The organism is Nocardia sp. NPDC004582, from assembly GCF_053602115.1.
On record NZ_JBSGCY010000037.1, the window covers coordinates 1 to 48479 of the forward strand.

Annotated in this window: 42 protein-coding genes and 1 pseudogene; 25 read left to right on the plus strand and 18 right to left on the minus strand. The window is 69.5% G+C overall.

The window, feature by feature from the left end:
* The 4 genes and pseudogenes from ACWELJ_RS13445 to ACWELJ_RS13460 form a co-directional block, all read right to left on the minus strand.
* Positions 1 to 1349 (minus strand): annotated as a pseudogene (locus ACWELJ_RS13445) (endonuclease); the annotation flags it as partial.
* Positions 1349 to 2767, minus strand: a complete 1419-nt coding sequence (locus tag ACWELJ_RS13450; RefSeq protein WP_452366440.1) for a TIGR02678 family protein — start codon at positions 2765 to 2767, stop codon at positions 1349 to 1351. The pseudogene ACWELJ_RS13445 and the gene ACWELJ_RS13450, both read right to left, overlap by 1 nt.
* Positions 2767 to 4452, minus strand: coding sequence for a TIGR02677 family protein (locus ACWELJ_RS13455; RefSeq protein ID WP_452366478.1), 1686 nt, complete (start codon positions 4450 to 4452; stop codon positions 2767 to 2769). Before ACWELJ_RS13455 ends, ACWELJ_RS13450 begins: the two co-directional genes overlap by 1 nt.
* Positions 4453 to 4632: 180 nt before the next feature.
* Positions 4633 to 5205 (minus strand): GlcG/HbpS family heme-binding protein, encoded by a 573-nt coding sequence (locus tag ACWELJ_RS13460; protein WP_452366441.1) that lies wholly within the window; start codon positions 5203 to 5205, stop codon positions 4633 to 4635.
* A gap of 208 nt (positions 5206 to 5413) precedes the next feature.
* On the opposite strand from ACWELJ_RS13460, the gene ACWELJ_RS13465 reads away from it, so the two are divergent.
* The 4 genes from ACWELJ_RS13465 to ACWELJ_RS13480 all read left to right on the plus strand — a co-directional run bounded on the left by ACWELJ_RS13465 (position 5414) and on the right by ACWELJ_RS13480 (position 8082).
* Positions 5414 to 6568, plus strand: a complete 1155-nt coding sequence (locus ACWELJ_RS13465) for a histidine kinase (protein ID WP_452366442.1) — start codon at positions 5414 to 5416, stop codon at positions 6566 to 6568.
* A complete protein-coding gene (locus ACWELJ_RS13470) occupies positions 6565 to 7206 on the plus strand; it encodes a response regulator (protein ID WP_452366443.1) in 642 nt (213 codons plus the stop codon). The genes ACWELJ_RS13465 and ACWELJ_RS13470 overlap by 4 nt, the downstream gene beginning before the upstream one ends.
* 187 nt (positions 7207 to 7393) lie before the next feature.
* Positions 7394 to 7759 carry a YidH family protein gene (locus tag ACWELJ_RS13475; protein WP_452366444.1) on the plus strand — a complete coding sequence of 122 codons (366 nt, stop codon included), beginning with the start codon at positions 7394 to 7396 and terminating at the stop codon, positions 7757 to 7759.
* Positions 7756 to 8082, plus strand: coding sequence for a DUF202 domain-containing protein (locus ACWELJ_RS13480; RefSeq protein ID WP_452366445.1), 327 nt, complete (start codon positions 7756 to 7758; stop codon positions 8080 to 8082). Before ACWELJ_RS13475 ends, ACWELJ_RS13480 begins: the two co-directional genes overlap by 4 nt.
* Before the next feature lie 70 nt (positions 8083 to 8152).
* Here ACWELJ_RS13480 and ACWELJ_RS13485 read toward each other — a convergent pair whose 3' ends face one another.
* Complete coding sequence (locus tag ACWELJ_RS13485) at positions 8153 to 8746, minus strand: TetR/AcrR family transcriptional regulator (RefSeq protein ID WP_452366446.1); 594 nt, start codon at positions 8744 to 8746, stop codon at positions 8153 to 8155.
* Positions 8747 to 8934: 188 nt separating this feature from the next.
* Here ACWELJ_RS13485 and ACWELJ_RS13490 point away from each other — a divergent pair, with 188 nt between their 5' ends.
* On the plus strand, positions 8935 to 11010 hold the full coding sequence (locus tag ACWELJ_RS13490) for an alkyl/aryl-sulfatase (RefSeq protein ID WP_452366447.1): 2076 nt from the start codon (positions 8935 to 8937) through the stop codon (positions 11008 to 11010).
* A 57-nt stretch (positions 11011 to 11067) separates the two neighbouring features.
* The gene (locus tag ACWELJ_RS13495; RefSeq protein WP_452366448.1) at positions 11068 to 12129 is read left to right on the plus strand and encodes an alpha/beta hydrolase; all 1062 of its coding nucleotides are present in this window, start codon (positions 11068 to 11070) and stop codon (positions 12127 to 12129) included.
* Here ACWELJ_RS13495 and ACWELJ_RS13500 read toward each other — a convergent pair whose 3' ends face one another.
* Both ACWELJ_RS13500 and ACWELJ_RS13505 read right to left on the minus strand, forming a co-directional pair.
* Positions 12130 to 12930, minus strand: a complete 801-nt coding sequence (locus tag ACWELJ_RS13500) for a DUF2127 domain-containing protein (protein WP_452366449.1) — start codon at positions 12928 to 12930, stop codon at positions 12130 to 12132. It abuts the gene before it with no gap.
* A gap of 61 nt (positions 12931 to 12991) precedes the next feature.
* Positions 12992 to 14128, minus strand: a complete 1137-nt coding sequence (locus ACWELJ_RS13505; protein WP_452366479.1) for an XRE family transcriptional regulator — start codon at positions 14126 to 14128, stop codon at positions 12992 to 12994.
* A gap of 246 nt (positions 14129 to 14374) precedes the next feature.
* Between ACWELJ_RS13505 and ACWELJ_RS13510 the strand changes: the two genes are divergently transcribed.
* Positions 14375 to 14680: a hypothetical protein gene (locus ACWELJ_RS13510; protein ID WP_452366450.1), complete on the plus strand. Its 306-nt coding sequence runs from the start codon at positions 14375 to 14377 to the stop codon at positions 14678 to 14680.
* A gap of 114 nt (positions 14681 to 14794) precedes the next feature.
* Here ACWELJ_RS13510 and ACWELJ_RS13515 read toward each other — a convergent pair whose 3' ends face one another.
* Complete coding sequence (locus ACWELJ_RS13515; protein WP_452366451.1) at positions 14795 to 15688, minus strand: PAC2 family protein; 894 nt, start codon at positions 15686 to 15688, stop codon at positions 14795 to 14797.
* A 116-nt stretch (positions 15689 to 15804) separates the two neighbouring features.
* On the opposite strand from ACWELJ_RS13515, the gene metH reads away from it, so the two are divergent.
* From metH to ACWELJ_RS13535, 4 genes are all read left to right on the plus strand, one after another.
* Positions 15805 to 19383, plus strand: coding sequence for a methionine synthase (gene metH, locus ACWELJ_RS13520; protein WP_452366452.1), 3579 nt, complete (start codon positions 15805 to 15807; stop codon positions 19381 to 19383).
* 78 nt (positions 19384 to 19461) lie between these two features.
* Positions 19462 to 21147, plus strand: coding sequence for a serine/threonine-protein kinase (locus ACWELJ_RS13525; protein WP_452366453.1), 1686 nt, complete (start codon positions 19462 to 19464; stop codon positions 21145 to 21147).
* Between the two features lie 124 nt (positions 21148 to 21271).
* Positions 21272 to 21940 carry an HAD family hydrolase gene (locus tag ACWELJ_RS13530; RefSeq protein WP_452366454.1) on the plus strand — a complete coding sequence of 223 codons (669 nt, stop codon included), beginning with the start codon at positions 21272 to 21274 and terminating at the stop codon, positions 21938 to 21940.
* Between the two features lie 52 nt (positions 21941 to 21992).
* Positions 21993 to 22364: an MmcQ/YjbR family DNA-binding protein gene (locus ACWELJ_RS13535; protein ID WP_452366455.1), complete on the plus strand. Its 372-nt coding sequence runs from the start codon at positions 21993 to 21995 to the stop codon at positions 22362 to 22364.
* A 20-nt stretch (positions 22365 to 22384) separates the two neighbouring features.
* Here the strand turns inward: ACWELJ_RS13535 and ACWELJ_RS13540 are convergent, their stop codons facing one another.
* On the minus strand, positions 22385 to 23314 hold the full coding sequence (locus ACWELJ_RS13540) for a toprim domain-containing protein (protein ID WP_452366456.1): 930 nt from the start codon (positions 23312 to 23314) through the stop codon (positions 22385 to 22387).
* A 177-nt stretch (positions 23315 to 23491) separates the two neighbouring features.
* Here ACWELJ_RS13540 and ACWELJ_RS13545 point away from each other — a divergent pair, with 177 nt between their 5' ends.
* The 6 genes from ACWELJ_RS13545 to hisG all read left to right on the plus strand — a co-directional run bounded on the left by ACWELJ_RS13545 (position 23492) and on the right by hisG (position 29889).
* Positions 23492 to 24352, plus strand: coding sequence for a HalD/BesD family halogenase (locus ACWELJ_RS13545; protein WP_452366457.1), 861 nt, complete (start codon positions 23492 to 23494; stop codon positions 24350 to 24352).
* 14 nt (positions 24353 to 24366) lie between these two features.
* Positions 24367 to 25197, plus strand: coding sequence for a class I SAM-dependent methyltransferase (locus ACWELJ_RS13550; protein ID WP_452366458.1), 831 nt, complete (start codon positions 24367 to 24369; stop codon positions 25195 to 25197).
* 63 nt (positions 25198 to 25260) lie between these two features.
* Entirely contained in the window at positions 25261 to 26628 is a 1368-nt protein-coding gene (locus ACWELJ_RS13555; RefSeq protein ID WP_452366459.1) for an NAD(P)/FAD-dependent oxidoreductase, read from the plus strand.
* 209 nt (positions 26629 to 26837) lie between these two features.
* On the plus strand, positions 26838 to 28640 hold the full coding sequence (locus ACWELJ_RS13560) for a choline/carnitine O-acyltransferase (protein ID WP_452366460.1): 1803 nt from the start codon (positions 26838 to 26840) through the stop codon (positions 28638 to 28640).
* Between the two features lie 43 nt (positions 28641 to 28683).
* Complete coding sequence (locus ACWELJ_RS13565) at positions 28684 to 28947, plus strand: phosphoribosyl-ATP diphosphatase (RefSeq protein WP_357085381.1); 264 nt, start codon at positions 28684 to 28686, stop codon at positions 28945 to 28947.
* Positions 28948 to 29037: 90 nt separating this feature from the next.
* The gene (gene hisG / locus ACWELJ_RS13570; RefSeq protein WP_452366461.1) at positions 29038 to 29889 is read left to right on the plus strand and encodes an ATP phosphoribosyltransferase; all 852 of its coding nucleotides are present in this window, start codon (positions 29038 to 29040) and stop codon (positions 29887 to 29889) included.
* A 12-nt stretch (positions 29890 to 29901) separates the two neighbouring features.
* On the opposite strand, the gene ACWELJ_RS13575 is transcribed toward hisG, so the two are convergent.
* Entirely contained in the window at positions 29902 to 30774 is an 873-nt protein-coding gene (locus ACWELJ_RS13575) for a RecB family exonuclease (protein WP_452366462.1), read from the minus strand.
* A 101-nt stretch (positions 30775 to 30875) separates the two neighbouring features.
* On the opposite strand from ACWELJ_RS13575, the gene ACWELJ_RS13580 reads away from it, so the two are divergent.
* Entirely contained in the window at positions 30876 to 31709 is an 834-nt protein-coding gene (locus ACWELJ_RS13580) for a tRNA (adenine-N1)-methyltransferase (RefSeq protein WP_452366463.1), read from the plus strand.
* 100 nt (positions 31710 to 31809) lie between these two features.
* Here ACWELJ_RS13580 and ACWELJ_RS13585 read toward each other — a convergent pair whose 3' ends face one another.
* Positions 31810 to 32163 carry a hypothetical protein gene (locus ACWELJ_RS13585; protein ID WP_452366464.1) on the minus strand — a complete coding sequence of 118 codons (354 nt, stop codon included), beginning with the start codon at positions 32161 to 32163 and terminating at the stop codon, positions 31810 to 31812.
* A gap of 332 nt (positions 32164 to 32495) precedes the next feature.
* Between ACWELJ_RS13585 and arc the strand changes: the two genes are divergently transcribed.
* Entirely contained in the window at positions 32496 to 34256 is a 1761-nt protein-coding gene (gene arc, locus ACWELJ_RS13590; protein ID WP_452366465.1) for a proteasome ATPase, read from the plus strand.
* 75 nt (positions 34257 to 34331) lie between these two features.
* Here arc and ACWELJ_RS13595 read toward each other — a convergent pair whose 3' ends face one another.
* Complete coding sequence (locus ACWELJ_RS13595) at positions 34332 to 34739, minus strand: hypothetical protein (protein ID WP_452366466.1); 408 nt, start codon at positions 34737 to 34739, stop codon at positions 34332 to 34334.
* A 116-nt stretch (positions 34740 to 34855) separates the two neighbouring features.
* Positions 34856 to 35296: a nuclear transport factor 2 family protein gene (locus ACWELJ_RS13600; protein ID WP_452366467.1), complete on the minus strand. Its 441-nt coding sequence runs from the start codon at positions 35294 to 35296 to the stop codon at positions 34856 to 34858.
* Positions 35297 to 35417: 121 nt separating this feature from the next.
* On the opposite strand from ACWELJ_RS13600, the gene ACWELJ_RS13605 reads away from it, so the two are divergent.
* From ACWELJ_RS13605 to ACWELJ_RS13620, 4 genes are all read left to right on the plus strand, one after another.
* Complete coding sequence (locus ACWELJ_RS13605) at positions 35418 to 36254, plus strand: nitrilase-related carbon-nitrogen hydrolase (protein WP_452366468.1); 837 nt, start codon at positions 35418 to 35420, stop codon at positions 36252 to 36254.
* Positions 36251 to 37672 (plus strand): dihydropyrimidinase, encoded by a 1422-nt coding sequence (hydA, locus tag ACWELJ_RS13610; protein WP_452366469.1) that lies wholly within the window; start codon positions 36251 to 36253, stop codon positions 37670 to 37672. The genes ACWELJ_RS13605 and hydA overlap by 4 nt, the downstream gene beginning before the upstream one ends.
* A gap of 28 nt (positions 37673 to 37700) precedes the next feature.
* Entirely contained in the window at positions 37701 to 38741 is a 1041-nt protein-coding gene (locus ACWELJ_RS13615; RefSeq protein WP_452366470.1) for a TIGR03842 family LLM class F420-dependent oxidoreductase, read from the plus strand.
* A 419-nt stretch (positions 38742 to 39160) separates the two neighbouring features.
* Entirely contained in the window at positions 39161 to 40597 is a 1437-nt protein-coding gene (locus tag ACWELJ_RS13620; RefSeq protein WP_452366471.1) for a lipase family protein, read from the plus strand.
* A 7-nt stretch (positions 40598 to 40604) separates the two neighbouring features.
* Here ACWELJ_RS13620 and ACWELJ_RS13625 read toward each other — a convergent pair whose 3' ends face one another.
* A complete protein-coding gene (locus ACWELJ_RS13625) occupies positions 40605 to 41123 on the minus strand; it encodes an NUDIX hydrolase (protein ID WP_452366472.1) in 519 nt (172 codons plus the stop codon).
* A 199-nt stretch (positions 41124 to 41322) separates the two neighbouring features.
* On the opposite strand from ACWELJ_RS13625, the gene ACWELJ_RS13630 reads away from it, so the two are divergent.
* Positions 41323 to 41706, plus strand: a complete 384-nt coding sequence (locus ACWELJ_RS13630; RefSeq protein WP_452366473.1) for a nitroreductase family deazaflavin-dependent oxidoreductase — start codon at positions 41323 to 41325, stop codon at positions 41704 to 41706.
* Between the two features lie 51 nt (positions 41707 to 41757).
* On the opposite strand, the gene ACWELJ_RS13635 is transcribed toward ACWELJ_RS13630, so the two are convergent.
* Positions 41758 to 42261: a nitroreductase/quinone reductase family protein gene (locus ACWELJ_RS13635; RefSeq protein WP_452366474.1), complete on the minus strand. Its 504-nt coding sequence runs from the start codon at positions 42259 to 42261 to the stop codon at positions 41758 to 41760.
* A gap of 435 nt (positions 42262 to 42696) precedes the next feature.
* Here ACWELJ_RS13635 and ACWELJ_RS13640 point away from each other — a divergent pair, with 435 nt between their 5' ends.
* Positions 42697 to 44241 (plus strand): glycosyltransferase family 39 protein, encoded by a 1545-nt coding sequence (locus ACWELJ_RS13640; protein WP_452366480.1) that lies wholly within the window; start codon positions 42697 to 42699, stop codon positions 44239 to 44241.
* On the opposite strand, the gene ACWELJ_RS13645 is transcribed toward ACWELJ_RS13640, so the two are convergent.
* From ACWELJ_RS13645 to ACWELJ_RS13655, 3 genes are all read right to left on the minus strand, one after another.
* Positions 44171 to 45655: an ABC1 kinase family protein gene (locus ACWELJ_RS13645; RefSeq protein ID WP_452366475.1), complete on the minus strand. Its 1485-nt coding sequence runs from the start codon at positions 45653 to 45655 to the stop codon at positions 44171 to 44173. The two genes, ACWELJ_RS13640 and ACWELJ_RS13645, sit on opposite strands and share 71 nt — an antisense overlap.
* A 96-nt stretch (positions 45656 to 45751) precedes the next feature.
* The gene (locus ACWELJ_RS13650; protein ID WP_452366476.1) at positions 45752 to 47809 is read right to left on the minus strand and encodes a CocE/NonD family hydrolase; all 2058 of its coding nucleotides are present in this window, start codon (positions 47807 to 47809) and stop codon (positions 45752 to 45754) included.
* 280 nt (positions 47810 to 48089) lie between these two features.
* Positions 48090 to 48479 (minus strand): PucR family transcriptional regulator (locus tag ACWELJ_RS13655; protein ID WP_452366477.1); only part of this gene is annotated, 390 nt, incomplete at its 5' end.

Genomic DNA, 48479 nt, shown 5'->3' on the forward strand with positions numbered 1-48479 from the left:
GTGCGTTCGGCGCCGGCCTGGTCGACCAGGGTGAGCGCCCGCCGGACCGCGCGCACGTCACCGTCGCGTTCCTCGGCGTGCGAGCGGACCGTGGTGGTGAGCTGGTCGCCGCGCGCGGATTCCGGCAGCGCGGCCCAGGCGATACCGGCTTCCTCTGCGACCGAACGCAATTCGTCCTCGCCGCGCGCGAGCGCGGAGGCGGCATGGGCGACCGCGGCCTGCGCGCGCTCGGCTTCCTCGAGCCGCTGGTCCACGGTCTGACGCGATTTCAGCGCCTTGTCGTGGTGCACGGCCGCGGAGGTCTCCAGCCGGCGCACCGCGTCGGCGAGGTCGTCGAGCTGCTGTTTGCCCTCGTAGGCGCTGGAGCGCTGCAGGGTCTCGCGGTCGGCCAGGGCCTGTTCGTAGGCGCGGTCGGCGTCCTCGGCGCGGGTCTCGGCGGCGGCGCGTTCGGTGTCGCGGCGGGTGCGCAGGGCGGCCGCGGCGTGCAGGGCGGTGCCGGCGTGGGTGACCGTGTCCAGGCGCGCCCGCACCTGGTCGACGTCCGTCTTCGCCTGTACGGCCAGGTATTTCCGGTAGACGGTGACGAAATCGCGGGTCGCGGTGTCGGCCTGGACCAGACCCTCGAGGGTGCGCCCGACCTCCTCCATATCGCTGAAGGAGCGGGCGGCATCGAGGATCAGCTGTTCGTCGAGCGGGCGCAGGCCGTCGGTGAGCGCCTGCGAGAGTCCGCGCGGGTCCAGGTTCTTGGCCAGCTGCGGGCGGCGCAGCGTCAGGATCAGATTGATGAGCTGGTCGTAGCGCTGCTGCCCGAGCCCGAACATGCGGGCGTCGATGGCCGCCCGGTACTCGACCGGCCGGTCCACGATGGCATCGGAGCCGATCTGCTCGGCCAGCTGCTTGCGGGTCAGCGGCCGGTCGTCGGGACCCAGCAGCGAGAAGTCCACGCCGACCCGGCCGTCGGCGACGAAGTACCAGCGGGTCACCTTGTCGTTGGAGCGGGTGGCGCGCATGCCGATACCGATGGTGACAGTCTCGGGGGAGTCCCAGGCGCCGCGCGCGAACTCCATCCACACATACGAGTACGCCGATTCCTGCTTGCGGTAGAGCAGGTTCGACTTCATGGTGCGTTCCTCGCCCGCGAACGGGTTGAGCCGGCGCGGCTCGATGCGGCCGTCCAGCACGAACGGGAACAGCACCTCGAGGGCCTTGGTCTTGCCGGAGCCGTTGGGGCCACGCAGCACCAGGCGGCCGTCGGCGAAGCAGAATTCCTGGTCGCGGTAGTCCCAGAGGTTGATGATGCCCGCCCGGGTCGGGACGAAGCGCACTCCACCGTGAATGTGGTCGGCCATCAGTTCCCGGATCCCTTCGCTGTGCTGTCGGACGGCGCGTCGTCGGCGCCGAGTTCGGTGGGGGAGAGGAACAATTCGGACTCCGCGCGGGTGCGGATGGTCACGATCGCGCCCCGGTAGCGGGCCAGCGCGGGCAGGATGAGCAGCCCGCCGTCGACCAGCTCCACCAGGCGTAGCCGTTCCAGCAGCGACACCACCTCGCCGGTGAGGCCCGCGACATCGGCCTGCCACTGCGCGGCGAAGGTATTGCCGTAGCGGTCGGTCAGCATCTTCACGGTGTCGCGGATCCACGACGATTCCAGGAACGGGAAGTCCGGGATCTCGGGCTCCGCGGCGGGCTCGTCCGAATCCTCCTGGGCGCCGAAGACATCCAGGGGATCGGCCAGCGGCGCGAAGACGGTGGTGACGGGGATCGCGCTGTCGAGCTGTTCCACCAGATCGGTGTACGGGCGCTGCGGGCGCGGCCTGCGCTCGACCGGATTGTCGATGTCGAGGACCAGGTCCGCGATCTCACCCGCCAGCAGCAGCGCCACCTGGGCCAGGGTGCCGGTGCCCGGGAACCGCACATCGGAGAGCCGGCCCGAACTGTCGATCAGCGCAACGCCTTCCGCGCGCCGCTCGGCCCGCAGCCCGGTCAGGTACTCGACCTCGGTGACGAGTTTCTCCTGCGCCAGCAGCGAGCGTTCGGGTTCGTCGAGTTCGTCGGCGTAGGCCACCGGCTTCTCGACCAGTGCCCGGCGCACCTTGCGGGCCGCGGCGGCCGCTGCGGGGGAACGGGTTTCGGCCGCGCCGCCCGCCGCCTCCGACAGCAGCCCGGTCACGCTCTGCAGGTGCTGCAGCGCGCGCGGCGGCCGGAACAGGGCGAACACGATGGACCGGTCGATGTCGTAGAGCGCCTCACCGGCCTCGGGATCACTGGCCCAGCCGCCCGCGTCGCCGTCGGCGAGGGTGACCGCGCCACGCGCCGCCAGCCAGCCCACCGCGTCGACGAAGGCGTCGCGATCGGCGGCGCGGTCGGGCGCGAGCTCGAGACCGTCCACCCGTTCGGTGTAGGCGGCCACCTGATCGGCCAACTCCGACAAGGTGATCTGATCCCCGGCGCGGCCCAGCGCGGCCAGCGCCAGCGCCAGATACGCGTAGCGGCGGCGGTCGAAGACGCGGTCCCCGGTGGTGCGGGCGGGGCGGCCCGCGTCGAGCTCGTCCAGGACCGGGAACAGGCGCGCGGTGGTCTCGGTGACCTCGAGGCGGTAGCCGAACAACTCGGCCAGATCCTCGCGCAGCTCGGTCGCCCACCGCCGGAGCAGCGGCAGCGCGATGCGATCCGGGTAGGTGCGGGTCACCAGGTGATTGGCCAGGATCACCCGCGCGGCCCGCTGATAGCTGTCCAGGGCGAGTGAATCGATGGTGCGCGCGTGCATCAGCGGGCCTCCCGGTCGGTGTCGGCGCGACCCGCGTCGATCCCGCCCGTCGGCGTCACGGCCTCGGAGGACTTCGGCGCGGCGGCGGTGGGCGCGACGGCGGGACCGGTGGCGTGCGCATCGCCCGTGGCGTGCGATCGCGGGGACGAAGCGTCCTGATCTTGCTGTGCCGCATTCGGTTTGCGTGTCCGCAGGGCGGCCGTCTCATGTACCTCCAGTCGCCGGTTGTTGAGGTGCAGCACGCCCTTGGCGGTGCGGACCAGCGTGGACCCCTGGTGCTCGGACACGGTGAGGGTGACGCCGTTGTCGGAACCGGAGGTGCCGGGCACTCGCCCGCTCACCGGCACCCACGCGGTGGAGGCGGCGTCGAGCAGCTTCAGCAGGACCTCGGTCTCGCCCTCGTCGAGTTCGCGGTCGTAGAGGTCGGCGGTGGCCAGCGAGCGGGCGGCCTCGGCGCGGGCGCGCTGGGCGTCGAGCTGAGCCTGGCGCAGCCGCCGGATGCCGGCGTCATTGCGTTGCAGCCGCGCGGGCGCGCCCGGCGTGGGCGGGCGCCCGGTCTCGGCGAGGGTGCGGGCGATCTCCAATGGCGGTGCGTCCCACCAGGATCGGATGGCCGGGATCACATCGGCGTCAGGATGCTGCATGGCCAGGTGCCGCGGCCGTCCCAGACCGAAGACCGCGTCGTAGAGGGCGTGCGCGGCGTCGGCGCTGGGGGCAGCGGTGAACCAGCCCGCCAGGTGCCGCAGCGCGGATTCGCGGCTGACACCGCCCTTGCGGGTCTCGGTCACCCGCCGCAGCAGCGACAGCACCGCGGCGATGGCGCTCATGGTGGCCTCGCGCAGCCGCTCGCATTCGGTGAGCCCGCCCTCGTCGTCGCCGATGAACCAGCCGCGCAGGCCCTGCCAGCGGGCCCGCCAATCGGCCTGGCGCTCTTCGGCGTTCAGCAGCACCCGCTCGTCGCAGCGGGCCGCGCGTTCGATGAGGTCCTCGACGCCGGTGTCCTCGACCTCGCGGATGGCGGTGGCCAGCCGGGGCGCGAAACGCGCCAGGTCCATGGAGAATTCACGCATGTGCGCCAGCAGCGCGTCCTTGTGCGCGAGGAACGCCTCGGGGGTGGCCTCGGTGGTGCGGACCAGATCGCCCAGGGTCAGATAGAAGTGCGCCGCGCGTTCGGCCAGATCGGTGAGTGCCCGGTCCAGCCGGTTCAGCACCCGGTAGACGCGCGGGGCGTCGGCGCTCTTGTTGGCCTCGGCCAGGGTGTGCAGATCCGCGAGCAGTTCCGGCAGCACCAGCCGCGAGAGCGCGGCCTCGTCGAGCCGCGCCTCGAGCACATCGGACACCGCGCGGAAGGCCTGGTAGCCGGCTTGGGAGAACTGGTAGACGAAGTGCCGGTTGCGGTACTCGGCCAGGGTGGCCGCGCGGGTGCCGTCGTAACTGCGTTCCAGCACACCCCACTGGTGCAGCTGTTCGAGCAGCGGCCCGACCTCGGTCGCGGTGAGAGCGGGCGCGCCCGGGCAACGTTCGAGCGTGTCGGCCACGTCGGAGGCGTGCAGCAGCACCACGTAGGCGGCCCGGGCGGTATCGAAGGCCCGCAGAACCCACAGGTAGTCGGCCCGCTTCTCGGCCGTGGCGAAGGAGAACAAGCGCAGCCGACCGGCGTCGCCCCGCCGTTCCGCGCTCGGAATCTCCTCGGACCCGACCCCACTCGGGTCGGGCAGCAATCCGTCAGCGGACTCGGTCACCGGGAGAAGGTTAGTACCCCCTGCCGACCGGTTCGGAATCGTGCCGAGTGTCGGCGCGCCCGATCCGGCCGGGGTGACCGGTTCCGCCGCTCATGGTCGCGGTGACGCCGGTGCGCCGGGCGGTCAGTTGCCCAGTGCCGCGACGCCCGCCTGCGCGAACTTCTCGTCCAGATCGCCGCTCGGCGCGCCCGCGACCCCGATGCCCGCGATCGGAGCGCCGCCCTTGGCGGTGACCGGCGCGCCGCCGCCCAGGAACAGGGTGCCGTCGATATCGGCCAGGTGCGGCGCGCCGTCGAGGCGCTTGGCCAGCACCGAGGTCGGGGCGTTCCACGACACCGCGGTGAACGCCTTCTGCTGGGCGGAGGTGTAGGACTGCGGGCCCGCGCCGTCGCCGCGCAGGGTGACCACGGTATTGCCGTCGCGGTCCACCACCGCGACCGTCACGTGCTGGTTCTCCTTGACCGCGGCGTCGAGGGCGGCCTGCGCGGCCTTGGTCGCGGCGGCGATGGTCAGGTGGGTGCTCTGGGCCAGGTTGCCGTTGGCCACATCGGCCGCGACCGGGGTCTTGGCGCCCGGATCGGGATCCTGGGCGTTCACCGACACCACGCCGATCACCCCGGCCGCCGCGACGGCCGCGACCGCGCCGCCGATGATCAGGCGCTTGCGGGTGGGGTTCGAGGGCTGCTCGGGGGTCATGACATCCTCCTGGGATCGCGATGAAAGCTGTTCGCTCGGTTCGTATTCCAGCGTGCTGCCGGAATCGGCCCGGCACATCGGCGCAGTGGCTGGGATTCGGCGCGCGGTCCGGCCGAACCCCTTGTCAACCGATCGGATGACCCGGACGGCGATGCGCGCACGGCAGAATGAGGGTGTTTGCCGCCGCTATCGCCGAGGAGGTGTTCGCATGCCGTCGTCCCGTGACGATGCCCGGCTGCTGGGCACCATCGTGCACAGCGCCTTCTACGTCCTGCTCGCGGCGTCACTGCTGCGATTCCTGCTGCGGCATCCCGAGAGTCCGCGCATGCCGTGGGTGATCGGGCTCTCGCTGGCGCTGGCGGTGCTCTACGTGGTGAGCGAGCTGCGCGCCTCCGAACGGCTGGTGTGGTTCGCGCTGCTGGTGTCGGGCTGGGCGGTACTGGTCGTGCTCGCACCGAGTTTCGCGTGGTGCGCGGTCCCGCTGCTCTACACCGGGCTGCGGATCCTGCCGGTGCGGGTGGCGCTGGCCCTGGTCGCCGGGCTCACCGCGTTCGTGGTGTGGGCGCAGTTGAAGCTCGCCGGCTGGATCGACCCGAACCTGCTGCTGGCCCCGCCCGCGGTCGCCGCCCTGAGCACCGCGCTGTTCCTGGGCCTGCTGCGCACCACCGAACGCCAGGCCGCGCTCATCGACGACCTGCGCGCCACCCGCCGCGAACTGGCCGCCACCGAACGCCGCGAGGGCACCCTCGCCGAACGCCAGCGCCTGGCCATGGAGATCCACGACACCCTCGCGCAAGGCCTGTCGAGTCAGCGCATGCTGCTGCAGGCCGCCGACCGGATCTGGGACAGCGATCCGGGCGCGGCCCGGGAGCACGTGCGCGGTGCGGCCGGGGTGGCCGAACACAATCTGGCCGAGGCCCGCCGCTTCGTCCACGACCTCGCGCCGACCGACCTCGCGGCGGGCGGCTCCCTGGTCGCGGCATTGGCGGCGATGGCGCGGCGGGAGGGCGGCGACACCCTCACCGTGCGCGTGCACGTGGAGGGCGCGGCGGCGGGTCTGCCCGCGGGGGTGGAGGCCGCGCTGCTGCGGATCGCCCAGGGCGCGCTGGCCAACGCGCGCGAGCACGCCGAGGCGAACACCGTCACCATCACCCTCACCGATCTGGGGGACCGCCTGGTCCTCGACATCGCCGACGACGGAACGGGTTTCGACCCGGCGACGCTGACCACCGCCGCCGACCGCGGCCACGGCCTGCCCGCCATGCGCGCCCGCCTGCGCCAGCTCGGCGGTGTCCTCACCGTCGAATCCGCCCCCGGGGACGGCACCGTCGTCTCCGCCGAAGTCCCTTTGGAGCGGCCGTGACCGACGCGAAAACCCCTGTCCGCCTGGTGCTCTGCGACGACCACGCGGTGGTCCGGGCGGGCCTGCGCGCCCTGCTGGGCAGTGCCCCCGACATCGAGGTGGTCGGCGAGGCGGGCAGCGGACCCGAGGCGGTGGCCCTCGCCGAACGCCTGCACCCCGATGTCGTCCTGATGGACCTGCAGCTCGGCGGCGACATGGATGGCATCGAGGCCACCCGCCGCATCACCACCACCGTGCGGCCCGCCCCCTACATCCTGGTTCTCACCACCTTCGACACCGACGCCGACATCACCCGCGCCATCGCCGCGGGCGCGACCGGCTACCTGCTCAAAGCCGAACGCCCCGAAGAACTCTTCGCCGCCATCCACGCCGCCGCCCAGGGCCGCACCGCGCTCTCCCCGCCGATCGCCGACCGCGTCCTCAACCGCATGCGCAATCCCCAGCCCGCGCTGACCGCCCGCGAACTCGACATCCTCGCCCAGCTCTCCCAGGGCCTGGGCAATCGCGAGATCGCGCGCGCCCTGCACGTCAGCGAGGCGACGGTGAAGACCCACCTGGGCCGCATCTACGACAAGCTCGGCGTCGACACCCGGGCCGCGGCGGTCGCCGTCGCCAACGAACAGCGGCTGCTGAAATAGCGCTCCGACGCCGCCGTGAAATCCGTTGTTCGGCAGGTAAACCGGGGGCGTACGGGATCTCGACGCGTCACGGCACCGAATCGCGGGCGAATGCCGGCGGTTGCGCCGTCGCCGGTTTCGGGCCGACTCGTGTCATGATCGGGTCGGCAGCGGGCTCGCGTGCCGCGACAGCGCTATCGGACAGGTGGTGAGGGTGGAAGACCAGGGCCGGCAGGCGAATGAGGCGGAACAGCCGCTCGACTACCGCTTCACCCTCGCCAACGAGCGCACCTACCTCGCGTGGATCCGCACCTCGCTCGGACTGCTCGCCGCCGGCGTCGCGGTGCACACCCTGGTGCAGCCGTTCCACCACGCCGGAATCCGGCGCGCGCTCTCGCTGAGCTGCATCGTGCTGGCGGTCACGCTCGCGGTCGGCGCGTACACGCACTGGCGGGACGTGCAGGCCCGCATGACCCGCGGCGACGCGCTGGGGAACACGCTGCTGGTGCCGATCCTGGCGGGCGGCATCGCCGTCGTGTCGATCTTCGCGGCCGTCGCGACGGTGTGGACATGACCGAGGCGCCCACCTTCTACTCGGAGCGCACCGCGCTGGCCTGGCGGCGCACCGCCATCGCCGCCATGGGCACGTCGGCGCTGTTCGTGAATCACGCAGCCGCCAGCGGCTGGCATCCGGCGGCCATCGGGCCCGCGCTGGCGGCGGCCGGGCTGCTGTTTCTCGCGGGGATCAGCTTCGCGCGCAACAACTCCCTGCACCACGGGCATCGAGCACACGGGCCGCGCGCCATCGCCATGGCCACGGCGGTGGTCCTGGCCGTGTGCGTGGTGGCGCTGTTCATCGCGTTCTTCGTCCCCGGCGCACCTCCCGCTACCACCTAACGGGCGGGCTCGATACCTCTCGGGCACAGGCCGGAATCCGTTCGACCGCCGCGTGATCCGGGCGGTCGGTTCAGTTCGCGGGAGTGAGCAGGGTGGTGAGGGCGCGGCGGACCGCCTCGGACGCGGCTCGCGCCGACCGCCCGCGGCGGTCGATCAGATGGTGGCGGTAGGGCCAGCCGACGGTGGCGTCGAGCAGGTCGAGCAACTGTTCGCCGGAGTCGCCGCTCAGCTCGGGGGCGAAGCCGCGGGCCAGCGCCTCGCGAATCCGCTTGTCGGTGAGCCGCATCCGCTCGTCCACCGCGGGGGAGCGCAATGATTCGACCAGGCCCAGCACGCGCGGCTCGCGCTGCAGCCGGAAGATCGCCTCGCCCTGGCGCACCACCGCGTCGATGCGCTGGTCCAGCGGTTGGGCCGGGTCGATCTCGGCGATGAGCGCCTCGACCTGTTCGGACTGCTGGTCCACCGCGGCGGTGAGCAGCGCGGTGCGCGAAGGGAAGTGCACGAAGATGCTGCGCTCCGACACCCCGGCCCGTTCGGCGATATCGCGGGTGGTGGGGTCGAGCTCGCCCTCGTGCACCGCCGACAGCAAGCCCTCGATGATGGCCTTGCGGGTCTGCGGCGGATTGCGCCGTCGCCGCGGGCTGCCGGCTTTGCCCTCGCTCATGGCAGGAATCCGATCACATCGGGCCGCAACCCTGACGCGCAGGTCCCGGCGTATGGGAGAGGTCACACGGCCATGTTATTGCAGTGTGGCTGCAATAGCGAGGTAGTGTGAGATGGGGCCGGAGAGTTGGCGAATTTTCAGCTAACGATTCTGCCGCCCACCTCAGCCAGCCGGAGACAGGAGCGCCGATGACCGACGACACGCGCACGGATCACGAGAACAACCCCACGCAGGGCCGATTCACGGTGTCCCGGCGCGGGGTATTCGGGGTGGGCGCGGCGGCCCTCGCGGCGGTCGGGGTCGGCGCGGCCGTGACCGGCTGCGGTAGCAACGCCGACAACGGGTCCGCCGCGGAGAAGGCGTCCAAGGATCCGGTCGACCCCAGCGGCCACATCACCGACCAGCAATCCGCGGTGCGGTCCACGCTGCCGTTCTCCGACACCCAGGACTTCGCCGACACCGACAAGGGTTTCATCGCCAAGCTGGAACCCGATCAGGTCAAGGACGCCAAGGGCAATGTCATCTGGGACAACGATTCCTACGGTTTCCTGCAGGGCAGCTGTCCCAACTCGGTGCACCCGTCGCTGTGGCGGCAGTCGCAGCTGGTGGTGAAACAGGGCCTCTACGAAGTGGTTCCGGGCATCTACCAGATCCGCGGCCTGGACCTGTCGAACATGACGATCATCGAGGGCGGCACCGGCGTCATCGTCATCGACCCGCTGATCTCGACCGAGACCGCCAAGGCGGGCATGGAACTGTACTTCGCCCATCGCGGGCGCAAGCCGGTGACGGGCATGATCTACACCCACTCCCACGTCGACCACTTCGGCGGCGCGGCGGGCGTCATCACCGCCGAAGACGCTGCCTCGGGCCGGATTCCGGTGCTCGCCCCGCAGGGCTTCACCGAACACGCCGTCGCCGAGAACATCTTCGCGGGCACCGCCATGGCCCGCCGTTCGGCCTACATGTACGGCGCGGCACTACCGCGCGGGGACAAAGGGCAGGTCGGCGCGGGCCTGGGCATGACCACCTCCACCGGCACCGTGAGCCTCATCCCGCCCAACCGCGACATCACCCGCACCGGGCAGGAGGAGACCGTCGACGGGGTGCGCATGGTCTTCCAGATCACGCCCGGCACCGAGGCGCCCTCGGAGATGAACTTCCACTTCCCGGACTTCCGGGCCATGTGCATGGCCGAGAACGCCACCCACACCCTGCACAATCTGCTCACCCTGCGCGGCGCGCTGGTCCGTGACGCGCACGTGTGGTCGCAGTACCTGACCGAGACCATCACCATGTTCGCGGGCGTCTCCGATGTCGCCTTCGCCTCGCACCATTGGCCCACCTGGGGTGCGGACCAACTCACCGAATGGCTGTCGCTGCAACGCGATACCTACGCCTACCTGCACGACCAGACCCTGCGCATGCTCAACCAGGGCTACACCGGCCTCGAGATCGCCGAGCAGCTCCAGATGCCGCCCGCCATCGAGCGGAAGTGGTACAACCACGGCTATTACGGGTCGGTCAGCCACGACGTGAAAGCCGTGTACCAGCGCTACATGGGCTGGTTCGACGGCAATCCCGCGCACCTGTGGGAACACCCGCCGGTCGAATCGGGCAAGCGGCACGTCGACGCCATGGGCGGCGCCGGCGGCGTGCTGAAGGTGGCCCGCAAGGCCTACTCCGACGGCGACTACCGCTGGTGCGTGCAGGTACTCAACTATCTGATCTTCGCCGATCCGGACCACGAGCAGGCGAAGATGTTGCAGGCCAGCGCCTTCGAACAACTCGGCTACGGCTCCGAGAACGGCACCTGGCGCAACTTCTTCCTCTCCGGCGCCTACGAACTGCGCAACGGCAACTTCGGCACCCCGACCAAGGCCAACTCGGCGTCCATGATCAGCGCGCTGAGCGTGGACCAGGTCTTCGACGCCGCGGCCTTCCAGATCAACGGGCCCAAGGCCTGGGACCTGCACCTGATCAACGACTGGGTGATCCCGGAGGAGAACAGGACCTACCGCACCGAGCTGCGCAACGGCGTGCTCATCCACTACGTGCTGCCGCCGGACTTCCGGGGCCCGGCCGCCGACGCCACCTTCACCCTGCCGCGCCTCGAACTCATCGCCGTGATGACGCGCGGCAAGGACTTCGTGAAGGAAGTCGCCTCCGGCGCGATCAAGGCCACCGGCGATCCGGCCAAGCTGAGGCAGCTCCAGGACGTGATGGACAAGCCCGACCCCAACTTCAACATCGTCACACCCTGATCGCGGGGGTGGATGTGGCAGAGTCGCTCTCACTGTTCGACGAGAATGGGAGCGGCTGTGCGGAATCGACTGCGGAACGCGGTGGTCGTCGGATGTCTGGTGCTCGCCGCGGCCGTGCCGGGTACGGCCGGCGCCGAACCGGACGCTGCCGGTGACGGCATCGCCGAGACGGCCGCGCGGCTGACCGTCGCGGCCACCGTCGACGCGTCGAAGGTGGTCAGCGTCGAGATCGTCGACGACCGCAACCTCTCGGTCGAGGTGTACTCGGCGGCCATGGACAAGACGGTGCACCTGGACGTGCTGCACCCCGCCGGCACCGCAGGCCCGCGGCCCACCCTGTACCTGTTCAACGGCACCGACGCCGGCTACGGCGTGCGGAACTGGAAGACCCAGGTGCCGGAGGTGTTCGACTTCCTCGGCGCCCAGGACATCAATGTCGTGGTCCCCACCGGCGGCCTCGCCAGCTACTACACCGACTGGCGCGCACCGGATCCGCAGCTGGGCCTCAACAAGTGGAAGACGTTCTTCACCGCGGAACTGCCCCCGCTGATCGACGCGGGCCTGCGCACCACCGGCCGCAATGCCATTGCGGCGGTGTCGATGTCGGCCACCCCGGCGCTGAATCTGGCTCTGGCCAAGCCGGGTCTGTTCCGGGCCGCGGCCACCTACAGCGGGTGCGTGCAGACCAGTGATCCGGTCGGACAGGCGTTCGCGCGCATCGTCATCACCAGTGCGGGCGGCAACGCCGACAATATGTACGGCCCGTCCGACGACCCGATGTGGGCGGACAACGACCCGTACCTGCACGCCGATCGGCTGCGCGGCATGGAGCTCTACCTGTCCGCGGGCAACGGCCTGCCCGGGCCGTACGACGTGATCGACGGCCAGTACGTCATCTACCCGGGCGCGCTCGGCTTGGCGGCGCACCTGATCTACGACGGCACCATCGAGGCCGCCACCGGCTACTGCACCCGCAACCTCGCCGCCAAGCTCACCGAACTGGGCATTCCGGCCACCGTGGACCTGCCGCCGAACGGCACCCACTCCTGGGGCGTGTTCCGCGACGAGCTGCTGAAGTCGTGGCCGGTACTGGCCAAGGGGCTGGGCCTGCCCGCCTGATCAGGACTCCTGCCCGGCACCGGCCCGCGCGGCGGACGGGTCGGATTCGGCTGCGACAGCGGCGCGTTCGACGGTCATCAGACTCTCGGAGTGATGCTCGGCGTAGTACTTGGCCGCGCCGCCGTTGAGCCCGAACAGGGACTTGCTCCACAGCAGCCAGATCACCGCGGCCAGGTTCACCACCAGCGCGGCCACCCGCAGGAAGGTGACCTTCTCGGTCAACTCGTACACCTCGAGCGGCAGGAACAGGCTGGTGGCCACCACCGCGAAGTACTCGCCCCAGCGCTTGACCAGCCACAGGCCCACCGCCTCGATGAGCTGGATGGTGGCGTAGGCGAACAACGCGACCGCGACCCAGGCCAGGACCGTCGGCGAGAGCGTGAACGCCGTGTCGATCCCTCGGATGATCTTGGAATGGTCGGGGTTGAAACCGATCTGGTCGGCCAGCTGGCGGATGAGCGGAAGATCCTTGTCCCAGCTGGCCTTCCAGTGCTCGCGCGAACCGCGCAGCTTCAGCACGCCCGCGCCGAGCAGGATCAGCACCAGCGCGCGGCCGACCCGCTCGGCCGCCAGCAGCCGCATGATGATGCGGTCGCGCAGCAGATGTCCGCGCGGCACCTCCGGCGCGTCGTCGGCGGGGCCGCTGCGGCGCGGCTCGCCGGGTACGAAATCACCGCAGCGCAGGCAGCGCCAGGATTCGCCCGCCGGGGTGGGGACGTGCAGACGTGCCGCGAGCTCGGGCTCGGTGGGGGCATAGGTCTCGTGCCCTCGGGCAGCGCAGGTCCACAGACTGAAGTCCATGCGCTGGAGCGTACCCAGGCCCCGCGACAGCCGCCGTGGAACGCGGCCGGGGCGGGCGCGGTCAGCCCGCGAGCGAGCGCAGCTGGTCGAGATAGGTTCTGGTGCGCGGATCTCCGGGGAAGCGTTCGGTCATCTCCCGGGCCGCCTCGCCCGCGATCCACATGAGCGAGGGCAGCGAGCGCCGCTTGCCCGCGAAGGCGCGCATGCCCTCGTCGATGGCGAGCTCCAGATCGCTGTCGCGCACCGCGACCACGGCCAGGGTCAGATGCGCCTCGGACACCCGCATGGGCTTGCGGACGCTGCCGTCGGGGCGGGTGGAGGTCGCGATCACCTGGCGGGCATAGGTTTCCGCGAGCCGGTCGTCGCCGGCGACCCGGCAGCAGTCCATGGCGTAGAAGTCGAACTTCTGCGGATCCACCACGAAATGGTTCTCCAGATTGGCCGGGTGCTCGATCGCCTCGAGGATCGAACGACCCTGGGTGAGCGCCTTTTCCACCTCGCGGCGGTCGCCCAGCCGGGCCCAGGCCTTGGCGCGCTGGGCGGCCAGCTGGACGCCGACGCCCAGGCGGCCGGTGGTGGCGTGCGCGGCCTCGGCGGCGTCGATGGCGCCCCGGTAGTTGGCCTGGGTGAGGGCGAACCACGCGGCCATTTCCGCTCCCCAGCCGATGATTTCGGCGTGGTCGGCCTCCTGGCCCAGCGACAGCGCCGCGCGGCGGGTGGCCTCGGCGGCGGTGCGCCAGCCCAGGTCGTAGTCGACGCAGCCGACCAGCAGGGCGACCCAACCGGCCAGCACCAGGACCTCGCGATGTTGGGCCAGTGTGAGTCTGCCGTCCAGCAGCGAGGTGATGCGGCGCAGCCAGGCGGTGCCCTCGGCGTGCAGTTCGTGCGGATCGGCGCACGGGTAGTCCGAGCAGAGGCGGTCGGCGGTGATGCGGATGGCGTCCAGCGTGGAAGCCGACACATCGGACATTCGTAGCCGCCCAATGAATTCCAGGGTGTCCAGTCCGGTTGCCGAGAGTATCTCGTCGTCCCGATTGGGCCGGGTCTTGGGGAAGAACGCCGCCGTCACAGTGTCGAAAGAGGCCGCGATGATCGGAGCGTAGAAATCGTCGGGCCGCGATTCCCCGGATTCCCAACGCCGCCAGTTACGTAACAGTGTGCTGTCGGTGGGGAGATTGTGGCTCGACTTGGCGCGCATGGCGCGCACCGCATCTGCTTGTGACCACCCCCGAGCATCACGTTCGGCACGCATTCGGACAGCCCAGACAGGTCGATCGTCACCGGCGGACACGAGTTGTAGTATCTCACCAGTTAACGGCGGATGGACCCGGATAGGGCATCTGGATGTCAGTGGGTTGACATCTGCAATTGCATTCGCAAAAACTCCAAACTGATTACCAGGGCACACGTCAGGACAGCGATCCCCAATCCAACGGAGGTTCGGGTGGAAGCGTTGATCTATGGGTACGTGCGTGACGATCTGGCCGACGGCCGCAGCGACGAGCTGGAGAACGCCATGTGCGGGCTCGCTCAGTCCGCGGGCCTCTGCTTCGCCGCCACCTTCCATGAATCGACCGCCGGCGATGGCACCGCGTTCGCGGAGCTGACCGCCGAACTCAAACGGGCCGACGCCCACCACGTGGTGGTGCCGTCGCTCGATCACCTTGCGGGTCAGACCATTCCGCGCGACCTGCTGATCGCGAAACTGGCCCACGAGGCTGCCGCCCAGGTCTGGGCCGTCGAGCACTAGCGCCGCACCCCGCCCGGAACGCCGCCGCACCCGCGTCCAGAACGCAGGTGCGGCAATGATTTTCGAGCTACTTCGGGACATTCACCCCGAAGTGGACATGGTGGGATGACGTGGTCAGAGGCCGAAGCCGCCCCGGCCGCGCCGGCGCAGATACTTCTCGAACTCGGCGGCGATGGCATCGCCGTCGATCTTGGCCATGGCGTCGTTGATGTCGACCTCGGCGTCGCCGCGCTCCTCGAGCGAGCGCACGTACTCGGCGATCTCCTCGTCGCCCGCGGTCATCTCGTTGACCGCGACCTCCCACTCCTCGGACTGCTCGGGCAGCGCGCCGAGGGGCACCTCCACATCGAGCACGTCCTCGACCCGGTGCAGCAGGGCGATGATGGCCTTCGGGTTGGGCGGCTGCGACACATAGTGCGGCACCGCGGCCCAGAAGGAGATGGCCGGCACACCCGCGCGCACGCAGGCGTCCTGCAGCACCCCGGTGATACCGGTCGGTCCCTCGTAGCGGGTCTGCTCGAGATTGAAGCGCTCGGCGGCTTCCTTGTTATAGGCGGTACCCGTGACCGGAACCGGGCGGGTGTGCGGGGTATCGGCCAGTAACGCGCCGAGGATCACCACCGTGGACACCCCGAGCTGTTCCACGAACTCGAGAATGTCCTTGCAGAAGCTGCGCCACCGCATATTCGGTTCCACCCCGCGCAGCAGCACCACGTCCCGGTCGCTGCCGGGGGGAGAGCAGACCGAGAGCATGGCCGAGGGCCAGACGATCTCGCGCGTCACGCCGTCGACCTGGCGCACCGTCGGGCGGTTGACCTGATAGTCGTAGTAGTCCTCGGAATCGAGCTCGGCCAGCGGCTGGGAGTCCCAGATCAGTTCCAGATGTTCGACCGCGCCACTGGCGGCGTCGGCGGCATCGTTCCAGCCTTCGAAGGCGGCCACGAGCACCGGATCCCGCAGCGTGGGCAGGTCCGATTCGGGTGGCACCGGGGATTCACTGGCGTTCACCCGGTCAGCCTACGGTGTGGCAAGACCCCATGTGCATGCGACGCGCAATGTGCGGGTCGCGCCGCGACACCACACCGACGCGGGGATTGTCGCCCGCTCCCACTACTCTTGAGTACATGTCTGTACGCAGCCGCGCCGAATTCGACACCACCTTCTTGGACACGCTCAAACGGCGTGTCGTCATCGGGGACGGTGCGATGGGCACGATGCTACAGGCCGCGGATCTCACCCTCGACGATTTCCGCGGCCTCGAGGGTTGCAACGAGATTCTCAACGAAACCCGCCCCGACGTGCTGCGACACATCCACCGCGCCTACTTCGAGGCCGGGGCCGACGCCGTGGAGACCAATACCTTCGGCTGCAATCTGCCCAACCTGGCCGACTACGACATCGCCGACCGGATCCGCGATCTGTCCGAGCGCGGCACCCGCCTGGCCCGCGAGGTCGCCGACGAGATGGGTAAGTCCGCGGACGGCACTCCGCGCTACGTGCTGGGCTCGATGGGCCCGGGCACCAAGCTGCCCACCCTGGGTCACGCGCCCTACGTCTCGCTGCGCGACGCCTACACCGAGGCCGCGCTCGGCATGCTCGACGGCGGCGCCGACGCCATCCTCATCGAGACCTGTCAGGACCTGCTGCAGGTCAAGGCGGCGGTCACCGGCAGCCACAACGCCATGCTGAAGGCGGGCCGCCGGATCCCGATCATCACGCACGTCACCATGGAGACCACCGGCACCATGCTGGTCGGCTCCGAGATCGGCGCGGCGCTGACCGCGCTGGAGAACCTCGGCATCGACATGATCGGGCTGAACTGCGCCACCGGCCCGGACGAGATGAGCGAGCACCTGCGCCATCTGTCCAAGCACGCGCAGCTGCCGGTGTCGGTGATGCCGAACGCCGGTCTGCCGGTGCTGGGCGCCCATGGCGCGGAGTACCCGCTGACCGCGGAGGAGCTGGCCGTCTCCATGAGCCAGTTCGTCTCCGAGTTCGGGCTGTCGCTGGTGGGCGGCTGCTGCGGCACCACCCCCGAGCACATCCGCCAGGTCGCCGAGGCGGTGCGCGAAACCGAACAGGGCAAGCGCAATCCGGTGCACGAGCCGAGCGTGTCCTCGATCTACTCCTCGGTCCCGTTCGAACAGGACGCCTCGATCCTGATGATCGGTGAGCGCACGAACGCCAACGGCTCCAAGGCCTTCCGTGAGGCCATGCTGGCCGGCGACTGGCAGAAGTGCCTCGACATCGCCAAGGACCAGACCCGCGACGGCGCCCACATGCTCGACCTGTGCGTCGACTACGTGGGCCGCGACGGCACCGCCGACATGTCCGAGCTGGCCTCGCGCCTGGCGACGGCGTCGACGCTGCCGATCATGCTGGACTCCACCGAAATGCCGGTGCTGAAGGCCGGTTTGGAGCATCTGGGCGGTCGCTGCGCGGTCAACTCGGTGAACTACGAGGACGGTGCGGGCCCGGATTCGCGATTCCAGCAGACCATGGCGCTGGTCGCCGAACACGGTGCGGCCGTGGTGGCGCTGACCATCGACGAGAACGGCCAGGCGCGGACCGCCGAGCACAAGGTGGCGATCGCCGAGCGGCTCATCGAGGACATCACCACCAACTGGGGTCTCGACGAGTCGGACATCATGATCGACACGCTGACCTTCACCATCGGCGCCGGGCTGGAGGAGTCGCGCCGCGACGGTGTCGAAACCATCGAGGCCATCCGCGAACTCAAGAAGCGGCACCCGAATGTGCAGACCACGCTGGGTCTTTCGAACATCTCGTTCGGCCTGAACGCCGCCGCGCGGCAGGTGGTCAACTCGGTGTTCATGAACGAGTGCGTCGAGGCCGGTCTGGATTCGGCGATCGTGCACGCCTCGAAGATCCTGCCCATGTCGCGGATCCCCGAGGAGCAGCGCCAGGTCGCCCTCGATCTGGTCTACGACCGGCGCACCGAGGACTACGACCCGCTGCAGAAGCTCATGCAGCTGTTCGAGGGCGTCTCGGCGGCCTCCTCCAAGGCTTCCCGCGCCGAGGAACTGGCCGCGCTGCCGCTGTTCGAGCGCCTGGAACGGCGCATCGTGGACGGTGAGAAGGCCGGGTTGGACGCCGATCTCGACGAGGCCATGCAGCAGGTGCCGCCGCTGCAGATCATCAACGAGACCCTGCTGTCGGGTATGAAGACCGTCGGTGAGCTGTTCGGCTCGGGCCAGATGCAGCTGCCGTTCGTGCTGCAGTCGGCCGAGACCATGAAGACGGCGGTCGCCTACCTGGAACCGCACATGGAGGCCACCGACGATTCCGGCAAGGGCCGCATCGTGCTGGCCACCGTCAAGGGCGACGTGCACGACATCGGCAAGAACCTGGTCGACATCATCCTGTCCAACAATGGCTACGAGGTCGTCAATCTCGGTATCAAGCAGCCGATCTCGACCATCCTCGACGCCGCCGTGGACAAGAAGGCCGATGTGATCGGCATGTCCGGGCTGCTGGTGAAGTCCACCGTGGTGATGAAGGAGAACCTCGAGGAGCTCAACTCGCGCGGCGTCGCCGAGCAGTTCCCGGTGCTCCTGGGCGGTGCGGCGCTGACCCGCGCGTACGTGGAGAACGATCTCACCGCGGTCTACGACGGCGAGGTGCACTACGCGCGCGACGCCTTCGAGGGCCTGCGGCTGATGGACGAGATCATGACCGTCAAACGCGGCGGCGCGCTCGACCCGGATTCGCCCGAGGCCGCCGAGGCCCGCGCCAAGGCCGCCGAGCGCAAGGCCCGCCACGAGCGGTCTCAGCGGATCGCGCGCGAGCGCAAGGCCGCCGAGGTGCCGGTCGAGGTGCCGGCGCGCTCGGACGTGGCCGCGGACCTGCCGGTGCCGACCCCGCCGTTCTGGGGTTCGCGCATCGTGAAGGGCCTGTCGGTCAACGAGTACTCGGGGCTGCTCGACGAGCGTGCCCTGTTCCTGGGCCAGTGGGGTCTGCGCGGTCAGCGCGGCGGCGAGGGCCCCTCCTACGAGGAGCTGGTGGAGACCGAAGGCCGGCCGCGGCTGCGGTACTGGCTGGATCGGCTGATCGCCGAGGGCGTGCTGCAGCACGCCGCGGTGGTGTACGGGTACTTCCCGGCGGTGTCGGAGGGCGACGATGTGATCGTTCTCACCGAGCCGAAACCCGATGCGCCGGAACGCTTCCGCTTCACATTCCCGCGTCAGCAGCGCGACCGGTTCCTGTGCATCGCCGACTTCATCCGCTCGCGCGAGCGCGCGGTCGAAACCGGGCAGGTGGACGTGATGCCGTTCCAGCTGGTCACCATGGGTCAGCCCATCGCCGATTTCGCCAACGAACTGTTCAAGGGCGACAACTACCGCGACTACCTCGAGGTGCACGGCATCGGTGTGCAACTCACCGAGGCGCTCGCGGAGTTTTGGCACCGGCGGATCCGGGAAGAACTCACACTGGACGGGCATTCGGTCGCCGATGAGGATCCCGCCGATGTGCTCGACTACTTCAAACTCGGCTACCGTGGCGCACGGTACTCGTTCGGCTATGGAGCCTGCCCGGAACTGGAGGATCGGGCCAAACTCGTGGAGTTGTTGGACGCCAACCGAATCGGCGTGATCCTCTCCGAGGAGCTGCAGCTGCATCCGGAGCAGTCGACCGACGCGTTCGTGCTGCTGCACCCGGAAGCCAAGTACTTCAACGCTTAATATCTTCACCAGGTTTCGGGCTTTCGCGCAGCGTTGCAGGGTGCTCGGCGCGGAAGCCAGCAGGAGGGGTACAACCACATGAGCTCAGACCGGCTGATTGCGGGGCGGTACCGGCTAACGGATCCGATCGGCACCGGTGCGATGGGGGTCGTGTGGCGCGCGACCGATGTTCGGCTGCGGCGCACCGTCGCGGTCAAACAGCTGCTGCTGACGCCGGGTCTGACCCGGTCGCAGGCCGTGGAGGCCAGGATGCGGGCGATGCGTGAGGGGCGCATCGCCGCGCGCCTGCACCATCCCAATGCCGTCACCGTGTTCGACGTGGCGGAGGAGGACGGCCAGCCCTGGCTGGTCATGGAATACGTGAACGCGGTCAGCCTGGCCGCGCTCATGCGGGAGAAGGGGCAGCTGCCGCCGGTCGAGGTGGCGCGGATCGGGGCCAAGGTCGCCGAGGCGCTGGCCGCGGCCCACAAGGCCGGGATCGTGCACCGTGACGTGAAACCCGCCAATATCCTGGTCGCCGACGACGGGACGGTGAAGATCACCGACTTCGGCATCTCCCGGGCCACCGGGGACGTCACCGTCACCTCGACCGGATTCCTGGCGGGCACCCCCGCCTACCTTTCGCCCGAGGTGGCGCGCGGCGAGAATCCGGAACCGACCTCCGATGTCTTCGCCCTGGGTTCCACGCTGTACGCGGCCGTGGAAGGCAAGCCGCCCTTCGGCGAGGGCGACAATCCGCTGGCCGTCCTGCATTCGGTGGCGCGGGCGCAGGTGCCCTGGCCCGCGCATGCCGCGACCCTCGCGCCGGTGCTGATGGATCTGCTCGCCGCCGAGGGGGCGGACCGCCCGACCATGGAACAGGCCGCCGAACGGCTGCACGCGGTCGCCGAGGGACGGGCCCCGGCCGTGCCGGTCCAGCCGACCAAGGTGCTGCCGCCGGTGAACGCCGTCGCCGCGGTCGGCGATGCTGCGGCCACGACGGTGCTGCCGGGGTCGCGCACGGGTGCGCCGAGCAATGCCGCCGATCCCACCATGCATGTCGACATGTCGGCGGGCGGGTCCGGCGGGCGTGGCACGGTGCCGCCGCCGGGTATCGGCTCCGGTGTGAAAACCGGTGGCGGGCAACGCAATCCGCGTCAGCTGCTGTTGGTGGCGGCCGGTGTCGTCGGCGCGATCGTGCTGGCGACGGTGATCGCGCTGGCGGTCAACAGCAACAGCGGTGGCGGCGGCACGCCGCAGGCGGACCGGGGCGGTTCGGTGACGGCCGCGGGATCGATCCCGGCCACCTCGCCGGAAAACCTCGGCCCGGCCGAGGGCGGGCAGCAGCCCACCCACAACACCGGCGCGGGCGCGACCACCCAGGCGCCGACCACCACGCCCGCCCCGTCCTCGTCGGCGGCCCCGAGTTCCTCGGCGCACCCGACGACGGCTCCGCCCACCACCACTCCGGCCGGTCCGCCGTCGGCCGCGTCGGTCACCTCGTTCATCCAGGGCTACTACGGCATGCTGCCCGGCAATGTCAGCGGCGCGTGGTCGATGCTGTCGCCCGGCTATCAGGCGTCCACCGGCGGCTACAACAGCTATGCGCAGTTCTGGGGCGGCATCCGCTCGGTGAGCGTCGGCGCGGTGACGCCGCAGGGCGACAATCGCGCGGTGGTCGCGCTCACCTACGTGTCCAAGTCGGGGCAGGTGTCCACCGAGAACCGCTGGATCCAGACCGACTCCTCGGGCGGGCGGCTGACCATCGCGGCCTCGGGCCTGTAGACCCGCGTGCCCCGGGGCCGGTGACCGCGCCCCGATAGGCTGGACCGGCTCCGCGCGCGGCGGGGCCGGTGCGCGTGTTCCACGGACGCCGGTGGGTGAGGGTTTGCGGAAGGAGCTCGGGTCGGTGGCGCGGTTGGACGCGGTGTTGTGGGATATGGACGGGACCCTGCTGGACTCGGAGAAGCTCTGGGACATGGCACTGCGGGAGCTGGCGGGGGAGTACGGGCGCGAGCTGACCGACACGGTGCGGCACGCACTGATCGGCGCGTCCGGGCCGAACGCCTACCGGATTCTGTTCGAGGGACTCGATATCGAGCACACGCCCGAGGCGGTCGAGCGCGCCTCGGAGTGGATGGAAGCCCGGGTGACCGAGCTGTTCCAGGGACCGGTGCCCTGGCGTCCGGGCGCCCGCGAGACCCTCGACCTGTTGCGCGCGGCGGGGATCCCGATGGCGCTGGTGACCAATACCAAGCGGTCCCTGGCCGAATACGGCCTCGACACCATCGGGCGTGACTACTTCGGAGCGACCGTGTGCGCCGACGAGGTGCCCCACGGCAAACCCGCGCCGGACGTGTACCTGCGCGCCGCGCGGTTGCTCGGTGTCGCACCGGAATTCACCGTGGCCATCGAGGATTCGCCGACCGGATCGATCGCGGCGCAGGAAGCCGGGTGCGCGCTGCTGGTGGTGCCGTGCGAGGTCCCGGTGCCCGACGCGCCCGGCCGCACCTTCCGCGACAGCCTGGTCGGGCTCGAACTCGCGCACTTGCACGACCTGGTACGCGCGCATTCCTGACCCCTTCCCATTCGTCCAAGGCCGGCCGGTCCCAGTCGCCTACGCTGCGGATATGGACAAGGCGCTGGAATCGCTGCGCGGCGTGTGCGCCGGGCTGCCCGAGGTGAGCGAACGCGTCAGCCACGGTGAACCCGCCTGGTTCGCGGGCGGGAAGAAGATGTTCGTCATGTTCGCCGACCACCACCACGACCAGCGGCTCGGATTCTGGTGCGCGGCGCCGGCCGGGGTGCAGGAGGAACTGGTGGCGGCCGAGCCGGGACGGTTCTTCCGGCCGCCGTATGTGGGGCATCGCGGGTGGCTCGGGGTGTATCTGGACGTGGACGTCGACTGGGACGAGATCACCGAGATCGTCGCGGACGCCTACCGGATGGTGGCGGCGAAACGCCTGATCGCCGAACTGGATCGGCGCATCGCCGCGACCTGACCGGGGCTCAGCGAGGCTCTTCATCTTGCGCGTGTCGAACCGCTGCGAAAATGGGCGTCCAGCACCGGCACCGGATCCAACTCGGACACCAGATGCCCCGCATTGCAGTGATCGGTCAGGTCCTTGCCGTCCCGCGCCTGCACCACCCGCACCTGGGCCACCGAGTCGACCAGCGACCGCGCCACTCGCGCCGCGTGCCGATACCCCGGCGCATCCCGATCCGCCACCACCCACACCCGCCGCGCTCCCCGCAGCCACCGTGCGTGCTCGGGATACCACGCGCTCGCGCCCCCGGCGTTGCAGGTAGCCGTCAACCCGGCCTGCGTCGCCGTCAGCACATCCGCCTCACCCTCACACACGTAGATCTCGCGCCCCCGCGCCACCGCCTCGATCACCTCCGGCAGATGGAACGGCAGCCGCGCGAAACCTCCGAACTCCCATCCGTTCTCGGTCAACCGCCGCTGATAGAACGACTTCACATACCCCTGCCGGTGCAAGGTCCGCACCCGCACCACGCACCCCGCGGCACTCCCGTCCGGCCACCGATACACATACGCGGCCATCCGCCGGGGCCTCCCGATCCGCGGCCCGACATCCTTGCGATGCACCGAAAGCGCCAGCCCCGCAGCGAGAATCGCCCGATCCGCCAGCGCCGGTTCCGGCGGGCTGGGCCGCTGGCCCCGCCTCGGCTCCGGGGGCGCGTCGAACAGATCCCGGACCCGCAATCCGATGTGCTCCAGCACCTCCACATCCGAGCACCCGGCGAAACACCGCACCACGGTCCGCTGCCGCGACAGGTTGTACACGACCCCCAGTGACGGCCGATGCCGCCAGCCGTCCGCCTCGTGCACCGGGCACAGATAGGTCGTCCACTCGGTCCCGCGCTTACCCGGCCCGGACACCCGATTCAGTGCCCGGTTGACGGTCTCCCACGATCCGTGACTGCCCATGTGACCGGTCCTCTCACTACCGGTGTACCCCTCTGAACGCGGCTGTCAAACGGCGTCCGGCCCGTTGCCTCGTGGTGCCAATACCACATCAAAAATGGTGGGGCGCAGGAAAAGTGGCAATTCACAATCGGGGAGCTTTTCGGGCGTGTCGGGCGGTCGGTTCGTAAGAATGGGCACATGGTTGCGGTTGGGCAGGGGAGCGTGCCGGGGGTGGATGTCGGGCGGTATCCACTGGATTCGCCGGGGAGTGACGGGTGGCTGCGGGCGGTGGAGGGGGCGCGGGCCGAGCTGGCGGCGGGCGGATGCTGCGTCCTGCGCGGGTTCATCCGGCCCGAGCTGGTGGAGACGCTGCGCAGCGAGGGGGAGGAGCTGGCTCCGCGGGCGCACTACACCGTCGAGAACGTCAACGCGTACAACATTCCCTTCGACGCCGGGCTGCCCACCGATCATCCGGGCCGGATCGTGCTGCAGCGTGGAAATGCCTTCGTCGCAAGGGATCTCATTCCGCGCGAGGCGCTGATCCACCGGCTCTACACCGACACCCGGTTCCAGCGGTTCGTGGCCGACTGCTTCGGGCTGGCCGACCTGCACGAGTACAGCGATCCGCTGGCCGGGCTGTGCCTCAATGTGGTCGCGCCGGGGCAATCGCATCCGTGGCACTTCGACACCAATGAGTTCACCGTCAGCATGCTCACCCAGGAGCCGCAGGACGGCGGGGTGTTCGAGTACTGCCCGGGCATCCGGTCCCGGGAGGCGGAGAACTTCGCCGACGTGCGCGCCGTGCTCACCGGCGAAGGCGAACGGCTCATCCGCCGGCTGGCCCTGCGGCCCGGCGACCTGCAGTTGTTCCAGGGAAGGTTCTCGTTGCACCGGGTCGCACCGGTACACGGTGCGGTGCAACGGCATTCGGCGATCTTCGCCTACAGCGACAGTCCGGGACTGATCGGCACCGCCGAACGGACCCGGCAGCTGTTCGGGCGGGTGACACCGGATCATCTGGCGGTCGGCGAGATCCGCGGCGACCGATTGCTCGACTGAGAGGGGACCAGCGCGTGCCGGTTTCGTTACACAGTTCCACCGGAAAAGCCTCCTTCGACGACATCTACGACCGGCCCGATCCACGCGCGTACTACGCCCGCATGGCCGAATTGGACTACCAGATACCGGAATTGGCGAAGCCGCACTTCCAGAAACTGCTCGACGAATACCGGTCCGCCACCGGCATCTCCGCGCCCGCGGTCCTCGACCTCGGCTGCTCCTACGGCGTCAACGCGGCCCTGCTGCGCCTGGACACCACCATGACCGACCTGTCCGGCCACTACCGCGGTCGCGACAGCGACGACCTCGCCGCCCTGCTCGGCCGCGACCGCACCCTGCTGCGCTCCGGCGACCGGCTGCCCGGGATCCGCTTCATCGGCATGGACGCCTCCCGCCCCGCCCTCGACTACGGCCACGCCGCGGGTTTCCTCGACGAGGTCGTGCACGCCGACCTGGAATCGGCCGAACCCACCGAAGCCCAGCGGCGGACGCTGGCCGGGGCCGATCTGGTCATCTCCACCGGCTGCGTCGGCTACATCACCGAACGCACCCTGCTGCGGGTGGCGCGCGCCCACGGCGGAAAACTCCCGTGGATGGCGCATTTCGTGTTGCGCATGTTCGCCTTCGACCCCATCGCCGCCCACCTCGAGGCCCTCGGCTACCACACCGAACGCGCCCCCGGGGTGTACCGGCAGCGCCGCTTCGCCTCCCCGGACGAACAGGCGCGGGTACTGAACGCGCTGGCGGACAAGGGAATCGACACCACCGACGCCGAATCCGACGGCTGGCTCTACGCGCAGCTGTTCCTGTCGCGCCCGAAACCCGGCCCCGAGCGCGCACACTGAACCCGCGGACCCGGAAATCGCGGGAATCACCTGAAAGCGGACGGTGCGAGCTACGGTGAAGTCGTGGCACCAGCGAAGATCGTGATCATCGGCGGTGGATTCGCGGGCGTGGAATGCGCCCGCTATCTGGAGCGACGCCTCCGCCCGGAGGAGGTGTTCGTCCAACTCGTATCGCCCGACGCCGGCCTGCTGTATCTGCCGCTGCTGCCGCAGGTCGCCTCCGGCACTCTCAATCCGCGCTCGGTGTCGGTGCCGCTGCGCCGGCTGCTGCGCCGCACCGAGGTGGTGCCCGGCATGGCCGTCGGCGTGGAGCCGGGCACCCGGCGGGTGGTGGTGCGCCGCACCCGCACCTCCGGCCGCGAAACCGTCCTCGAATACGACCACCTGATCCTCGCACCCGGCTCCATCACCCGCGTGATGGACGTTCCGGGGTTGCAGGAGCACGGATTCGGGATGAAGACCCTGGCCGAGGCCATGTACCTGCGCGACCACGTGCTGCGGCAGCTGGATATCGCCGCCATGCGCGGCGGCCTCGACGAGGACCGGGAACGGCTGAACTTCGTCACCATCGGCGCGGGCTACGCGGGAACCGAGACCGCCGCCGTCCTCAACAAGGTCTGCCGGGCCGCCGCCGGACGGTTCTTCCCCGAGGTCGAGTCCGGGATGGTGCGCTGGCACCTGGTCACCCGCGGCGACCGCATCATGCCCGAACTCGGCGACAAGCTCGGCGCGGAGGCGAAAAGGATTCTGGCCGAACGCGGCATCGAACTCATCACCGGCGCCTCCGCCGCGGAGGTCACCGCCAACGGCGTGAAACTCACCAACGGCCGATTCATCCCGTCCCGCACGGTGTTGTGGACCGCCGGGGTCGCCCCCAGCCCCCTGGCCGCGCATCTGGGCGCGGAAACCGACAAGGGGCGCATCATCGCCCAGGCCGACCTGTCGGTCCCGGGCCTGCCCGGCGTGTGGGCCATGGGCGACGCGGCCGCGGTCCCCGATACCGCCGAAGGCGACGGCCAGGTGTGCGCGCCCACCGCCCAGCACGCCATGCGCCAAGGACGGCACCTGGGCAAGAACCTGGTCGCGACGCTGCGCGGCGACACGCCGGCGCCCTACCGGCATCCGGACCTGGGCATGGTGGTCGACCTGGGCGGGCGCGACGCGCTGGCCCGTCCGCTCGGTATCGGATTGCGGGGTGTCCCAGCGCAATTCGTGGCTCGCGGCTACCACCTCATGGCGCTGCGCACCGTCGTCGCCCGCGCCCGGGTGGCCTTCGACTGGGCCGTGCACGGTCTGGCCGGTGACGATTTCCTGCGTATCGGGTACGCCGACCACAAGGTTCACACCATCGGCGGCTTCGAACAATCGTCGTGCTATCTGCCCGCCGCCGACGTGCCGCGGGTGGTGAAGGAACTCGGCGATCCGGAGTGAGCAGAACCGGTCGGTTCGGGCAAACCGGGTAGCCGCATGAAAACTGTTGTGGCGCAGTAAAACCACATCCCGGTCGGTCCGTGGCGGTTTCACGCGAAAATGTGGCGCCCGACGGTAACGATGGCAAGAATGGTGGCGTGACCGCCGGGGGACGGTGACACGTGTGCACGGCCAGGCTGCCCCAATCCCATCGACCATGAGGACACCCCTTGAGCGACAGCACCTTCGCCTTCGACGAGCAGCTGCCCCGCGTCCCGCTGCCCACCCTGGAGGAGAGCTGCACCCGCTTCCTGCACTGGTGCGCGCCGCTGCTGACCTCCGACGAGTACGCCGCCACCGCGGCCACCGTCGAGGACCTGCTGCGCCCCGAGGGCCCCGCCCGCACCCTGCACGCGGACCTGGAGCGCTTCGACGCCACCCCGGGTGTCGGCAGCTGGCTCGACGAGTTCTGGCCCTCGCGCTACCTGGGCCGCCGCGACCGAATCGCGTTGAACGCCAACTTCTTCTTCCTCTTCCGCGGTGACACCGCCCTGGCCGCCTCCACCGGCTCCGACCAGAGCGAACGTGCCGCCGCCCTGATCTCGGCGACGGTGAACTACAAGCTGCGCCTGGACGCCGAACAGATCCCGCCCGCCACCCAGCGCGGCACGCGACTCAATATGGCGCAGAACAAGTTCCTGTTCTCCGAAACACGCATTCCCGGCGCGCCGCAGGACACCGTGCGCGTGCCCTACAGCGAGGCATGGCCCGGGCACTCCGAAGCCCGCCACATCGTGGTGTTCTACCGCGGCAACATGTTCCGGATGGACGTCATCGGACCCGGCGGGGCGCCGCACACCCCCGAGGACCTCACCGACGGCCTGCGCGCGGTCATGAAGGCCGGCGCGCGCCGGGCCGCCACCAATACCGCCGCCGGGCACCTCACCACCATGGCCCGCGCCGACTGGGCCCCGCTCTACGCCGCCCTGCGGCCCGCCAACGCCGCCGCCTTCGAGACCATCGAGACCGCGCTGTTCTGCGTCTGCCTCGAGGACTTCGCGCCGCGCGACACCCTGCACGCCTGCGACCAGCTGCTGCACGGCGACAGCGGCAACCGCTGGTTCGACAAGGCGGTGTCGTTCATCGTGTTCGCCGACGGCGAGGCCGGGATCAATGTCGAGCACTGCGGCCTGGACGGCACCACCATCCTGTCCTTCGTCGACACCCTGCTCGAAGCGCCCGTGAGCGAGCACGCCACGCAATCCGGCGCGCAGGCGCAGGGCCTGCCCGCCGTGGAGCCCGTCGAGTTCGCCTTCGGCCCCGAGGCCCGCTCCGAGATCGCCTCGGCCGCCGCCTCGTTCGCCCAATTCGCCGCCGACACCGCCACCTCCACCGTGTCGTTCGACTTCGGCACCCAGCGCGCCAAACAGCTCGGCATCTCCCCGGACGCGCTGGCGCAGCTGAGCTATCAGCTCGCGCACCGCCGCAGCAAGGGACTCAACGGGGCGACCTACGAATCCATCGCCACCCGCCAGTTCCGCAACGGTCGCACCGAGGCCATGCGCGTCATCACCCAGGAGATGCTGGATTTCGTTGCCGCCATGGAGGATCCGGCCGTGGACCGGGACCGCAAACTGGTGGCCCTGCGCACCGCCGCCGAGGCGCACGTGCGCCGCGCCCAGGAATGCCAGCGCGGCGAGGCCCCCGAACAGCACCTGTGGGAGCTGCAGTGGATCCAGCGCCGCCGCGGCGAACAGCTCGGCGCGACCGAGCCGATGCCGTTCTTCGACAGCCCCGGCTGGACCATCACCCGCGACGACTACCTGAGCACCAGCTCCGCGCCGTCGGTGAACATCCAGTACTTCGGTTTCGGCTCCACCAGCCCCAAGTGCATCGGCATCGCCTACGTGCTGCTGCCCGACCGCTGGAACCTCTACCTGGCCACGCCCAAGCACGTCGCGCGGCAGATGCACGAGTTCGCCGACCAGCTGCGGCTGGCCGTGGCCGAACTCACCGAACTGCTCACCGTATAACCGATTGCGGGGAGTGTGCGCCCGTCTGAGAGAATCACTCCCCGTGAAATCTTTCGAAGCCCTGTTCGCCGAGCTGCAGGATCGTGCCGCCAACCGCCCCGAGGGGTCGGGCACCGTCGCCGCCTTGGACGCCGGCGTGCATGCGCAGGGCAAGAAGGTACTCGAGGAAGCCGGCGAGGTCTGGATCGCGGCCGAGTACCAGAGCGACGACGAGCTCTCCGAGGAGATCTCGCAGCTGCTGTATTGGGTGCAGGTGCTGATGGTGGGCCGCGGGCTGCGGCTCGAGGACGTGTACCGACATCTGTGACGCACCGGTCGCGCCGCACACACCGTGCGGCGCACCGTTCCGTCCTCCCGTCGGCCCCGTCTTCCCATCCCATTCCGAAAGGACCTCCCCATGCTTCGCGTCGCAGTCCCGAACAAGGGCGCCCTGTCCGAATCCGCCGTCGCCATCCTCACCGAGGCGGGCTACCGCAAGCGCACCGATTCCCGTGAACTGAGCGTGCTCGACCCGGTCAACCAGGTCGAGTTCTACTTCCTGCGGCCCAAGGACATCGCCATCTACGTCGGCTCCGGCGAGCTCGACCTCGGCATCACCGGCCGCGACCTGGCCCTGGATTCCGGTGCGCCGGTGCAGGAGCGGCTCGCCCTGGGCTTCGGCCGCTCCACCTTCCGCTACGCCGCCCCCGCCGGGCGCGAATGGAAGGTCGAGGACCTGCACGGCAAGCGCATCGCCGCCTCCTACCCGAACCTGGTGCGCGGTGATCTGAAGGCGCGCGGCATCCAGGCCGAGGTCATCCGCCTCGACGGCGCGGTCGAGATCTCCATCCAGCTCGGCGTCGCGGACGCCATCGCCGACGTGGTCGGCTCCGGCCGCACCCTGCGTCAGCACAACCTGGTCGCCTTCGGCGAGTCGCTGTGCGACTCCGAGGGCGTGCTGATCGAGGCCGAGGGCGCGGACCAGAACGACAAGGCCCGCAACCAGCTCGTCGCCCGCATCCAGGGCGTGGTCTTCGCCCAGCAGTACCTGATGCTGGACTACGACTGCCCCAAGGCGCTGCTCGAGGAAGCCGTCAAGATCACCCCCGGCCTGGAGTCGCCGACCGTGTCCCCGCTCACCGATCCCGACTGGGTCGCGGTGCGCGCGCTCGTGCCGCGCAAGAACGGCAACGAGCTCATGGACCGGCTCGCCGACCTGGGCGCCAAGGCCATCCTGGCCACCGATATCCGGTCCTGCCGCGCCTTCTGATCCGCGTCGAGCTCAGGACGGGTCGAGTTCCGGCCCGTCCTGATCCGATTCGACCGGGCCGGACGGGAAAGGCGGTGGCGTGCCGCCGAACTCGGGGCATAGTCGCTTGAAATCGCAGTACTGGCACATCCAGCCCGGGCTGGGCGGGAACTCACCGGTCTCGGCGGCGGTCACGATGGCCGCCCACAGGGCCGAGAGGATCCGCTCGAAACGCAGCAGCTCCTCCGGGTCGGGCCGGTAGGTCAGGGTGACGCCGTCGGCCAGGTACATCAGCTTCAGCTCGGCCGGGGCGCGGCCCTGGGTGCGCAGCAGGACCAGCGCGTAGAACTTCAACTGGAACAGCGCCCGGGTCTCGTACGCCAGACCCGGCGCCTTGCCGGTCTTGTAGTCGATGACGTGCAGGTCGCCGTCGGCCGAGCGGTCGAGCCGGTCCACGATGCCGCGCAGGGGCGTGCCGTCGGGCAGGTCGGCCTCGATGAAGGTCTCGCACGACTCGGGCTCGAACCCGGCCGGATCCTCGAGCCGGAAGTACACGTCCACCAGCTTGCGCACCTCGGCCAGGAACCCGGGCAGTTCCGTGTCCGGGATCAGGGACTCCACGTCGGGCCGGGACTCGCGCACCCCGGTCCAGGCGGGTTCGATGAGCGCGGCCGCGGCCGCCACGTCCCGCTCGGTGGCGGGCAGCCCGAACAGCGACTCCAGCACGGCGTGCACCACCGTGCCGCGCACCGCCGCCCGCGAGGGCGGCTCCGGGATCTGGTCGATCACCCGCAGCCGGTACTTGAGCGGGCACTGCTTGAAATCGATTGCGCGCGAAGGGGACAGCGCGGGCCCCCGCGGCGCGAACCGCTCTGTCTCCGGGGTACTGATCGCGTCGACCGACATACCTGGCAGGCTAAACGCAGGCACCGACAAGGTGCGCACGAATTCGCCGCAGCACAATCGCAGCGACGCACGTTTCACGACAACACGCAGAACGGAGTTTCATGACGGCCAGACGGACCGGCCCTTTCCAGATCGGTGACCGGGTACAGCTGACCGACGCCAAGGGGCGCAAGTTCACGGTGATCCTGGAGCCGGGCAAGGAGTTCCACACCCACGCCGGCCACATCAACCACGACGACCTCATCGGCGCCGACGAGGGCTGCGTGGTGAACTCCGCCAAGGGCACCCCCTACCTGGCGCTGCGCCCCCTGCTCACCGACTACGTGCTGTCCATGCCGCGCGGCGCGGCGGTCATCTACCCCAAGGACTCCGCCCAGATCGTGCACGAGGGCGACATGTTCCCCGGCGCGAAGGTGCTCGAGGCCGGGGCCGGGTCGGGCGCGCTGACCTGCTCGCTGCTGCGCGCGGTCGGCCCCGAGGGCAAGGTCATCTCCTGGGAGATCCGCGAGGACCACGCCGAGCACGCCGTCAAGAATGTCGAGCGGTTCTTCGGCGAACGCCCCGAGAACTGGGAACTGACCCTGGGCGATGTGGCCGAGTATTCCGGCGAGCAGGTCGACCGCGTGGTCCTGGACATGCTCAAGCCGTGGGAGGCGCTCGAGGCGGTCTCCAAGGCGCTCATCCCCGGCGGTGTCTTCCTGGCCTACGTGGCCACCACCACGCAGCTGTCGGAGGTGGTCGAGGGTCTGCGCCGGCAGGGCTGCTGGACCGAGCCCACCGCGTGGGAGTCCATGGTCCGCCCCTGGCACGTGGTCGGCCTGGCCGTGCGCCCCGAACATCGCATGCAGGGCCACACCGCGTTCCTGGTGAAGGCCCGCCGCCTGGCCGACGGCGTCACCGCGCCGCGCCCGCAGCGCCGCCCCTCCAAGGGCTGATCCGGACGCGCGAACGCGCCGGCCCGAATTCACGAATGGCACTTCGGGGCAGGCATCACCCGATGCCCGCCCCGAAGTGCCATCGGTTTGCTCGCTCGCGCTATCGGCAGGCCGCGCGGGCCATCCCGAGGACGGTGCAGGCGCCGGCGTCGGAGAGCTTCCAGGTGCCGTCGGTGTACTGGAACGACATCGGGACGTCGGGCATGGTGCCGTGCGGGGAGGTCACGCCGACCTTGGCGTCGGCCTTGGCGCCGTCCTGTTTGATCTCGCCGACGGCGAAACTGACCTGGTAATGGGCGAGTCCCTGGTTCATGGTCTCGATATTTCCGAGACGCTTGTCGCCGTCGACGACTAGTTTGGCTTTGTCGGCGGCCGGTTTTGCCGGGTCGGCGAAGGCCGTGAGGACGCTCTGCAGGCTCTCCGCGGTCGGCGCGGGCGCGGCGGCGGCCGACACGGACGTATTCGTGGGCGTAGAACCCTTGTCGTCGGAGCTACATGCGGTCACAGTTGCGGTAACGGCCGCGAAGGCCGCGACGGTAGCTACGGAAACACGAAGCGTCCGGGAGACGTTGCGCATACCAGGAGTACGACTGGTGGGAAGGAGCATCAACGGCACCTTTCGGCTCGGACCGGCGTTAACTCGCCGGAAACAGGTTAGGGCAGGCTAACATGCCTGTCCGGCCCGTGGGCCGCAGCCTAGATGTGATCACGACGAAACCATGTCGGAAAGCGGGAACGGTTAGAGCCCGGTAGCGTTGATAGACCGGGACTGGGAGGAGCAGCATCATGAGCCCCATCGAACATTCGGATTCGGCAGCCTGGAGGGAACTCGAGGCCGTACGTGCCGAGGCAGCTGCACTCCGGAGGCAACTCGCCGACACGCCCGATCGCACACGGGAATTGGAAGCGCGTGTTGATTCGCTGACGATTCGCAACACCAAGTTGATGGACACCCTGAAGGAAGCGCGCCAGCAACTGGTCGCTCTCCGTGAGGAAGTGGATCGCCTCGGCCAGCCACCCTCGGGCTACGGCGTTCTCATCGGTGTGTACGACGATCAGACGGTCGATGTGTTCACCTCCGGGCGCAAGATGCGGCTGACCTGTTCGCCGAATATCGACACCACCACCCTCACCTACGGCCAGACCGTGCGCTTGAACGAGGCGCTGACCGTGGTGGAGGCCGGGAACTTCGACGCGATCGGCGAAATCGGCACGCTGCGTGAGATTCTCGACGACGGCCGCCGGGCCCTGGTCGTCGGGCACGCCGACGAGGAGCGCGTGGTCTGGCTGTCCGGCCCGCTGTCCGCGCTGGTCGACGTGGACGACCTCGAGGATCCGGATCGCCCGATTCGCAAACTGCGCCCGGGTGATTCGCTGCTGGTCGACACCAAGGCCGGCTTCGCCTTCGAGCGGATCCCCAAGGCCGAGGTCGAGGACCTGGTGCTGGAGGAGGTCCCCGATGTCAACTACGAGGACATCGGTGGTCTGTCCCGCCAGATCGAGCAGATCCGCGACGCCGTCGAATTGCCGTTCCTGCACAAGGATCTGTTCCGCGAGTACGCGCTGCGCCCGCCCAAGGGCGTGCTGCTCTACGGTCCGCCCGGTTGCGGTAAGACGCTGATCGCCAAGGCCGTCGCCAACTCGCTCGCCAAGAAGATCGCCGAGGCGCGCGGTGAGGACGCCAAGGAAGCCAAGTCGTTCTTCCTCAATATCAAGGGCCCCGAGCTGCTCAACAAGTTCGTGGGTGAGACCGAGCGCCACATCCGGATCATCTTCCAGCGGGCTCGCGAGAAGGCCTCCGAGGGCACCCCGGTGATCGTGTTCTTCGACGAGATGGACTCGATCTTCCGCACCCGTGGTTCGGGCGTCTCCTCCGATGTGGAGACCACCGTTGTGCCGCAGTTGCTCTCGGAGATCGACGGTGTCGAGGGCCTGGAGAACGTCATCGTGATCGGCGCCTCCAACCGCGAGGACATGATCGACCCCGCGATCCTGCGGCCCGGCCGCCTGGACGTGAAGATCAAGATCGAGCGGCCCGATGCCGAAGCGGCGCAGGACATCTTCTCCAAGTACCTGACCGAGACGCTGCCGCTGCGCTCCGACGATCTCAGCGAGTTCGACGGCGACCGCGGCAAGTGCGTGCAGGCCACCATCGAACGCGTGGTGGATCGTATGTACGCCGAGAGCGATGACAACCGCTTCCTGGAGGTCACCTACGCCAACGGTGACAAGGAAGTCCTGTACTTCAAGGACTTCAACTCCGGCGCCATGATCCAGAACATCGTGGACCGGGCCAAGAAGTACGCCATCAAGTCGGTCCTGGAGACCGGCAACCCGGGTCTGAGCATCCAGCATCTCTACGATTCGATCGTGGACGAGTTCTCCGAGAACGAGGACCTGCCCAACACCACGAATCCCGATGACTGGGCTCGCATCTCGGGTAAGAAGGGCGAGCGCATCGTCTACATCCGCACCTTGGTGACGGGGAAGAACGCCAGCGCCAGCCGTGCCATCGACACCGAGTCCAATACGGGTCAGTACCTGTAGGACTCGGAAGAGACGAGGGGCCCGCTTCCGGTCGGAGGCGGGCCCTTCGCCATGCTTCGAGGATGGTGCCGCTGATCAGCTTCCGGGGATGAACCCCGGATAGACCCAGTGGCTGACGCCGCCGCCGGGAGCGAATTGGCCGGTCAGGTTGGGGTAGTTCGCCGACAACCGCTTCAGCTGATGCGGGTTGCCGTCGGCGTCGGCCTGGAAGCAGCTGGTGTCCACGCCGTGGAACCCGGCGCAGACCACGCGCGTCGAGTTGCCGTACGGGGACGTCAGACGCGGCCGGTCGACCAGGGGGTTCCAGTAGTCGAGGTCGGCCGGGGTGAGGAAGTTGCTCGCCTCGTGCACGTAGATGGCGCTGTTGGGTTGCTGCACGGGCCATTCGTCCGCGGCCGCGGTGCCGGCGCCGAGGGCCAGTGCGCCCCCGGTGACGGCCGCGGCCACGGCCAGCCGCGTGATGTGGCGGGTGATCGTGTTCATGTACCCCTCCATGGAACGTCGATTGACAATGCGCATCGAAGAAGGCATCGCTGATTGCCCGGCGACTGTAACGGACTCCGCGGTCGCTGTGCGGGAATCAACGCAGCGTGGTTCGCCTACCCGTGGGTGGCGAGCGGGCGATCCTCGGTCCAGTCGACGTGCAGGCGGCGTTCCCGGAATCGCCACCGGTGACCGTCGCGGGCGAAGGTGTCGGCGTAGCGGATGTTCATGACAAAGATCCGGGACCCGGTCGCGTCGTCGTAGACATGGGAAGCGGTGCAGTACGTTTCGCCGCGAACCGCCGCGCCGGAGAAGTCGAGCAGCTGGTTGGCGATGAGGTGCTGGGTGACGCGGTAGCGGTCGAGGGGTTTCATGGCGGCCTCGATCTCGGCACGCCCGCGGACCGTGGTGGCGGCCCGGCCGGATCCCCATTCGATGATCAACGCGCCGTCCTCGGTGAAGAGTTCGGCGATGGCGCTGTCGCGGCGGCGGTCGGCGTGCGAGGCGTAGGTCTCGGTGAGTTCGCGCAGGGCGAGGCGGTCACGCAGGGTATCCATGACTCTTCCTAACGCTCGCTCGGGTTTCGGGTATTCGATCCGGCCCACTGGCCGGGAAACTGTTCCCCAAATGTCGCCGTGTTTTCGCTGCCCGCCATCGCGAGAAGTGCAACATCAATGGATGGCGAATGTGCGAGCGGCGCTGGTGCAGACGAGCTGGACCGGCGACAAGGAGTCCATGATCGAGGCGCACGAGCACTACGCGCGCCAGGCGGCCGCGGCCGGAGCGAAGGTGATCTGTTTCCAGGAGCTGTTCTACGGGCCGTACTTCTGCCAGGTGCAGGACACCGCGTTCTACGATTACACCGAATCGGTGCCGGGCCCGACCGTGGAGCGGTTCGCGGCGCTGGCCCGCGAACTCGGCCTGGTCATGGTGCTGCCGGTGTACGAGCAGGAACAGCCCGGCCTGCTCTACAACACCGCCGCGGTGGTCGACGCCGACGGCCGCTATCTCGGCAAATACCGCAAACACCACATTCCGCATGTGCACGGGTTCTGGGAGAAGTTCTATTTCCGGCCCGGGAATCTCGGCTGGCCGGTCTTCGACACCGCGGTCGGCCGGATCGGCGTCTACATCTGCTACGACCGGCATTTCCCCGAAGGCTGGCGGGCGCTGGGCCTGGCGGGCGCGGAGATCGTGTTCAACCCCTCCGCCACCTCGCGCGGGCTGTCGGGCTATCTGTGGAAGCTCGAACAGCCCGCGTCGGCGGTGGCCAACGAGTACTTCATCGGGGCCATCAACCGGGTGGGCATCGAGGAGTACGGGGATGACGACTTCTACGGCACCAGCTACTTCGTCGATCCGGAGGGCCAATTCGTCGGGGAGGTCGGCTCCGACACCGCGCCCGAGCTGATCGTGCGCGACCTGAACATGGACCTGATCAAAGTGGTGCGCGACCGCTGGGCCTTCTACCGCGACCGCCGCCCCGACGCCTACGGAAAGCTGGTGGAGCCGTGAGCATCACCTTCATTCACGGCGGAACCGTGGTGTCCGCCACCGGATCCCAGCCCCTCGACATTCTCGTCGACGGCGAGACCATCGCCGCGGTCCTCCGGCCGGGCGCCACCGCGCTGGGCGCCGACCTGGCCGCGGCCGCCGACACCGTCATCGACGCCACCGGCAAATACGTGATCCCCGGCGGCGTCGACCCGCACACCCACATGCAGCTGCCCTTCGGCGGCACCGAGGCCTCCGACACCTTCGAGACCGGGACCCGCGCCGCGGCGTGGGGCGGCACCACCACCATCGTCGACTTCGCCGTGCAGAAACCGGGGGAGCGGGTACAGGACAGCCTGGCGCTGTGGCACGAGAAGGCGGACGGCCGCTGCGCCATCGACTACGGGTTCCACCAGATCGTCGGCTCGGTGGACGCCGAATCCCTGAAGGGCATGAGCGAATTGGTGGCCGCGGGCGTCACCAGTTTCAAACTGTTCATGGCCTATCCGGGCGTCTTCTACTCCGATGACGGGCAGATCCTGCGCGCCATGCAAACCGCCGGTGACCTGGGCGCGATGCTGATGATGCACGCCGAGAACGGGATCGCCATCGATGTGCTCGTCGAACAGGCACTGGCCCGCGGTGAGACCGCGCCGGTGTATCACGGCCTGACCCGGCCGTGGCAGCTGGAGGAGGAGGCCACCCACCGCGCGATCATGCTGGCGCAGTTGACCGGTGCGCCACTCTACGTCGTGCACGTCTCCGCCAAGCAGGCCCTGGAACAGATCGCGCGGGCGCGGGGCAAGGGGCAGAACGTATTCGGCGAGACCTGCCCGCAATACCTGTACCTGTCCTTGGAGGAGAACCTGGCCGCACCGGGTTTCGAGGGTGCGAAATGGGTGTGCTCGACCCCGCTGCGCGCCCGCGCGGAGGGGCATCAGGACGAGTTGTGGCGCTACATCCGCACCGGCGACGTCTCCACCGTGGCCACCGACCACTGCCCGTTCTGCATGAAGGACCAGAAGGAACTCGGACTCGGCGATTTCAGCAAGATCCCCAACGGGATCGGCGGCGTCGAACACCGCCTGGACCTGATGTTCCAGGGCGTGAAGGACGGCCGCATCTCGCTGGAGAAATGGGTGGAGGTGTGCTGCACCGCCCCGGCCCGGATGTTCGGGCTGTACCCGCGCAAAGGGGTGATCAACCCCGGCGCCGACGCCGATGTGGTGATCTATGACCCGAACGGGCACACCAGCATCGGGGTCGGCAAGACCCACCATATGAACATGGATCACTCGGCCTACGAGGGCTTCGAGATCGACGGCCACGTGGACACCGTGCTCGCGCGTGGCCGGGTGATCGTCGACGGCGGGCGGTATCTGGGCAGCGCCGGGCACGGCCGATTCCTGAAACGCGGTCTGTCGCAGAGCCTCATCTGACCCATCGGCTTGGAGGGAAGGTTCCGGCATGGACATCGGCGTGGTGCTGCAGTGCAACCCGCCCGCCTCCCGGGTGATCGAACTGGCCAGACTCGCGGAGACGCACGGGTTCTCGCACGTGTGGACCTTCGATTCGCACCTGCTGTGGCAGGAGCCGTACGTCATCCACAGCCAGATCCTCGCGGCCACCCGGCGTGTCGTGGTCGGGCCCATGGTCACCAACCCGGCGACCCGGGACTGGACGGTCACCGCGTCCACCTTCGCCACCCTCAACGACATGTTCGGCAACCGCACCGTCTGCGGGATCGGCCGCGGTGATTCGGCGGTGCGCACCCTGGGCGGACGGCCCGCGAACCTGGCCACGTTGCGCGAATCCATCGGCGTCATCCGGGAATTGGGCAATGGCCGCAGCGTGCGGATCGGGGACACCGTGATCCATTTCCCGTGGGCGAGCCGGTCGCGGCTGCCGGTGTGGGTGGCCGGATACGGGCCGCGCGCCCTGGAGCTCGCGGGGGAGGTGGGCGACGGGTTCATCCTCCAGCTGGCCGATCCCGACATCACCGCGTGGACCATCGCGCGGGTGCGCGCGGCCGCCGAACGCGCGGGGCGCGATCCGGACTCGATCACCCTCTGCGTGGCCGCCCCGGCCTATGTCACCGACGGCACGCCCGCGTCCCTGGCCCATGCCCGTGAGCAGTGCCGCTGGTTCGGCGGGATGGTCGGCAACCATGTCGCCGAGATCGTGGCGCGCTACGGCACGCACTCCGAGGTGCCGGCCGCGCTGACCGATTACGTCGCGGGCCGCCACGGCTACGACTACAACGAGCACGGCCGGGCCGGCAACCCGCACGCGGAGTTCGTGTCCGACGAGATCGTGGACCGGTTCTGTGTGCTCGGCACCCCCGACCAGCACCTGGCCCGGTTGCGTGACCTCGAGGCGCTGGGCGTCGACCAATTCGCGGTCTACCTGCAGCACGACGCCAAGACCGCGACCCTGGACGCGTACGGCGAATCGGTCCTGCCGCGCCTGGCGCCCGCGATCGATGCCACAGTGCACCAGTCTCTGTGATGTAGATCACACTTTTATCAAACCGATATAAACGCAGATGGAACCCGTTCTACCGTGTAACTCCGGTCGGGTTGCTGAAAGTTCTCCGGACAAAGGCCTTCCCTTTGATTGTGAACCGTGGATGATTCACATACCCGACATGCAATGGATAGATGAGGAGTAGCAAGTGACCGGATCCGCTGAGGATTTCCTGGCTGCAGTTCTGATCAAGACCATCACGGGTCTGTTCAGCGGCAGCGCCGGTGGTAGCGCCCAGCCGACCGCCTGAACATCGCAAGGAACCGACGGCCCATCGAATCGCGCGGGATTCGGTGGGCCGTCGGCGTATCCGGCGACCGCCGCCGATGGTCGAATCGAGACCTTCGCGACCGCCCTGGCCTCCCGCGTTCCCGCGCGGACATGTCGTAGCTTGATGGATCGTGAGGCATCTGACCGCAGCGATGTTGGTTCTGGGTCTTTCGATCACCCTGGGGCAGGCGCCCGCGCGGGCGGAGTCGGATCCGCCGACATCCGCCGCGCCCGCCGTCCCCTCCACCCGCTCGGCACCGGTGCCGGAGGCGCCGAATCCGCTGCAGCGGTGGATCGACGAGCATGTGCCCGCGCCGACGCAGATGGTCCCGCGCGCGGCGCGGCCGCTGGCGGCGCCGGGGGATCTGCCGCCGGAGTTGACGGCGTTCTGGAATGCCGTGCAGTCCCCGCCGACCGGGGACCCGCTGTTCGACGCGTGGCCCGCCGATCTCGCCCGCTACGCGCCCGGCGAGATGCTGGATTCGCGCGATGTGACGGGCTCGGCGCGCCCGACCATGCTGCTGTTGAACCTCACCGGCATCTCGCGTGCCACGCTGCTGAAGTTCCGCACCACCAATTCCGCGGGCGAGCCGTCGATCGGCACCGCGACCCTGGTCCTGCCGCCGCGGGAGTGGCCCGGGCCCGGCCCACAGCCGGTGCTCGTGAACGCGCCCGCCACCAATTCGCTCAACAAGCGCTGTACCCCCGGATATGTGCTGGCCCACGGCATGGAGGTACCGACCGGCAACGACTTCACCCCGTCGCCGACCACCTGGGCGCTCGAACACGGGTACGCGCTGATCATCCCCGATCACGAGGGGCCGCTGATGGCCTATTCGGAGCCGACCGTCGCCGGGCACAATGTGCTCGACGCGATCCGCGCGGTCCGCGGGTTCGCCCCGGATCGGTTCGGGCGCAGTCGTTTCGCCACGACCGGGTACTCCGGCGGCGCGATCGCGTCGAACGCCGCGGCCATGCTGGTGTCGGACTACGCGCCGGATCTGCTCCCGTACTTCGCGGGTGCGAGTTTCGGGGGACTGGTCAACGACTATCGCCGGTTCGCCCACACCTTCGACGGGTCCTACATCTCGGCGTTCCTGCTCAGCACCGTGCTCGCGCTCGGGCGGGAGCATCCGGAGATCCTCGGTCTGATGAATCACGCGGCGCAGTGGCTGGCGACCTCGCCGATCAAGGACAACTGCAGTGGCAGTTTCGGGGCGCTCGGGATCGCGCCCATCCCGGTCGACCTCATGGCCCGGGTCGACAAGTCGCTCGACAGCGCGGCGGCCGAATCGGTCTTCCGGCAGCTGAGCATGCGGGGCCGGAAATCGGGTGTGCCGCTGTTCATCTACCACGGCGTCCACGATCCGTGGATTCCCGTGGCGGAGGCCGAGGAACTGTGGCGCGCGCAGTGCGCGCTGGGGGTGGCGGCGACGAAGAACATCGTCGGCGGTGAACACCTCGCCGCCTATGTCAGCTCCTACGGCGCGACCATGGACTGGCTCGATCAACGCCTGCGCGGGGTCCCGGCCACGGGCAACTGCGCCGGGCCCGCGGGCGGGCGGTGACGCCGGTTCAGCGCAGCAGGTCGCCGATCAGCACCCGGGTGTCGGGGACGAACGGCCAGTGCGGGTCCTCCACGTAGGAGCGTAGTTCCTCGTCGCTCCACCACCAGCCGTCCACGATCTCCTCGGGCTGATGGGTGATCGGGCCGTCGTAGCGCAGCTCGTAGGCGAACAGGTGGCAACGCATCGGCCGGCCCTCCCATTCGCCGTCCCAGGCCGCGGCGGCCAGCGGGAGCGGCCGGTCGTCGTGCGGGCCCAGCACGATGCCCAGTTCCTCGGCCAGTTCGCGGACCGCGGCCTCGGCCGGATCCTCGCCCGGGCCCAGCACCCCGCCGGCCAGGCAGTCGTGCATGCCGGCGAAGACCGCCTTGGTGTCGGTCCGCTTGTGCACGTACACCTTCGACCCGTCGAGCGAGCGCACCAGCACGCCCGCGCTGGCATGCCAGAGGCCCCGCTCGTACACCACCGCGCGCTCCTGCGCGCCGACCTCACGTCCGACCGCGTCGTACACCGCGATCAACTCCGGCATGAACGGGCCCTCCTCGCCTGGCGCGCCGCGGGTCCCGGCGCTCTGAACAGCACTTTAGTGATGCCGCCCGACGGGCGCGCGGTACGGTCGGGTATCGCGGCGCGCCGCGGTCGCACGCGCTGTCACGAGGCCGCCGCCGGGGCGCGCGCGGCGGCGTAGCCTCAGGGGCGCAACCGTTTTCGTCAGGGAGGACGAGACCATGCCACTGCCGCGGACACTCGCGAGGATCAACCGCCGGATCAGCAATCCGGTGCTGGGGATCGCGGCCCGCGTCACGCCGCTGTTCGGGGTCGTGGTGCACCGGGGACGCAAGTCGGGGCGGGTGTACCGGTCGCCGGTCATGGTCTTCCGGCGCGACGGCGGCTACCGGATCGCCCTGACCTACGGGCGGAACGTGGACTGGCTGAAGAACATTCGCGCGGCGGGCAGCTTCGAGTTCGAGACGCGCGGGCACACCGTCACGCTCACCGACCCGGTGCTCGGGCACGATGCCAGCGCGTCCTGGGCGCCGCCGCTGGTGCGGCAGGTGCTGGTGGGTCTGAACGCCGCGGACTACGTCCAGGTCCGGCCCGCGGACCGCTGACGCCCGGCATGCTCGAAGGTTGCCGGGGGCGGCTTCGGGCCGTGCGACCGCTCAGCGCACCCGGAGCCGGATGATGACGCAGCCCTGCTGCCAGCTCTGGTACGCGTCGGCCCGGTTCGGATTGCCGTCGGCGTCGAAGCCGATGCCGTTGTACCTCGCCCACTGCTTGTTGTCGCGGGCGATGTCCTCCGAGAGCCGGACCACCGTGTCCGCGTCGGAGATCACCTCCGCGTCGGCGGGGCGTCGCGGGCCGCCGAACGACACCTCGATGGGGACGCCGGAGCGGATATTGCTCACCCAGGGACGCGTGCCGGCGCCGATCAGGATGTCGCCCGCGTGGCGGGTGTAGGCCACCGGCACGTCGTACCGTGTGCCGGACTTGCGGCCCACCACGTGCAGGATGCACAACCGCTTGCCGACCCGGAGGGACAGCACCGGCGCCCGCAGCAGGCCGCGGATGACGGCATTGATCAGGTTCTGGTACCAGTGGACGGACGCGGGGCCGGTGGTGCTCGGGGTGCCGTAGGGATTGGTGGCGGGTCTGTGGTCGGTCATGCCGACCTCCTTCGCTGAAAAGCGTGGCACGGCAGTCTCGCCCGGCATCGAGGAGAGGTGTCGGAGCCGCGCGGGCAGGGCCGCGGCCGGTGCGGCTCCGCGGTCGCGAGATCTTTGCGGGGATGCCGTCGTGCGGCGATCCACCTCTGAGTAATAGCCGAACCGAGCGACTGTAATCACGGTGGTGATTGGTATGACGCGGCCGGTGATCGATCCGGGTCATCGTGCTCGCCGAGACCCCGGCGAGCACGGTGTGCGGCGGCCTCGGTGCACACCCGTTGCGTGCGGTGCCCCCAGCGGACGGGCGTTTCGACACGGGTGCGTTTCTGACACTGGCGCAGGGCGCCGTGCCGCGTCCGAAATTTGCTGGAAGGAAGCTGTAGATTTCGAGTGTTCGCAGCATGATCCGGCGGCGAGGAGCGCGCGTTGACCGATGTGGTGGATCGACCGGCCCGGTCGAACGGTGGTGGACGGCATGCCAAACCCGTGGAACGGCCGCCGTTCGCGTGGCTGACCGTGGCCGCGGTCGCGGTGCCCGCCGCCGTGGTGCTGCTGCTGTCGGCGCGCCGCTACGGCTACTTCGGCGACGAGCTGTACTTCCTGGCCGCGGGCCGCCGCCCCGCGTTCGGCTATGCCGACCAGGGGCCGGTGCTGCCCTTGCTGGCGCGGCTGATGGACACCATCGCGCCGGAGTCCTACTTCGTGCTGCGGCTGCCCGCGGTCGCGCTGACGGTGACCGCGATCGTGTTGTGCGCCCTGCTGGCCCGTGAATTCGACGGCGGCCGCTGGGCGCAACTGCTGGCGGCCATCGGCTACGCGAGCTCACCGTTCCTGCTGTTGCAGGGCACCATGCTCACCACCAACGCGGTCGATACCGCGCTGTGGGTCATCATCACCTGGCTGGTGGTGCGCTGGGTGCGGTCCCGCGACGATCGGCTGCTGCTGGCCGCCGCCCTCGTCACCGCCGTCGATATGCAGGTGAAGTGGCTGATCCCGTTCTTCTGGATCGCGGTCGTGATCGGCAGCCTGCTGTGCGGGCCGCGGGAATTGGTGCGCAGGCCGCTGTTGTGGACCGGTGGCGCGATCGTGGTGCTGGCCACGGTGCCCGAACTCGTCTGGCAGGAACGCCATTCGTGGCCGCAGTTGAAGATGGGCGGGGTGATCGGATCCGAACAGGGGATCCTGGGCGGTCGGCTGCTGTTCCTGCCCATGTCGATCAGCCTGGCCGGATACCTCGGGGCGCTGCTGCTGCTGTGGGGATTGTGGGTGCTGCTGCGCTGGGATGTGCTGCGGCCCTACCGGTTCCTGGGCGTCACGCTGCTGTTGTTGTTCGCGGCCTTCCTGATCACCGGCGGGCGGATCTACTACGCGGCGGGCATGTACGCGGTCATGATCGCGGCGGGCGCGGTCGGCGTGGTCGGCACCGCCGAGCGCATCGCACCGCTGTGGCGGCGGCTGCTGACCGCGGGCATCGCCGTACTGGCCGTGGGCGCAACGGCTTTCACGCTGTACTCGACGCCGTGGCGGCCCGCTGAGGAGGTGCATCCGCCCAAGGACGATGCCGAGGCGGCGATCAATATCGGCGTCTACGGATCCTTCGGCTGGCACGAACTCACCGACGAGGTCACCCGCGCCTACGACGCGCTCGGTCCGGCCGAGCGTGCGCGCGCCGTCATCATCACCGACACCTATTGGCAGGCCGGCGCTCTCGACGAGTTCGGCCGCGCGCACCTGCCGCCGCTGTACAGTCCCAGCCGCGGCTTCGGCTACTTCGGCACTCCGCCCGACGACGCCTCGGTGGTGCTGGCCGTCGGCGGCTACGAGGCGGTGCTGCGCGGCCAGTTCGAGCACGTCGACCCGGTCGGCAAGGTCGACACCCGGCTCGGGTTCAAGGGCAACACCCAGGACGTCACCATCTGGAAGTGCTCGGGCCCGAAGAAGCCGTGGTCACAGGTGTGGCCGCAGTGGATGCACCTGTAATAGGCCGGACCACGGCCGCCGCGGACGTCTCCCGCTCGCGGCAGCGGCGCACCGCCGCGGCCAAACGCGGGAACGGCGCGGTCAATTCGTCGCTGAGCGGGCCGTGCAGGCCGAGCTGGCAGAGCACGCCGGTGGCCGCCAGGATGGTGCGCCCGATGGGCGCGTACTCCGGCGGGGTGGTGAGGTGGCGCGACACATTGGACAGGCTCGGCTCGGTGGCGCGCCGCACCTGCGCGCGCAGCCACGCCTGGCTCAGGTGGGCGTCGCGGTGCCGGTACAGGTCCACGATCGGGGCGACCATGCCGACCAGGTCGGCGATCGCGAATTCCCGTTCCGGGCGCACGAATCCGTGCTCGCGCAGCGCCGTCTCCAGGTCGGCGGGGTCGCCCTCGAGGGCCGCGGCGCCGATATCGCCCACCAGGGCGGGGAATTCGGCCGGGAACGGTGAGCACGCGCCGAAGTCCAGGACACCCAGGCGGCCGTCGGGCAGCACCCGGAAATTACCCGGATGCGGATCGGTGTAGAGCAGTCCGGTCCGGGCGAAGCTCGCCATCACGAAACGCGTCACCAGCAGCCCGGCCCGGGTGCGCTCGGCGGGCGTGCCCGAGGCGATCACCCGGTGCAGCGGAACGCCGTCGAGCCATTCGGTGACCAGCACATCGCCCTGCTGATCGACCACGGCCGGGATGTGGAAGTCGGGGTCGCCGGCGAAGGCGGCGGCGAAGATCCGTTGCGTGGCGGCTTCTTCGGCGTAGTCGAGTTCCGCGCCGATGCAGACGGCGAACGCCTCGGTCACCGCCCGGGTGTCGAGGTCCGGGGCGAAGACCTTGGCCAGCGGCGCGAGCCGGCGCATATGCTCGAGATCCGCCGCGACCGCCGCGCGCGCCCCGGGATACATGAGCTTCACCGCGACCCGCCGCCCATCCGGCCACACCGCGCGATGCACCTGCCCCACCGAGGCGGCGGCCGCCGCGCGAGTGTCGAACTCGGCGAACCGATCCCGCCACCCGTCGCCCATCGACGCCGCCATGGCCCGATCGACCGCGGCCGGCAGCATCGCGGGCACCGAATCCTGCAGTCGCGTCAGCGCCTCCCGATACGGCTCGCCCAGCTCCGGCGGCAACGCCAGCTCGTAGAGCGCCAGCAGCTGACCCAGTTTGGCCGCGACGCCCTTGAGTTCGCCCAGCACCTCGAACATGTGCTGGGCGGTGCGCGCCTGGATATCGAGTTCGACCTCGTGCGACGGGGTTCCGAGCGCCCGCCGTCCGAGCCCGCCCGCCCGGCGCGCGGCATAGGCCACCGGCAGCGCGGTGATCTTGGCGGTGCGGGCCGCCGAGCGGGTCGGCAGGCCATCGGCCGTCCCGGTCGAGCGGCGGCGCGCGCGCCGGAAACCGCCCTGGCGCGGTTCGAGCATCGAGAACCTCCGAAACGTCGAGAGCCTCACTGTGTCACGGTGTCGATCTTCGCGGCTGGGCGGCGGTGACCGCAAGGACCGGGTGCGGGCGCCGGCCTAGCGCTCGAACGCCGAGGCCGGTCCCAGCGGCACCACCAGCGCCGACGGATACGCGGCGGTCCGCTGGATCTGCTGCGAGGTGCCCAGCAGGCGGCCCAGATCGGCCGGGTTCGGGATGGTCGACGGGAAGGTGCCGCTGGTGATGCGCAGGCGCAGCGCGTGGCCGGGCTCCAGGCGGTGGAAGGCGGGGCGGATCTTGATCTCCATCCGCGCCACCTCGCCGGGGGAGAGCAGCTGTTCGTTCTCCTTCAGCACGGTGTGCTCGGGCGCGTACACGGTCCCGTCGCCGGTGCGCCAGGTCTTGCCGTCGTCGAGGGTGCGCTGGCTGGCCAATTGCGAACCGCCGGTGATGTTCACGGCCGTCCCGTCCGGCGCGACATCGTCGAGCCACACCTGGAAGGCGGCATCGGAGCCGGTGGAGGACGCGTAGAGGGTGACGGCCGACGGCCCGGCCAACATGGTCGGCTCGGTCACCGGGTCCATGGTGTAGCGCAGCCCGGCGGTGGGGTTCTGCACCCATTCGGTGCACGGGTTGGAGACGGTGAAGATCCGGAACACGAAGTCGAACAGGCCCGCCGCCCACTGGCCCAGCGTCTCGCGGTTGCAGATCGTGTCGATTCCGGTGTAGTCCAGCCGATCCGAGGCTTCGGCGGCGGTCGGCACGTCCGCGACGAGGCGGTCGCCGTCGAAGTAGCGCCGCTCGACGGTGGTCTGCTCGAACGGGTAGCGCGCGGTGTCGGCGGCGGTGTTGTCGGCGTCGATGACGTGCAGCGGCGTGCGGGTCTCGTCGATGCCGTTGGGAATGTCCTTGAGCCACCGGTCGAACCAGGCCAGCGTGATCTGGTCGGTGTCCATACGCGAGCCGGGACCCAGCCCGAGTCCGACGTGATACCAAGGGCCCATGAGCAGTTGGTAGCGTCCGTCGGTCTTCTGATCGGGCGCCATCGGCGCGAACTGGTCGCGCCCGGCGGCCAGGTTCTGCAATTGCGCGTAATTGCGCACCGCGCCTTCCTGATACAGGTCCCACCAGCCGTCCACCTGGTACATGGCGATGCCGTTGTCGACCAGGTTGTGCAGGTCGGTCTCGAAACGCCGCTCGCGCCACCACGAGTTGTCGTAGGCGGTGGGTCCGCCGGTGTAGGCGTCGAAGAGCAGTTTCACGGTGCTGGTGTCGGGTCCGGCCAGGGCGGCGAGGTGGTCGCCGAGGGACTTCAGGAAGGTCTGCGGCGACAGCGGCGCGGTCAGGAACGGGCCGATCAGGCTCAGGTACGGGACCATGAGCGAGATGACGGTCAGCAGCAGCGGGCTCATCATGCCGTCGTGGTCGAGCACCTCGTCGAAGATATTGTTGGGCACCGCGAACGGCACGATCGCCCGCAACGGCGAATCGGGTCCGACGGTCTCGGCGGTGCGCATGGCGGACAGGCCGGGGAACGAGTAGCCGTACATGCCGACCTTGCCATTGGAGCCGGGCAGCTTGGCCGCCCAGTCCACCAGCTCCGCGCCATCCTTGCCGTCCTGCTGCGAGGCGGGGCTCCACGCGCCGGTGGACCCGCCGGTGCCGCGCACGTCCGCGGTCACCTCGATGTAGCCGTGGCGGACCAGCATGTCCTGCATGGAGGTGGCCTGATTGATGACCCGGCGCGCGTCCTTCAGCTGATCGGGCAGCTGGATGCGCAGCTCGTCGATGACCGAGGTGATGGCGGCGGTCAGCGCGCTGGCGACCGCGCCGTAGGTGGTGAAGTTGACGACCACCGGGAACTCGCCCGCGGCCCGCTGCCCGGTCGCCGGATCGGTCGGATACCGCACCTCGGCCTGCAACTGAGTCCCGTCGGACAGTGAAACCACCTGTCCCAGTTGATAACCCACCCCGTACCGCTCCGGCGTGGGCCGGTAGTCGGAGGGCAGGCCGAAATTCGCGGGCGCGTCGGGCACCGGCCCGAACACGGGCGCGGCCGCGACCGGTGTGGTGGCGGCGATGGTCATGGTCAGCGCGGAGAAACCGGCAACGGCCCACGGGGCCAGGCGGCGGCGCGGACGGAAGGAGCTACTCAACGAACTACCCCTGCGGATTTCGGGAGGCCCCGGCCGGCGCGAGCCGGATGCCGCGCCGCACGACCTCGTCGTCGGCCTTCAGCACACCGCACAATGCCCACACGTCGGTATCGGCAATCGCCAAGAGTGTGGACGAAGGCATTGTGCAGCCGACCAAACCGCGGGCGCGGGGGAACGAGCGGGAGCAATGCGTCGGCCCGCCACATCGGTGCGGGCCGTGCGGGGGCAGACCGGCGGCGAGGTGTCGTCGCGCAGCGGATGGGGTCGGTGGCGACGCGAACTATGGTGCGAAACAGGCGGTTTCGAGCCGCCGCGCGATTCGGGCGGCCGACAGGGTCATCGCGTCCGTTGGGCGGTGCGGATCCAGCCCCGTCAGCTCGTGCACCCGGGCCAGGCGATAGGTGACGGTATTGCGGTGGACGTTGAGCAGCCGGGCGGTGGCCAGCTGGTTGAAGCCGGTGTCGACGAAGACGTCCAGGGTTTCGGTCAATACCGTCTGGCTGTCCAGGGGCTCGAGCACGGCGGCCAATCCGGGGCGCGCGGAACCGCCCGCGGCGACGGTGTATTCGAACATCAGGTCCGCGCGGCGGCAGACCGGGTGCGGGCGGCCCAGGCAGCGGCCCAGCTCGGCCAGCGTGCGCGCCTCGGCGAACACCTCGGGGATCGCGGC

Bases quoted from the DNA above. Each gene is read 5' to 3' on its own strand.
- ACWELJ_RS13450 (WP_452366440.1), bottom strand. From the start codon at position 2,767: ATGCACGCGCGCACCATCGATTCACTCGCCCTGGACAGCTATCAGCGG.
- ACWELJ_RS13460 (WP_452366441.1), bottom strand. From the start codon at position 5,205: ATGACCCCCGAGCAGCCCTCGAACCCCACCCGCAAGCGCCTGATCATC.
- ACWELJ_RS13465 (WP_452366442.1), top strand. From the start codon at position 5,414: ATGCCGTCGTCCCGTGACGATGCCCGGCTGCTGGGCACCATCGTGCAC.
- ACWELJ_RS13480 (WP_452366445.1), top strand. From the start codon at position 7,756: ATGACCGAGGCGCCCACCTTCTACTCGGAGCGCACCGCGCTGGCCTGG.
- ACWELJ_RS13485 (WP_452366446.1), bottom strand. From the start codon at position 8,746: ATGAGCGAGGGCAAAGCCGGCAGCCCGCGGCGACGGCGCAATCCGCCG.
- ACWELJ_RS13490 (WP_452366447.1), top strand. From the start codon at position 8,935: ATGACCGACGACACGCGCACGGATCACGAGAACAACCCCACGCAGGGC.
- ACWELJ_RS13500 (WP_452366449.1), bottom strand. From the start codon at position 12,930: ATGGACTTCAGTCTGTGGACCTGCGCTGCCCGAGGGCACGAGACCTAT.
- ACWELJ_RS13505 (WP_452366479.1), bottom strand. From the start codon at position 14,128: ATGCGCGCCAAGTCGAGCCACAATCTCCCCACCGACAGCACACTGTTA.
- metH (WP_452366452.1), top strand. From the start codon at position 15,805: ATGTCTGTACGCAGCCGCGCCGAATTCGACACCACCTTCTTGGACACG.
- ACWELJ_RS13525 (WP_452366453.1), top strand. From the start codon at position 19,462: ATGAGCTCAGACCGGCTGATTGCGGGGCGGTACCGGCTAACGGATCCG.
- ACWELJ_RS13535 (WP_452366455.1), top strand. From the start codon at position 21,993: ATGGACAAGGCGCTGGAATCGCTGCGCGGCGTGTGCGCCGGGCTGCCC.
- ACWELJ_RS13540 (WP_452366456.1), bottom strand. From the start codon at position 23,314: ATGGGCAGTCACGGATCGTGGGAGACCGTCAACCGGGCACTGAATCGG.
- ACWELJ_RS13545 (WP_452366457.1), top strand. From the start codon at position 23,492: ATGGTTGCGGTTGGGCAGGGGAGCGTGCCGGGGGTGGATGTCGGGCGG.
- hisG (WP_452366461.1), top strand. From the start codon at position 29,038: ATGCTTCGCGTCGCAGTCCCGAACAAGGGCGCCCTGTCCGAATCCGCC.
- ACWELJ_RS13575 (WP_452366462.1), bottom strand. From the start codon at position 30,774: ATGTCGGTCGACGCGATCAGTACCCCGGAGACAGAGCGGTTCGCGCCG.
- ACWELJ_RS13580 (WP_452366463.1), top strand. From the start codon at position 30,876: ATGACGGCCAGACGGACCGGCCCTTTCCAGATCGGTGACCGGGTACAG.
- arc (WP_452366465.1), top strand. From the start codon at position 32,496: ATGAGCCCCATCGAACATTCGGATTCGGCAGCCTGGAGGGAACTCGAG.
- ACWELJ_RS13595 (WP_452366466.1), bottom strand. From the start codon at position 34,739: ATGAACACGATCACCCGCCACATCACGCGGCTGGCCGTGGCCGCGGCC.
- ACWELJ_RS13600 (WP_452366467.1), bottom strand. From the start codon at position 35,296: ATGGATACCCTGCGTGACCGCCTCGCCCTGCGCGAACTCACCGAGACC.
- ACWELJ_RS13605 (WP_452366468.1), top strand. From the start codon at position 35,418: ATGGCGAATGTGCGAGCGGCGCTGGTGCAGACGAGCTGGACCGGCGAC.
- ACWELJ_RS13615 (WP_452366470.1), top strand. From the start codon at position 37,701: ATGGACATCGGCGTGGTGCTGCAGTGCAACCCGCCCGCCTCCCGGGTG.
- ACWELJ_RS13625 (WP_452366472.1), bottom strand. From the start codon at position 41,123: ATGCCGGAGTTGATCGCGGTGTACGACGCGGTCGGACGTGAGGTCGGC.
- ACWELJ_RS13630 (WP_452366473.1), top strand. From the start codon at position 41,323: ATGCCACTGCCGCGGACACTCGCGAGGATCAACCGCCGGATCAGCAAT.
- ACWELJ_RS13635 (WP_452366474.1), bottom strand. From the start codon at position 42,261: ATGACCGACCACAGACCCGCCACCAATCCCTACGGCACCCCGAGCACC.
- ACWELJ_RS13645 (WP_452366475.1), bottom strand. From the start codon at position 45,655: ATGCTCGAACCGCGCCAGGGCGGTTTCCGGCGCGCGCGCCGCCGCTCG.